The 57671-nt window shown below is 49.1% G+C and carries 54 protein-coding genes and 5 pseudogenes (2 of these 59 only partly in view); 36 read left to right on the forward strand and 23 right to left on the reverse strand.

What is annotated here, in order from left to right; genetic code table 11:
* The 8 genes from vasI to AC5JQI_RS01250 form a co-directional block, all read left to right on the forward strand.
* Positions 1-176, forward strand: partial view of a type VI secretion system-associated protein VasI gene (vasI, locus tag AC5JQI_RS01215; RefSeq protein WP_493913451.1) — the final stretch only. Its footprint begins 493 nt before the window's first position; 176 of the gene's 669 nt are visible here — the last part of the coding sequence; its start codon lies off the left edge, out of view; the stop codon is at positions 174-176.
* A 5-nt stretch (positions 177-181) separates the two neighbouring features.
* Complete coding sequence (gene tssA, locus AC5JQI_RS01220) at positions 182-1636, forward strand: type VI secretion system protein TssA (RefSeq protein WP_493913452.1); 1455 nt, start codon at positions 182-184, stop codon at positions 1634-1636.
* Positions 1633-5241, forward strand: a complete 3609-nt coding sequence (gene tssM / locus AC5JQI_RS01225) for a type VI secretion system membrane subunit TssM (RefSeq protein WP_237385858.1) — start codon at positions 1633-1635, stop codon at positions 5239-5241. The genes tssA and tssM overlap by 4 nt, the downstream gene beginning before the upstream one ends.
* Positions 5242-5323: 82 nt before the next feature.
* The gene (locus tag AC5JQI_RS01230) at positions 5324-6718 is read left to right on the forward strand and encodes a VasL domain-containing protein (protein ID WP_493913453.1); all 1395 of its coding nucleotides are present in this window, start codon (positions 5324-5326) and stop codon (positions 6716-6718) included.
* A gap of 15 nt (positions 6719-6733) precedes the next feature.
* Positions 6734-8788: a type VI secretion system Vgr family protein gene (locus AC5JQI_RS01235; RefSeq protein ID WP_493913454.1), complete on the forward strand. Its 2055-nt coding sequence runs from the start codon at positions 6734-6736 to the stop codon at positions 8786-8788.
* Positions 8789-8912: 124 nt separating this feature from the next.
* Positions 8913-9332, forward strand: coding sequence for a DUF1795 domain-containing protein (locus AC5JQI_RS01240; RefSeq protein ID WP_493913455.1), 420 nt, complete (start codon positions 8913-8915; stop codon positions 9330-9332).
* Between the two features lie 12 nt (positions 9333-9344).
* Positions 9345-13724, forward strand: coding sequence for an RHS repeat-associated core domain-containing protein (locus tag AC5JQI_RS01245; RefSeq protein WP_493913456.1), 4380 nt, complete (start codon positions 9345-9347; stop codon positions 13722-13724).
* A complete protein-coding gene (locus tag AC5JQI_RS01250; RefSeq protein ID WP_275391085.1) occupies positions 13721-14071 on the forward strand; it encodes a hypothetical protein in 351 nt (116 codons plus the stop codon). Before AC5JQI_RS01245 ends, AC5JQI_RS01250 begins: the two co-directional genes overlap by 4 nt.
* 50 nt (positions 14072-14121) lie before the next feature.
* On the opposite strand, the gene AC5JQI_RS01255 is transcribed toward AC5JQI_RS01250, so the two are convergent.
* Together AC5JQI_RS01255 and AC5JQI_RS01260 are read right to left on the reverse strand one after the other, a co-directional pair.
* Entirely contained in the window at positions 14122-14442 is a 321-nt protein-coding gene (locus tag AC5JQI_RS01255) for a SymE family type I addiction module toxin (protein ID WP_275391087.1), read from the reverse strand.
* Positions 14443-14517: 75 nt separating this feature from the next.
* Positions 14518-14862, reverse strand: a complete 345-nt coding sequence (locus AC5JQI_RS01260; protein ID WP_338149561.1) for a helix-turn-helix domain-containing protein — start codon at positions 14860-14862, stop codon at positions 14518-14520.
* Between the two features lie 129 nt (positions 14863-14991).
* Here AC5JQI_RS01260 and AC5JQI_RS01265 point away from each other — a divergent pair, with 129 nt between their 5' ends.
* Genes AC5JQI_RS01265 through xerC (AC5JQI_RS01275) form a run of 3 tightly spaced genes read left to right on the forward strand, consistent with a single transcriptional unit; the run spans position 14992 to position 18836 of the window.
* The gene (locus AC5JQI_RS01265; RefSeq protein ID WP_275391089.1) at positions 14992-17655 is read left to right on the forward strand and encodes a CHC2 zinc finger domain-containing protein; all 2664 of its coding nucleotides are present in this window, start codon (positions 14992-14994) and stop codon (positions 17653-17655) included.
* A gap of 8 nt (positions 17656-17663) precedes the next feature.
* The gene (locus tag AC5JQI_RS01270) at positions 17664-17840 is read left to right on the forward strand and encodes a hypothetical protein (RefSeq protein WP_275391090.1); all 177 of its coding nucleotides are present in this window, start codon (positions 17664-17666) and stop codon (positions 17838-17840) included.
* A 33-nt stretch (positions 17841-17873) separates the two neighbouring features.
* Positions 17874-18836 carry a site-specific tyrosine recombinase XerC gene (gene xerC / locus AC5JQI_RS01275; protein ID WP_275391091.1) on the forward strand — a complete coding sequence of 321 codons (963 nt, stop codon included), beginning with the start codon at positions 17874-17876 and terminating at the stop codon, positions 18834-18836.
* A 331-nt stretch (positions 18837-19167) separates the two neighbouring features.
* Here the strand turns inward: xerC (AC5JQI_RS01275) and AC5JQI_RS01280 are convergent, their stop codons facing one another.
* A complete protein-coding gene (locus AC5JQI_RS01280) occupies positions 19168-19392 on the reverse strand; it encodes a hypothetical protein (RefSeq protein WP_275391092.1) in 225 nt (74 codons plus the stop codon).
* Between the two features lie 364 nt (positions 19393-19756).
* On the opposite strand from AC5JQI_RS01280, the gene AC5JQI_RS01285 reads away from it, so the two are divergent.
* The gene (locus AC5JQI_RS01285; protein WP_493913457.1) at positions 19757-20668 is read left to right on the forward strand and encodes an RHS repeat-associated core domain-containing protein; all 912 of its coding nucleotides are present in this window, start codon (positions 19757-19759) and stop codon (positions 20666-20668) included.
* Positions 20669-20681: 13 nt separating this feature from the next.
* Positions 20682-21152 carry an SMI1/KNR4 family protein gene (locus tag AC5JQI_RS01290; protein ID WP_275368666.1) on the forward strand — a complete coding sequence of 157 codons (471 nt, stop codon included), beginning with the start codon at positions 20682-20684 and terminating at the stop codon, positions 21150-21152.
* Positions 21153-21284: 132 nt separating this feature from the next.
* On the opposite strand, the gene AC5JQI_RS01295 is transcribed toward AC5JQI_RS01290, so the two are convergent.
* Positions 21285-21533, reverse strand: coding sequence for a SymE family type I addiction module toxin (locus AC5JQI_RS01295; protein WP_493913458.1), 249 nt, complete (start codon positions 21531-21533; stop codon positions 21285-21287).
* A 58-nt stretch (positions 21534-21591) separates the two neighbouring features.
* Between AC5JQI_RS01295 and AC5JQI_RS01300 the strand changes: the two genes are divergently transcribed.
* A complete protein-coding gene (locus AC5JQI_RS01300) occupies positions 21592-22323 on the forward strand; it encodes an RHS repeat-associated core domain-containing protein (RefSeq protein ID WP_493913459.1) in 732 nt (243 codons plus the stop codon).
* Between the two features lie 7 nt (positions 22324-22330).
* Positions 22331-22630: a hypothetical protein gene (locus tag AC5JQI_RS01305; protein ID WP_041982252.1), complete on the forward strand. Its 300-nt coding sequence runs from the start codon at positions 22331-22333 to the stop codon at positions 22628-22630.
* Positions 22631-22680: 50 nt separating this feature from the next.
* On the opposite strand, the gene AC5JQI_RS01310 is transcribed toward AC5JQI_RS01305, so the two are convergent.
* From AC5JQI_RS01310 to AC5JQI_RS01320, 3 genes are all read right to left on the reverse strand, one after another.
* Positions 22681-22878 (reverse strand): DUF7706 family protein, encoded by a 198-nt coding sequence (locus AC5JQI_RS01310; RefSeq protein ID WP_041982253.1) that lies wholly within the window; start codon positions 22876-22878, stop codon positions 22681-22683.
* 15 nt (positions 22879-22893) lie between these two features.
* Entirely contained in the window at positions 22894-23214 is a 321-nt protein-coding gene (locus tag AC5JQI_RS01315; protein ID WP_493913460.1) for a SymE family type I addiction module toxin, read from the reverse strand.
* 75 nt (positions 23215-23289) lie between these two features.
* Positions 23290-23631: a helix-turn-helix domain-containing protein gene (locus AC5JQI_RS01320; protein WP_045973410.1), complete on the reverse strand. Its 342-nt coding sequence runs from the start codon at positions 23629-23631 to the stop codon at positions 23290-23292.
* A gap of 130 nt (positions 23632-23761) precedes the next feature.
* Here AC5JQI_RS01320 and AC5JQI_RS01325 point away from each other — a divergent pair, with 130 nt between their 5' ends.
* The 3 genes from AC5JQI_RS01325 to xerC (AC5JQI_RS01335) are packed head-to-tail and all read left to right on the forward strand — an operon-like array spanning position 23762 to position 27615.
* Positions 23762-26434: a CHC2 zinc finger domain-containing protein gene (locus tag AC5JQI_RS01325; RefSeq protein WP_493913461.1), complete on the forward strand. Its 2673-nt coding sequence runs from the start codon at positions 23762-23764 to the stop codon at positions 26432-26434.
* An 8-nt stretch (positions 26435-26442) separates the two neighbouring features.
* Positions 26443-26619 (forward strand): hypothetical protein, encoded by a 177-nt coding sequence (locus AC5JQI_RS01330; protein ID WP_275391090.1) that lies wholly within the window; start codon positions 26443-26445, stop codon positions 26617-26619.
* 33 nt (positions 26620-26652) lie between these two features.
* On the forward strand, positions 26653-27615 hold the full coding sequence (xerC, locus tag AC5JQI_RS01335; RefSeq protein WP_275391091.1) for a site-specific tyrosine recombinase XerC: 963 nt from the start codon (positions 26653-26655) through the stop codon (positions 27613-27615).
* Between the two features lie 331 nt (positions 27616-27946).
* Here the strand turns inward: xerC (AC5JQI_RS01335) and AC5JQI_RS01340 are convergent, their stop codons facing one another.
* The gene (locus AC5JQI_RS01340) at positions 27947-28171 is read right to left on the reverse strand and encodes a hypothetical protein (RefSeq protein WP_275391092.1); all 225 of its coding nucleotides are present in this window, start codon (positions 28169-28171) and stop codon (positions 27947-27949) included.
* Between the two features lie 268 nt (positions 28172-28439).
* Here AC5JQI_RS01340 and AC5JQI_RS01345 point away from each other — a divergent pair.
* From AC5JQI_RS01345 to tnpC (AC5JQI_RS01365), 5 genes and pseudogenes are all read left to right on the forward strand, one after another.
* A pseudogene (locus tag AC5JQI_RS01345) lies at positions 28440-29054 on the forward strand (RHS repeat-associated core domain-containing protein); the annotation flags it as partial.
* A 395-nt stretch (positions 29055-29449) separates the two neighbouring features.
* Complete coding sequence (locus tag AC5JQI_RS01350) at positions 29450-29917, forward strand: hypothetical protein (protein WP_274728842.1); 468 nt, start codon at positions 29450-29452, stop codon at positions 29915-29917.
* 308 nt (positions 29918-30225) lie between these two features.
* A complete protein-coding gene (gene tnpA, locus AC5JQI_RS01355) occupies positions 30226-30555 on the forward strand; it encodes an IS66 family insertion sequence element accessory protein TnpA (protein WP_493912782.1) in 330 nt (109 codons plus the stop codon).
* On the forward strand, positions 30552-30905 hold the full coding sequence (gene tnpB / locus AC5JQI_RS01360; protein WP_275358884.1) for an IS66 family insertion sequence element accessory protein TnpB: 354 nt from the start codon (positions 30552-30554) through the stop codon (positions 30903-30905). Before tnpA (AC5JQI_RS01355) ends, tnpB (AC5JQI_RS01360) begins: the two co-directional genes overlap by 4 nt.
* 70 nt (positions 30906-30975) lie before the next feature.
* Complete coding sequence (tnpC, locus tag AC5JQI_RS01365; protein WP_493913462.1) at positions 30976-32478, forward strand: IS66 family transposase; 1503 nt, start codon at positions 30976-30978, stop codon at positions 32476-32478.
* 7 nt (positions 32479-32485) lie between these two features.
* Here the strand turns inward: tnpC (AC5JQI_RS01365) and AC5JQI_RS01370 are convergent.
* The 6 genes and pseudogenes from AC5JQI_RS01370 to AC5JQI_RS01395 form a co-directional block, all read right to left on the reverse strand.
* Positions 32486-33142: pseudogene (locus AC5JQI_RS01370) on the reverse strand (MFS transporter); the annotation flags it as partial.
* A gap of 19 nt (positions 33143-33161) precedes the next feature.
* Positions 33162-34664 carry an IS66 family transposase gene (tnpC, locus tag AC5JQI_RS01375; protein ID WP_493913463.1) on the reverse strand — a complete coding sequence of 501 codons (1503 nt, stop codon included), beginning with the start codon at positions 34662-34664 and terminating at the stop codon, positions 33162-33164.
* A 70-nt stretch (positions 34665-34734) separates the two neighbouring features.
* Entirely contained in the window at positions 34735-35088 is a 354-nt protein-coding gene (gene tnpB, locus AC5JQI_RS01380) for an IS66 family insertion sequence element accessory protein TnpB (RefSeq protein WP_275358884.1), read from the reverse strand.
* Complete coding sequence (gene tnpA, locus AC5JQI_RS01385) at positions 35085-35414, reverse strand: IS66 family insertion sequence element accessory protein TnpA (RefSeq protein WP_493912782.1); 330 nt, start codon at positions 35412-35414, stop codon at positions 35085-35087. The genes tnpB (AC5JQI_RS01380) and tnpA (AC5JQI_RS01385) overlap by 4 nt, the downstream gene beginning before the upstream one ends.
* A gap of 37 nt (positions 35415-35451) precedes the next feature.
* Positions 35452-35898: an MFS transporter gene (locus AC5JQI_RS01390; protein WP_493913464.1), complete on the reverse strand. Its 447-nt coding sequence runs from the start codon at positions 35896-35898 to the stop codon at positions 35452-35454.
* A gap of 55 nt (positions 35899-35953) precedes the next feature.
* Entirely contained in the window at positions 35954-36535 is a 582-nt protein-coding gene (locus AC5JQI_RS01395; RefSeq protein ID WP_493913465.1) for a cupin domain-containing protein, read from the reverse strand.
* A 927-nt stretch (positions 36536-37462) separates the two neighbouring features.
* On the opposite strand from AC5JQI_RS01395, the gene AC5JQI_RS01400 reads away from it, so the two are divergent.
* The gene (locus AC5JQI_RS01400) at positions 37463-37942 is read left to right on the forward strand and encodes a transposase (protein WP_493913466.1); all 480 of its coding nucleotides are present in this window, start codon (positions 37463-37465) and stop codon (positions 37940-37942) included.
* 227 nt (positions 37943-38169) lie between these two features.
* Here the strand turns inward: AC5JQI_RS01400 and AC5JQI_RS01405 are convergent.
* A pseudogene (locus tag AC5JQI_RS01405) lies at positions 38170-38292 on the reverse strand (transposase); the annotation flags it as partial.
* A 342-nt stretch (positions 38293-38634) separates the two neighbouring features.
* Positions 38635-39401 (reverse strand): IS5 family transposase gene (locus AC5JQI_RS01410; RefSeq protein WP_493913467.1). Its coding sequence is split into 2 segments (ribosomal slippage): positions 38635-39026 and positions 39026-39401, totalling 768 coding nucleotides; the frame shifts between segments, so codons are not numbered across the junction.
* 613 nt (positions 39402-40014) lie between these two features.
* Between AC5JQI_RS01410 and AC5JQI_RS01415 the strand changes: the two genes are divergently transcribed.
* Positions 40015-40551: a hypothetical protein gene (locus tag AC5JQI_RS01415; protein WP_339353356.1), complete on the forward strand. Its 537-nt coding sequence runs from the start codon at positions 40015-40017 to the stop codon at positions 40549-40551.
* A 178-nt stretch (positions 40552-40729) separates the two neighbouring features.
* Here the strand turns inward: AC5JQI_RS01415 and AC5JQI_RS01420 are convergent.
* Together AC5JQI_RS01420 and AC5JQI_RS01425 are read right to left on the reverse strand one after the other, a co-directional pair.
* Positions 40730-41138, reverse strand: a pseudogene (locus AC5JQI_RS01420) (transposase).
* 97 nt (positions 41139-41235) lie between these two features.
* Positions 41236-41559, reverse strand: coding sequence for an IS630 transposase-related protein (locus AC5JQI_RS01425; protein ID WP_493913468.1), 324 nt, complete (start codon positions 41557-41559; stop codon positions 41236-41238).
* Positions 41560-41606: 47 nt separating this feature from the next.
* Here AC5JQI_RS01425 and AC5JQI_RS01430 point away from each other — a divergent pair, with 47 nt between their 5' ends.
* The 5 genes and pseudogenes from AC5JQI_RS01430 (at position 41607) to AC5JQI_RS01450 (ending at position 46780) form a co-directional block, all read left to right on the forward strand.
* Positions 41607-42857 (forward strand): DUF927 domain-containing protein, encoded by a 1251-nt coding sequence (locus AC5JQI_RS01430; protein WP_493913469.1) that lies wholly within the window; start codon positions 41607-41609, stop codon positions 42855-42857.
* A gap of 614 nt (positions 42858-43471) precedes the next feature.
* Positions 43472-44437: a hypothetical protein gene (locus AC5JQI_RS01435; RefSeq protein ID WP_493913470.1), complete on the forward strand. Its 966-nt coding sequence runs from the start codon at positions 43472-43474 to the stop codon at positions 44435-44437.
* Positions 44434-44829 (forward strand): DUF1240 domain-containing protein, encoded by a 396-nt coding sequence (locus AC5JQI_RS01440; protein ID WP_493913471.1) that lies wholly within the window; start codon positions 44434-44436, stop codon positions 44827-44829. The genes AC5JQI_RS01435 and AC5JQI_RS01440 overlap by 4 nt, the downstream gene beginning before the upstream one ends.
* Before the next feature lie 113 nt (positions 44830-44942).
* A pseudogene (locus AC5JQI_RS01445) lies at positions 44943-45065 on the forward strand (helix-turn-helix domain-containing protein); the annotation flags it as partial.
* Positions 45066-45742: 677 nt separating this feature from the next.
* Positions 45743-46780: an IS630 family transposase gene (locus tag AC5JQI_RS01450; RefSeq protein ID WP_493913472.1), complete on the forward strand. Its 1038-nt coding sequence runs from the start codon at positions 45743-45745 to the stop codon at positions 46778-46780.
* Positions 46781-46819: 39 nt separating this feature from the next.
* On the opposite strand, the gene AC5JQI_RS01455 is transcribed toward AC5JQI_RS01450, so the two are convergent.
* Positions 46820-47248, reverse strand: coding sequence for a hypothetical protein (locus AC5JQI_RS01455; RefSeq protein ID WP_493913473.1), 429 nt, complete (start codon positions 47246-47248; stop codon positions 46820-46822).
* A 370-nt stretch (positions 47249-47618) separates the two neighbouring features.
* Between AC5JQI_RS01455 and AC5JQI_RS01460 the strand changes: the two genes are divergently transcribed.
* Positions 47619-48461, forward strand: a complete 843-nt coding sequence (locus tag AC5JQI_RS01460) for a 23S rRNA (adenine(2030)-N(6))-methyltransferase RlmJ (protein ID WP_493913474.1) — start codon at positions 47619-47621, stop codon at positions 48459-48461.
* A 154-nt stretch (positions 48462-48615) separates the two neighbouring features.
* Positions 48616-49971 (forward strand): glutathione-disulfide reductase, encoded by a 1356-nt coding sequence (gene gorA, locus AC5JQI_RS01465; protein ID WP_493913475.1) that lies wholly within the window; start codon positions 48616-48618, stop codon positions 49969-49971.
* 167 nt (positions 49972-50138) lie between these two features.
* Here the strand turns inward: gorA and lsrK are convergent, their stop codons facing one another.
* On the reverse strand, positions 50139-51731 hold the full coding sequence (lsrK, locus tag AC5JQI_RS01470; protein WP_493913476.1) for an autoinducer-2 kinase: 1593 nt from the start codon (positions 51729-51731) through the stop codon (positions 50139-50141).
* A 69-nt stretch (positions 51732-51800) separates the two neighbouring features.
* Entirely contained in the window at positions 51801-52817 is a 1017-nt protein-coding gene (lsrR, locus tag AC5JQI_RS01475) for a transcriptional regulator LsrR (protein WP_493913477.1), read from the reverse strand.
* A 315-nt stretch (positions 52818-53132) separates the two neighbouring features.
* On the opposite strand from lsrR, the gene lsrB reads away from it, so the two are divergent.
* The 4 genes from lsrB (at position 53133) to AC5JQI_RS01495 (ending at position 56405) form a co-directional block, all read left to right on the forward strand.
* Positions 53133-54152: an autoinducer 2 ABC transporter substrate-binding protein LsrB gene (gene lsrB / locus AC5JQI_RS01480; RefSeq protein ID WP_493913478.1), complete on the forward strand. Its 1020-nt coding sequence runs from the start codon at positions 53133-53135 to the stop codon at positions 54150-54152.
* A 68-nt stretch (positions 54153-54220) separates the two neighbouring features.
* Positions 54221-55105 carry a 3-hydroxy-5-phosphonooxypentane-2,4-dione thiolase gene (lsrF, locus tag AC5JQI_RS01485; RefSeq protein WP_237387552.1) on the forward strand — a complete coding sequence of 295 codons (885 nt, stop codon included), beginning with the start codon at positions 54221-54223 and terminating at the stop codon, positions 55103-55105.
* A gap of 1 nt (position 55106) precedes the next feature.
* Complete coding sequence (lsrG, locus tag AC5JQI_RS01490) at positions 55107-55406, forward strand: (4S)-4-hydroxy-5-phosphonooxypentane-2,3-dione isomerase (protein WP_237387553.1); 300 nt, start codon at positions 55107-55109, stop codon at positions 55404-55406.
* Positions 55407-55664: 258 nt separating this feature from the next.
* Positions 55665-56405, forward strand: coding sequence for a class I SAM-dependent DNA methyltransferase (locus AC5JQI_RS01495; protein WP_493913479.1), 741 nt, complete (start codon positions 55665-55667; stop codon positions 56403-56405).
* A 144-nt stretch (positions 56406-56549) separates the two neighbouring features.
* Here the strand turns inward: AC5JQI_RS01495 and mobB are convergent, their stop codons facing one another.
* Both mobB and mobA read right to left on the reverse strand, forming a co-directional pair.
* Entirely contained in the window at positions 56550-57074 is a 525-nt protein-coding gene (mobB, locus tag AC5JQI_RS01500; RefSeq protein ID WP_493913480.1) for a molybdopterin-guanine dinucleotide biosynthesis protein MobB, read from the reverse strand.
* A protein-coding gene (gene mobA / locus AC5JQI_RS01505) for a molybdenum cofactor guanylyltransferase MobA (protein ID WP_493913481.1) crosses the window boundary here: on the reverse strand, positions 57071-57671 show its 3' portion. It continues 2 nt past the right edge of the window; the window shows 601 of its 603 coding nt (coding positions 3-603); only part of the start codon is in view: it crosses the right edge, with 1 base visible at position 57671; it ends in the stop codon at positions 57071-57073. Before mobA ends, mobB begins: the two co-directional genes overlap by 4 nt.

Below are 57671 nucleotides of genomic sequence, written 5' to 3' on the forward strand. Positions count from 1 at the left end.
GGGAGCAGGGTTACTTATGGGAATCCAGCCGTGGCTTACCGGGCATTGACGAAATCAAGCGCCTGATGAACAGCGATCGGATGACTATCACCGGCAGTAATGGCAATCAGATAACCTTTAACATTTCTCAGCTGGAGCAGGCAACGAAACCTTTACGTGCTGCCTGCCGTTGGTAACCGACATGGACATCAGAACACAATTTGACTGGTTCGGCTCCCTGCTGGCTCCCTTGTCCGACGAACAGATTGGCAAGGCGCTGGGAGACGGAGACCCCGCATGGGAATACATTGACAGCGAAATGATCAAGTTTGGTTCGCTGTCGCATGGCTCGCTGGATGTTGAAGAGATCCGGCGACAAGCGTTGCAGTTGCTGAGTGGAAGCAGCAAGGATTTCCGGCTGATGGTTCATTTGCTGCGTACCCTGCAACATGCAGGCAATTCTGCTGAGTTGATCCTTGCCATAGAGCTGTTGGCTGATCACGTCAAAAACTACTGGGAAAAAGCCTGGCCGGCCAAGCCGCTGATGAAGCGCCGACTGGCACAGCAGGTACTCAAACGTTTTGACTCAGCTCAGGGCAGTTTTACCGAACAGGCAAGCAAAAGTGAACGGGATGATGCGCAAGGTGCGTTAGCCCATCTTGCGCAATGCTGGCATATGAGTGAACCGGATCTTGCCAAAGAAGTCGATCAATTGCGTATCCGCTATAACCGTCAGCCAGAAACCGCCCCTGAGGCACCAAAATCTGCACCGGTGGCTGCAACGGCATCAACGGCAGGATCTTCGGCACAAACGCCTCAATCCTATGAAGCGGCACCAATGCCGGAAGTGGACGTTAACAGCTCAAGCGAAAAAGCGTGGAAGCAAACCCTGCTGACCGTGGCTGATTTGCTGTGTGAACGACATCCTGACTCGCCTGTCGGTTATTCCCTCAGACGCCATGCAGTCTGGCATACCCTCACTACGGCACCGATGGCGAATGCAGCGGGCAAAACACCGCTGGCACCCGCTTCGGCGGATCGCACGGCGGATTATCTGGCGAGATTACCGGCGGCGGATAACAAATTGCTCCAGCAAATCGAGCAGAGTCTGACGCTGGCTCCTTACTGGCTGGATGGGCATGAGATTGCGGCGCAGGCTGCGTTGCAATTGGGCTATGGGCACGTTGCACAATCGATTCGCCATGAACTTAACGACTTTCTGGAGCGATTGCCGGGACTGAAAACTTTAAGTTTTTCAGACATGAGTCCGTTTATTTCTCCAGACACCCTCGATTGGCTCGCACCTGAACCAGCAGGCACGGGCAAGGGAACCGTTTCCGCTGATCAGGAAGCTATCTGGCAGTGCTTCGCTCAGCAGGGATTAGAAGCCGCCCTGAACATGTTGGAAGAACACCAGCAACAGCTTACTGAGCCACGTGATCAATTCTATGGCCAATTACTCAATGCCCAGTTGCTCGAAGAAGCGGGCATGACGTCGTTGGCCCAACAGCATTACCGGAACTTGTTACACACGGGACAACACATGTTACTCACTCAATGGGAACCCAGCCTGCTGACCATATTGGCAGAAAAAATGGCTGAAAAACTGCCTGCTCCTCTCAAGGAACCGGCTTCAAACAGGAGCGTTAACCCATGAAATGGCCCTCTTTGTCCTCTTTGGCACCCTTGAAATCGGCCTTGCCGGCACTGGGAAAATTTAAGTCCCTGCCACGCCTCAAGGCAGCGATGACAGTGGTTCTGGCGCTCATTCCCTGCCTGCTCCTGATTGCCGTCTGGTGGTGGGGGCCGGAATGGAAAATCCGAAACGATTATCCACTGGAAAGCCTTGCTGCCCGCTGGCTGGCAACCGCCATCATTATCATGATAGTGCTGTTCTGGGTCGGTATGAAAGCATGGCGCCGCTTGCGGACACTGGAAAAACTCAACCTTGATGTTGAGCTGAAAGTGGTTGATCCCGTGCGGATGGACATTGAACATCAGGATCGTTATCTCGACCACTGGAAATCCCAGTTACAGCGCCATCTGGATTCGTACAAGTACCTGTACGAGCGTCCGTGGTACATGGTGATCGGCAGCCAAAAAAGCGGTAAGACCTCGCTGATTAAGGAAGGTTATAAGCTGTCCGAAATTGCGGCACCGGAATATTTGCGTCAGGATGATAACATCCCCCTGATGCTGCGTTGCTGGTTAGGAGAAAAAGCGGTCATTATTGACCCGAAAGGCCAGTTGATTGACCAGCCTGTCCCGCTCAACAGCGACAAACCTCAAATCAACAGCCGCCTGTGGGAAGCCCTGCTGAACTGGCTGGCTGAAAACCGCCAGCGTCAGCCACTCAACGGCATTATTCTGACCGTGGATACCCTGCGCCTGATGACGGACAACCGTGAGCAACGCGAACGCTATGTGCGGGAACTTCACCAGCGCCTGCAAGACATTCGCCTGACCTTCCACAGCCAGTTGCCGCTTTATCTGGTGATGACCAAAATTGACCTGATGCACGGCTTTGAAGCCATGTACCAGTCGCTGGATCGCAAATTGCGTGACCAGATTCTGGGAGTCACATTCAGCCTCAACAACCGCGATGAGAAAGCGTGGCGCAGTGAGCTGGAGCAGTTCTGGCAACAGTGGATGAACAACCTGAACAACGCCATGCCGGACATGATGCTGAACAACGTGGATGCCAACCAGCGCAGTGCCCTGTTCAGTTTCACCCGTCAGGTTCAGGGCTTGTACAGCTACATTGTCCAGATGCTGGACGATATCCTGTATAACGACGAACACCACCGCCCGACCCTGCGCGGAGTCTACCTGACGTCGGCCCATCAGGTCGGACAAATGGATGACTTGTTCACCCAATCTGCTTCGGCGCAGTACCATCTGGGTTCTCAGGCGTTCCCGACCTGGCCGGCGGGTGATACCCTGCCGTACTTTACCCACTCCCTGTTTGAAGACATCCTGCTGGCAGAGCCGAATCTGGCGGCTGAAAACCGCATCTGGCTGAGTCGCAACCGCCGCCAGTTATATACCTTCTCGACTCTCAGTGCCCTGGTCATGATGGCGATGTGGGGGGGTTGGCATTATTTCTACCAGAAAAATTACCGGGCGGGCGAAGAAGTCTTGGCACAAGCAAAAAATTTCCTGTCCGTGCCGCCCCCGAAAGGTGATGACCGCTATGGTGATCTCCAATTGCCACAGCTGAACCCTATCCGTGACGCGACACTCGCTTATGGTAATTATCATGAGAATGCCTCCTTCCTGACGGATATGGCGTTGTATCAGGGCGGCAGTGTCGGGCCGTATGTGGCAACCACCTATCGGAAGTTGCTGGAGCAGCGTTTCCTGCCATCCCTGATGCTGGGTTTGTTGGATGATCTGAATCAGGCACCCGCGAGTAGTGAGGAAAAACTCGAGATCCTGCGGGTTATGCGCATGATGGAAGATAAAAGTAAGCGTAACAGCGGGTTGGTAGCCCAGTATATGCGTGAGCGCTGGAGTAAGGCATTCCACGGCCAACGTGATATACAGGATGCCCTCCTGACTCATTTGGATTACGCCCTTGCTCGAACCGACTGGAAAGCGCTGCGTGATAAAGGTGATAAAGAGGCCATTGCCAACTTTGCCCCGTTTGTCAAACCGATCCGGCAGGCTCAGGATGAGCTGAAAGCGCTCTCCGTCAAGCAACGGGTTTACCAGAACCTGCGTATCAGGGCACAGGATGTCCTGTCAGCACCGCTTAACCTGCGTGACCAGATTGGCCCGAGCTTTGACGACGTGTTTGTGGCCAGCAATGAAAAACGGTTGGTGATCCCACAATTATTGACCCGCCACGGCCTGATGGATTACTTCGTCCGGCAGAAAGATGAACTGACGAAACTGACTGAAATGGACAGCTGGGTGCTGAATATTGCGAAGAACACTCAGGAAAAATCCAACGAAGTAAGGTCATCACAGAACAACGACCAATACAGTGATGAAGATCAGAAGAGGATACTGAACGATATCAATGACCTGTATTTATCCGAGTACACCGCGACCTGGCGGGCGGCGATGAATAACCTCGAAGTGCGGGATTTTGATGATCTGCCCCACGCCATCAGTGCCATTGAACAGGTGATCAGTGGTGAGCAACCCATCAAACGGGCGTTGCAAATCCTGAGTGATAACACACATCCACCATTGCTCGGTGATTCGTTGAGTGACAAGGAAAAACTGAATTTATCCGATCGGGCAGATTATAAGCTGTTAAACCGTATCAGCCACGACTTCTCTCAGGAAACGGAAGTGTTGGTTGAACGCGGAGACAAAGGCAGCACATTGCAAAGCGTCTACCAGAAACTGACAGCATTGCACCGCTATCTGTTGGCGATCCAGAACTCGCCGGTTCCGGGTAAAGCTGCCCTGCAAGCGGTTCAGATGCGTCTGGACAAAAACAACAGTGACGCGATTTTTGAAGTCCAGCAGATGGCAAAAACCTTGCCGGAACCGCTGAACCGCTGGGTCGGTGAACTGGCAGAGCAGGCTTGGCGTGTGGTGATGATGGAAGCGGTACGTTCTCTGGAAGTGGAATGGAACGACTCCGTTGTTAAACAGTACAAGACCTATCTGGCGGGACGTTATCCGTTCAATCCAAAAGCGACCGAAGAAGTGCCATTGAGCGAGTTTGAACGCTTCTTCCGGCCGGATGGCACGCTGGATACCTTCTACCAGCAGAGCCTGAAACCGTTTGTGGAATACAACCTGACCACCGGTACGGATGGCAAGGCGCTTATCCGGCCGGATGTCATGAAACAGTTGGCAATGGCAAACCGCATTCGCACCACCTTCTTTACCCCTCAAAACGGCCTCGGTGCCCAGTTTGCCATCGAACCGATCAGCTTGACCGGCAATAAACGCCGTGCCCTGCTGAACCTTGACGGACAGCTGGTGGATTATTCCCACGGCCGCAGCAACGTGGCACGCCTTATCTGGCCGAACTCCATGCGGGCAGGCACTGAGAGCAAGCTGACCCTGATGCCGGACAGAAACAATCAGGCGCCGCGTTCTATCAGCTTCACGGGGCCGTGGGCACAGTTGCGGCTGATCAACAGCGGCAAGCTGACCAACGTCCAGCCGGGTTTCTTCGACGTGCGCTTCAATGTGGAAGGCGGTGACATGACCTACCGTGTCTACGTGGACGAATCAGACAACCCCTTTGCGGGCGGGCTGTTCAGCCAGTTCAAACTACCCGACACTCTCTATTAAGGGAGCCATCGAAGGTCAGTCCTGAAAGCAAAACCTCCCCCTGCCTCCGGGCAGGGGTTTTTTTAAGGAGAAAAGCGAGAATATGAGCGGGCATTCTGAAAACCTTATCATCCGGGCGGGCGGCAGTCCGCTGAACCTGCCGGAATTTGCCGTTATCCGCGATGAAATCAATAAAACCAGCCACCCGGCGCAACCGGAAGTGAACTGGCCGCTGGTGGAATCCTTGTCCCTGACACTGTTCAAAACCAACGGTGTCGATTTGCAGACCGCAATTTACTACACGCTGGCCCGGCTGCAACTGAACGGGCTGGCGGGTTTTACCGAAGGCTGCGAACTGTTGGCGGGCGTTATCGTCAGCGAATGGGACTCCCTGTGGCCGCCTCAGCCGCAGGTTCGCACTGACCTGCTGGAGTGGTTCCATACCCGGACCGGCGGTGTGTTGCGCCAGCAGGATTTTGCCGCCAGTGACCTGCGGATGATTTACCGTGCTGAGCGGGCACTCCAGCTGATTATTGACCGGCTGCAACAATCCGACCTGAAACGTTTGCCGCGCGTCGAGAACCTGTTGTGGTTCTTCCAGAACGCGGCCAAAAAGCTGGAAAAACCGCGTCAGGCCGCTAAACCCGCTTCGCCGCCGGTGCAGATGCCGCCGCTGGTTTACCTGTCCCAATCAGAAACCGAACCGGAAACACCGCCCCCGCCCCCTCCGCGTCATGACCCTCAGCCGGTGGCCGGGAGTCAACAACGGGTGCGGGTGCAGTTCCCCGCACCTCCCCCGCAAGGGCTAAGTGCCTGGCAGGGCTTTGGCCTCGGGGTTTTGCTGGGAGTGCTGGTTTTAGTCGGCAGTGGGTTGCTGTTCTACAAACCCCTGCAACAACAACTCAGTACCATCACAGGCCAACCGGCGGGCGCACGGTTGGCCTGGCTGTATCAGCCTGAGCTGGACAGTTATTCGACCCAGCTTGAGCGGCTGGCAGAAACCGGGCCGCTGGCCACCTGGGAGGCCGCCCGCACCCTGACGGGCACCGCTGAACAGTTGTGGCCGGGATCGCCGGTGCAACGGCAAGCGACCCGCCAGTGGGAACAAGCCATGACCGCCCGTATCGACAGCGCCCCCCTGAAAGGCAGCTGGTACGCCACCCGTGACCAGCTTCAGCAATTGTCGGACAAAATCCTGTTACAGGAGCGCACCCGTGGCAGCTTCACGCTTTCCTACCTGAAAACCGCCATCTATGACATCCAGCGCAGCCATGGCAGCGAAGTACCGCTGGAAGAAATGCTGCGTCAATTGAGCGTCTATGCGGCGAAAGGGGACAGCGCCCCGCCGGTACTGCTGAAAGGCATCGATGACCGCTTTAACGCGCTGCTGGGCCGCTATGACCGGCTGCGTCAGGCCATTGAAGGTCAGACTGACAACCCGGCCGACCGTCAGATCCAACATTATGAACATGCCGTCACACCGGACGGCGGGCATTAATCAGGGAGACAGACCATGTCAATGAAAAAGAATATTGCGAAACTTAAAAAAGGGCAGGCACTTGTCCAGCAGGGACAGCAGGCCGCCAGCCTGTTGGGGGGCGCAGGAAAAAGCGTAGGCGACGCCTCTGAGGTGGTCGGTCAGTTCGTTTCCGGCGGACAGGGGCTGGCCGAACGCGCGGCCGGTGGCCAGAATGCCGCCACCAAAGCGCTGCTAAAAACCGGCCAGATGTTGCTGGGGGGCGGTGACCCGAGTGGCCTGCAATTTACCCTTACGGCGGGCGCTCTGCCACCGCAGACCTTTGTGGTCACTGATTTTACCCTGACGGAAGGGTTTTCCCAGCCGTTCAACCTGAACGTCGGGCTGGCAAGCGCTGATCCGGCCATTGACTTTCCGGCAGTACTGGATCGCACCGCGACCCTGACCATCCTACAGGACGGAGCCGAACAACGCAGTATCACCGGCATGGTGGCCCGTTTTGAGCAGGGTAACACTGGGTTGCACCAGACCACCTACCAGATGACCCTCCGTCCTGATCTGTGGCGCACCACCCTGCGCCAGAACTCGCGTATCTTCCAGCAGCAGGACATCGCCACCATCATCACCGCCATCCTGAAAGAACACGGCATCCGCGACGTGGTGTTCAGCCTGCGCCACCCGCATCCCGAGCGGGAATTCTGTGTGCAATACCAGGAAAGCGACTTTGTCTTCCTGCAACGGCTGACCGCGGAAGAGGGCATTTTCTACTTCTTTGAATGCGGCAACGGGCGCAACACACTGGTGTTTGCCGATGACGCCGGCTCCGTGCCACCGGGCATCGTGATCCCGTACCAGCCGGGGGAAGGCAGCACGATTGGCGAACCTTCTGTGGACAGCCTGACCTGTAGTGCCCAAGTGCGTCCGGCCCAGGTTGAACTCAAGGATTACACCTTCAAAAATCCGGCGTGGGCGGCCGAATTCCGCGCGCAGATGAAGGAAGACACCTTGCAGGAAGGGTACTACGAGCACTACGACTACCCGGGCCGATTCAAGAATGCTGTCCACGGGGAAGCCTTTACCCGCTACCGGCTAGAGGCCCTGCGCAACGATGCCGTGACGGGGCAGGGCAGCGGCCACGCCATTGCGGTCCAGCCGGGCCGGCTGTTCACCCTGACCAACCACCCGCGCCTTGACCTCAACCAGCCGTGGCAGGTCGTGAGCGCCAGCCATGCGGGCAGCCAGCCACAGGCACGGGAAACCGCCAGCGGCGGCAGCGGCACCACGTTGCACAGCCACTTCGGCTTTATCCGCCATAACCAGAACTGGCGTCCGGCCCCGCTGCCGAAGCCGGTCGTTGACGGCCCGCAAATTGCCAAAGTCGTCGGGCCGGCCGGCGAAGAAATCTTCTGTGACCAGTACGGGCGCATTCGCCTCCAGTTCCCGTGGGATCGCTACGGCAACAGCGACGACCACAGTTCCTGCTGGATACGCGTCACCCAACCGTGGGCCGGACAGGGCTGGGGTATGCTCGCCATCCCACGTATCGGACAGGAAGTGGTGGTGGATTTCCTGCACGGCGATCCTGACCAGCCGATAGTGACCGGGCGTACTTACCATGCCAGCAATATTCCGCCGGGTGCCCTGCCGGGCAGCAAAACCCAGATGGCGTTCCGCTCCAAGACCCACAAGGGGGAAGGGTACAACGAGCTGCTGTTTGAGGATTCTAAAGGGGGCGAAAGGCTGTCGATGTATGCGCAGAAGGATATGGAAACGACAGTTCTTAATGATCGTACTACCCGCGTAACACACGATCACACCGAAAGTGTAGGTCATAATCAAGTTATTACTGTGCGTGAGGAACGACATAAGGAAGTGATTGGCAAGGAAGTGAGCAGTATTGGTGAGCGACAGATAACGGTGGAGAAAACGAGTGTGCTTAGTGCTAAGGGAGAAATCACTATCCAATCTGTTGAAGATGGCATCAGCATTAGTAATACCAAGGGAAGCATTTCAATAGATAAGGAAGGCAATATCCATATTTCGGGGGTTTCTGTGATTATTAATGGTCAGAAAGTCATCACGCTGAACTAGTGTCACCCTTGATAGGGACTATGCCGATAACAGAATGAGTTCAGTCAGGTAAACCTTATGAGTGATGTCCGGACTGAACAATCAAATGAATTGAATACGTTAAGCAGAACGAAAAGGAAAAATAATGAGCGCGCAATCTTATCAGATGAATGAAGGGACTCTGAATATTCCAGCCAACTGGCGTGATGAATCTATGCATGTTTTTGTGCTGCCGGATGACAGCGGGGTCAATCTGGTGATTAACCGTACTCCTGTGCCTATGGGCACTGATACCGCAGTGTATTACGAACAGACTTTAGAACAGTTTCGTACCCACTTACCGGGTTATCAGGAGCATCAGCGTCTTGAAATGACGCTCAGCGGTGAAGCTGCCTGGCGGTTGGATTACCACTGGAAAAGTCCGGAAGGCGAAATGCACCAGACCGTAGTGTTGCAAATTCGGGGCAGCCAGTTACTGGCTTTTAATCTGACTTCTCCCCAGCCGTTTGAAACGGGGCAGCGTGACGCATTACTGGCGGTCGTCACCAGTTTTCAGGCGGTGTGATGGGAGAACAATATGGGACTCAGTGATGAAATTGTGACGCGGATTGCCCGGGTGGGAGCAACCCATGCGGGCACGACATTGATGCCACCTTCACAACCAAGAGGTCCGGCAGCGGCTCGTGAAGGGGACCCAATCCAGCATTCGAGCTTTTTGGGGGCATTGGCGGGTGTCATTGCGGGAGCATTGATTGGCGCGGCTGTTTTTGCCGCTGCGTCTGCATTGATTGTCGGCACGGGTGGATTGGCTACAGCGGCAGTACTGGCACTTGGTACTGCGGGCACGCTGGCATTAGGAGGGCTGATCAGTGATGTCAGCTCGGCGGTGACCAATATGGTGAACAGCTTTGGCCCACCTGATGGGGCGATAAGCTCGGGTTCACCCAATGTGCAGATTGAAGGAAAGGCCGCGGCCCGGGCTACCGTTGACCTGGCAGCATGCAGCAAACACCCGCCCCCGTTGATAGCGCAGGGAAGTGAATCGGTCTTTATCAACGACCAGCCTGCGGCGCGGGTAGACGACAAACTGGTTTGCGGTGCCACCATCAAGGGTGGGGCAAGTAAGGTGTTTATTGGTTCTGGTCAGGGCACTTACCTTCAAGTTGAAGAAGAATTCTCTGGCTGGCAGCGGGCCTTGTTGATTGCCGTCGAATTTGTGGTTCCACCTTCGCGAGGGCTGGCAAAGGGCCTTGGAAAACTGCTGACCAAAACAGGCCGGCAGGCTGTAGTGAGGGGGGCGCTGAAGGGAGCAATAAAAGTTGGGGAAAGAGCGCTTGGTAAGACGCTGAAGTGTGCCAAGATCGCTTTCAAAGAAACCAAGGGATTAAAGCGTTACTGGGCGGGTACAAAAAAATTCTTTACGGGTGACCCGATTGATGTGACAACCGGTGCGCTGTTTGATCAGCGGGTCGATATTGAATTGGGGCAAACGGTCCCCCTGCAATTTATACGCAGCTGGTCACCGGGACAGCGGGGATTGCTGGGTGAAAATTGGAGCGATAATTTCTCGGAATGTGCAATAGTAACCGGAGATCGCATAGAGATCCTCACCACAGAAGGCGCATCGTTGCACTTTGCTTTGCCGGAAAGTGTTGATCACAGCATTAACCCAGAACATCCGGATTTTACTCTGAGCAGAGCAAAACAGGGGCTTGTACTGACAGAACGGAATCATCCGGTGCGTAAATATTTTACCCTTCTGGGCGCTTCAAGCCTGTCCGGTGAGAAACGCTGGCTGCTGGCGGAACACCGTGATCGTAACGGTAATACTTTGCACTTTCATTATGATGAGCAGCATCAGCTTATTAAGGTGACCCATAGTGATGGCCCTGAATTAGTGCTGGGATACCGTGAAGATGGCTTACTGACAGAAATCCGACGCAGTGACAATGGATTAAATGAGGTAATGGCGCAGTATGGTTATCACGATAATGGTTGGTTAGCAGATGCAGACAGCCTCCAGCAGTTTCACTTGTTTTATGACTATAATGAACAGGGCCTGATTAGCCGCTGGTCCGATGGTGACCAGACGGCGGTAGATTATCGCTACGATGCACAGGGACGTTGTATTGATAGTGTGGGGAGTGGAGAGTTTTATCCTGTTCACCTGACTTATGAACCGGGCATCACCCGCTCAACAACCCCGCAGGGCCATACCACGACGTGGCATTATAACGAGGCACAGCAGGTCACGCAGATGGAAACACCGTGTGGTCATGTCACCCGTTATGAGTACGATGAGTGGGGTAACCTGCGGCGTCAGATTTTACCGGAGGGGCAAATCCTGACGCTGGATTATCTGGCTGATACGGGGCTGGTGACGGCTTTTACCGATGCTGGCGGGGCCATATGGCAGTATCATTATGATGAGGCAGACCGGCTGATTAGCATGACGGATCCGCTCGGCCGTGTCTGGTGGCAGCAGTATGATGACAAGGGCAACGCGGCATGTTTTATTGCCCCCGATGGCAGCAAGACCACCCTGACCCGTAATGAATTCGGGCTGGTTATCGCCGCCGAAGACAATGAGGGAAACAAACGGACGTGGGAATATGACCGCCACCAGCGGCTGACGAAACTATTTGATGAAGAAAATCGCAGCCTGCGGCTGGGTTACGACAGTCATGACCGCTTGCAGCGGCTTGCTTCGGGGGCCGGAGCCTTGTGGTTGTGGGATTATGACCGCCATCACCGGGTGTCCTTAAGTGACCGCCCTAACAACAGCGTGGAACGTCTTCGTCATGACCGCCACGGCAACCTGACGGAGTGGACTGATGCCCGCGGGGTGAAATGGCATATCGAATACGGGCCGTTTGACCTGCCGGTGGCGCGTGTGGATGGTGAAGGCCACCGTTGGCAGTACCGCTATGACCACGACCGCCTGCAACTGTTGGCAGTGATTAACCCGCAGGGAGAAAGTTATCGTTATACACTGGATGCAGACGGGCGAGTGGTAACGGAAACCGACTATGCGGGTACACAGTGGCATTATGCCTATGATGGCAACGGTAACTGCGTTGAAAAACGTGATGCGCTGAACAACATTACCTGTTATGAATACGATGCCGCCCAGCGGATGACGGCGATGCACGCTCCGGAAGGTACGACCACCTACCGTTACGATATCCTCGGCCGTCTTCTGGACGTTGCGGCACCAGACAGTGTGCCGCTGACGTTTGAATATGATGACAAAGACCGCCTGGTTAAAGAAATTCAGCCTTACGGCGAAATTACGCGCGATTATCCGGATAATGTGACGGCAGAAAGAATCCTCCACACTCCAGATGGCCGAAGCTGGCAGGCGGGTACCCAAGCCAACAACGTGGGTGAACTCAAACGGCTCAGCATCAGTGATGAGCATCAGCTCACGCTTGAGCGGGATGACGACGGGCACGAATGGCACCGCCAGTCAGACAAGGGCTTTATCCTGCGTCAGGCACATTCCCTGATGGGACAACTGACGGCGCAACGTGCCGGGCGTAATACCGAGTTTTTTGCCGCCCATGAAGTGGCGGATATTCCCCAACCGACATTGTCCGGGCTGGACCGGGAATATCGCTACGATGCGGCCCTGAATCTGGTGGCCGCCAACGATGAACGGCAGTGGCTGCGTTATGTGGTCAACGGTAACGGTCAGGTCACGTCGGTCAGCGACGGCGAACGGCTGCGGGAGCATTATCAGTATGATGCCTGCGGTTACCCCGCCCGCCGTTTCGACGGTCGCCACGATATTGACAACGAACGGCTCTACCAGAAAGGCCACCGGCTGCGGCAGGCGGGTCAGCATCTGTTTGAGTATGACGAGGCGGGGCGGATGACCGCCATGCAGGTGTGGGAAGACGGTCACCGCCCGCAGCTCACGAAGTTCCGCTGGAACAGCCAGAATCAGCTGACCGGTGTCCTGACGCCGGGCGGCCAGCAGTGGGACTATCGCTATGACGCTTTCGGGCGGCGCACGGAAAAAGTGTGCGAGCGGGCGGGCAGCCGCACCACCTATCTGTGGGACGGCGATGTGCCGGCGGAAATCCGCGAATACCGGCACAACCGGCTGTACAGCATCCGGCATTTAGTGTTTGATGGCTGGCAGCTGCTGGCGCAGCAGGTGCAGTTCTTTACCCTGAACCCGGAGAACCGCCATGAACTGATGGCGGGCGATATCCAGACCCAGTATGCGGTGTGTGCCCCGACCGGTGAGCCACTGGCGCTGTTTGATGCCGCCGGGCACCGGGTCTGGCGCCGGCCGCCGCAGAGCCTGTACGGGCTGCGTCTGGGGGTGTTGGGAGAAAATGCGGAACTGAACCCGGGCTTACAGTTCGCCGGCCAATTTTTGGATGACGAGAGCGGGCTGGTCTACAATCGGCTTAGGTATTACTCGCCGGTTGCGGGTGTGTACCTGACGCCAGATCCGATCGGATTGGTTGGAGGGAAAAATCCTTATTCTTACGTGTCAAATCCGACAGGTTGGATCGACCCGCTGGGATTGACTCCTTGTTCTGGAAGCTCTGGAATAAAAGATTGGGCCGTTGATGAATATGGAACTTTGAGGGGATTAGTCAAAGGTAAAAACTTAGGCCTTGATGCTCACCATGCTGGCCAAAAAGCAATAATGAAAGATCTTGTGAACAAGTATGATCCAAATACTGGACCAGCTATTCTAGTGCCAAAAGCCGGTCACACAAAATCCAGAGGTGATTTAGGTGTTGTATCAAGAAGTACGAAACACCCAGCAACGGGAGAAAAATTCACTAATGCTAGAGATTTGATTGCTCGTGATATAAGAGAATTAAGGCGGGTTTATCCTGAAATACCTAATAAGATACTTAAAGATCTTATTAATATGAATAAGAAGATGTATCCAGAGGTCAGATTCAAGTGTGTTGATAAGGTAATAAAATGAAAAATGATGAGAAAGTAGTAGGATCTATTTTTAGTGAACTGTTTGATGATAATTTTTTGAATTACAAAGATAATTTAACAAAGGAGTCAAGCGATAATCAAGATGGCGTCTATTCAAGAGCTAAGAGAGCGCTATCAAAATTAGATAATGAAGATCAAACAGCTATTTTTAATTTCTTTAAGGTAATCATGTCTGATACCGCATCAACTATTTTTGGAACTATTGATGGTTCTCATTTTCCGCCAAATATCGATGGTGATTTTGCATTATTGTATGAAGATGAAGAAATACAAGGAAGCCTGCAAGATTTATTTATAGAAAAAGCCGAAGATAGAGACATTTATTAATTAAGGTAATAAAGCCGGAAAGATCCTTGTGATCTTCCGGCTGTTTACCATTATCCCGCCTTATAATCCCCTATCAGTTCCTGCATCCGCAGCTTAATTTCACTGATTTGCTCGCGCTGGCGCTGGTATTGCTGTTTGAAGTTGTTCGTCTCGTCACTATCGGGTATCAGTACTAAACAGCCATCCATGATCTTCACTGTGACCGAGCCGCCAATCTCAAACCCCGCAGCTTTAAGCCATTGCCCTTTAAGATGTATCGCGGGCGGGGCGTTATCCTTGTTGTTTTGCGGCACGTATCCCACGGTGTAATAACGTTCTGTTTTTGCGGCTTTATTTACCGCACGGTTTTGCTTAGAATGCGCCTTAGCCATCATTCAACTCCTCAGTAGTTGCTTGTGGTGAGCAGCGTGTTCGGGTGCCAGCCCGAATACGTTGCGTTAATATAGTTACTTCATCATCTTAGAAGACCAGCGTTCAGCTTCGTACTTAATGATCATGCCTTCCAGCACTTCCTTTATTACCTGCCGCTGTTCCGGTTGCATGTTGCTGATAGCCTGAAACTGTAAAGCCAAGTCGCTATCAGGCTGTAGCTCTTTATCTTCAAATATCAATGAATCCGTTGTGACCCGCAATGTCTGCGCTATCTTCTTAATCGCTTCCAGCGACGGTAACGACACCCCGCCTTCATAGCGTTTTACCTGCGTGACATGAATCCCAATAGCATCCGCAAATGCCTGTTGTGACAAGCCTTTTTTCTTGCGCAGGGTGATGAGCCTGTTAGCAATACTCATTGAATTAAACCAGTCTGAGAAATTTGCCATCATTCTATCCCCTAAAAAGTGCTTGCTTTGTATTGGTATCCTATCGGATACTAAATAAAAGAGCAATGGAATCTTGACGTGTTTTATGGAGATCATGATATGGCTCGCATCCCGGAAGCCGAGTTGCAACACTTAAAATCCGCCGTCTCCTTAGTGGCGGTTATTGAGCAGCAGGGGCGGAAGTTAACCCCACGTGGCAAAGATATGACTGTGCTGTGCCCGTTCCATCAGGAGAAAACGCCCTCGATGGTGATCACGCCGTCAAAAAACCTCTATCACTGCTTTGGCTGCGATGCCGGCGGGTCGGTGCTGGACTGGGTGATGAAAACCGAAGGGTTGAGCCTGCGTCATGCTTGCGAACGGTTGCGGGCGATGCTCGGCCACAATCCGGCCGTGGAGCCGTTGCTTGATTCATCGGCACTCATCCGGGAGGCGGTCGGGCAACAAACCCTGCTGTTACGGGTGGTTGAGTTCTATCACCAGACCTTGCTCAATGCGCCGGAAGTGCATCAATACCTGAAAAAACGTCGTCTCGATCATCCCGAACTGGTCAGCCATTTTAAACTCGGCTTTGCCAACCGCACCCTCGGTTACCGGCTACCGGAGAAAAAACTGAAAGCCGGGGCCGAGATCCGCGTCCGGCTTCAGGCGGTCGGGTTGTTGCGTGAGAGCGGCCATGAACACTTCAGCGGCTCGCTTGTGGTGCCGGTGCTGGATTTACACGGGCAGGTACAAGAAATGTACGGCCGCAAAATCACTGACCGCCTGCGGGCAGGTACACCGCTGCATCTGTATCTGCCGGGCGCGCATGGCGGGGTCTGGAATGAAGCCGGGTTGGTCGGTTCGGCCTCGGTGATCCTGTGTGAATCGCTCATTGATGCGATGTCGTTCTGGTGTGCGGGCTATCGGCATGTGACCTGTTCGTATGGGGTTCACGGGTTTACCGATGCCCATCGAACCGCCTTCCGGCAACACGGGATACAGCAGGTGCATATCGCCTATGACAATGACAAAGCCGGCAATGAAGCGGCGGGGCGACTGGCGGCCGAGCTGCAACTGGCCGGGCTGGATGTCTGGCGGGTCGTATTCCCCGAAGGCCGCGATGCCAATCGTTTTAGCTGCGAAGTCGCCAACCCGGAAAATGCCTTCGGTCAGTTACTGGACTCGGCACAATGGCTGGGTGAGCCAGCGCACTGGCCACTGACAGACACAAATCCGGGCATCGTGGCACCCGTGTCGGCGGCTTTAGTGCCGGAGCCGGGTGTGGTCACGACACTTGCCGACAACGGGGATATCCTTGTCCGGCAGGACGGGCAGGAATGGCGGATACGCGGTGCGCAGCAGAAAGCCGGCGCCACGGTGATGAAAGTGAATGTGCAGTTAATCGACAACCACAGCAGCGCGCTGTTCGTGGACAGCCTCGATATCCTGAGCGCCCGTGCCCGGTCGGCCTTCGTGCGTCAGGCTTCTCAGGAGCTGGCCTTACCGGAAACGCTGATTAAGCGTGAGCTGGGGCGGGTGTTACTGGTGCTGGAACAACGTGCATGGGCAGATGCGGACACGGCGCAGGCCGCTAACTCCCTGAGTGCTGATGAACAACATGCCGCCGAAGCCTTGCTGAAAGACCCCGAACTTATCAGCCGTATCACCGCTGACCTGAGCGCCTGCGGGGTTGTCGGTGAATCGACCAACCTGTTGGCGGGCTATCTGGCCGCCGTGAGCCGCAAACTGCCCAAACCCTTAGCCGTCCTGATACAAAGCAGCAGCGCCGCCGGAAAATCATCATTGATGGACGCGGTGCTCAACCTGATACCGGAAGAAGAACGCATCCAGTACAGCGCCATGACCGGGCAGAGCCTGTTCTACCTCGGTGAAACCAATCTCCAGCACAAGATACTGGCTATCGCCGAAGAAGAAGGGGTGCGGCAGGCGGCCTATGCGCTCAAGCTGTTGCAGAGTGACGGCGAGCTGACGATGGCGAGCACGGGCAAGGATGAAGCGACCGGGAACCTCGTCACCAAAAGCTACACGGTGAAAGGCCCGGTGATGCTGATGCTGACGACCACGGCGATCGATGTCGATGAAGAGTTATTGAATCGCTGTCTGGTGCTGACTATCAATGAAACCCGCGAACAGACCGAAGCGATCCATGCCTTGCAGCGCCACAAACAAACCCTTGAGGGCTTACTGGCGGAGAACGAGCGGGACTATCTCACGGCATTACACCAGAACGCCCAGCGGCTGCTTAAACCCCTGAATGTCGTCAATCCCTACGCCAGCCAGTTGACGTTCCTGTCAGACAAAACCCGTACCCGCCGCGACCACATGAAATACCTGACGCTCATCCAGAGCATCGCCCTGTTGCACCAGTACCAGCGGGACATCAAGACGGCCGAACATCGCGGCCGGAAACTGGCCTACATCGAAGTGACCAAAGACGATATTAAACTGGCGAACCAGCTCGCGCACGAGATATTAGGCCGAACGCTGGACGAGATGCCGCCGCAGACCCGCAAGTTACTGCTGCTGATACAAGCCTGGATACGAGAAAATGGTCAGCCCCGTCACGAGCAGATATTTACCCGCAAGCAGTTGCGCGATGCCGTTCAATGGGGCGATACCCAGCTCAAAATCCATCTCTCACGACTGGTTGAAATGGAATACCTGCTGCTGCACCGGCGCGGGCTGACGTTCGCCTATGAACTGCTGTTTGACGGCGACGGCAGTGACGTGGCGCACCTGAACGGCCTTATCGTGCCGTGAAGGACAGTATGACTTGTTCCGGTCGGGGTAAAAGGATCAGTGGTCGCTCCTCAGTCGGCGTGCAGTCGGCAGGCGGTCGGAAACGTAAAATCCCCGCCAAGGCAGGAACAGCAAGGCTTAGCAGCAAACCGGTCGGGTTAAGTAAAAAAACACTGTTCCGGCAGATTAAAGCGCAAAGATCATAACCGTATTCTTTCCCCCACAGCGAGGCATTTATCATGGCATCATTGGCACTCAGACAACAGATCCAACACTTCCTCGAACACCTTGACACCCTGCGTTATGCGCGGGATACCCAGTCAAATTACCGCAGTGCCCTGATGGAGTTCGCCCGTTGGTGTGACGGGCGCGGGTTAAGCAGCGCGCAGCAGGTGAGTTTCGCCCATCTGGAAAGCTGGCAACGTTCACTGTCAGCGAAAAAAAATCGTCAGGGTTACCCTATTCTGGCCTGCACTATCGTGAAAAAACTGAGCCATGTCCGCCATCTGTTCGACTGGCTGGTCAAACGGCAATACCTGCTGTATAACCCTGCCCTCAGTCTGGAACGGCCCCGGACAGAAAAGCGTTTGCCGGGGCACATTCTGAGCGAACAAGAAATCCAGCGCATTTTGAGTCTGACCCTTGATGAATCTCCGATGGGCGTGCGTGACCGGGCGATGATGGAAACGTTGTGGAGCAGCGGCATCCGGCGTTCAGAAGCGCAGCGGTTACAGGTCGGCGATGTGGATTTTAGTCACGGCGTGATATTTATCCGACAGGGAAAAGGCCGTAAAGATCGGATGGTGCCATTAGGCCAATCGGCGATGGATTGGTTGCAACGCTACCTGAATGACGTGCGTCCGCGTCTGGTGTGGGGCAAAGATCCGGGTCACCTGTTTTTGTCACGCCGGGGTAAAGTGATGAGCGGTTCCAGCATGACCCTGCTGGTTCGCGATGCCTTGCACCGTGCCGGGATCGAAAAGCCCGGCGCCTGTCACCTGTTCCGGCATTCAATGGCGACGCAGATGTTAGAAAACGGGGCGGATACCCGGCACATTCAGGCGATATTAGGGCACGCGAGCCTGGACTCCACGCAAATTTATACGCATGTCGCCATCGGACACTTAAAAAAAGTGCATCAGAAAACGCATCCGGCAGAGCGTGACCATCCGGCAAAGCCGGACGCCGAACCGAAACCCTGACGCACCGGACACCCCGAGCCTCCCCGTTGAGATGGGTAGGGTTCGGTGCAGGGGCAGACCGTGACCGGACTGCCCGTTGGCATCGGCGTTGGCGGGGGTAAATAGGCAATGACCGGCCTAATCTACAACGCCCCCGTTAAGTCTACAGCGGCCGGCCAAAGCCTATTCAACATAATGTAGGGGAATTAGGCGAAATTCGCCGTCCGGCCACGCAATCCACCTAAACATCGTGCAGCGGCTCACATCGCCTAATTAACATTATGTCTTGCGCCCCCGCTGGTCAGCATCGCAGGGTGTGGCGCACAAGGCTGCGCCTTCTGCTGTCAGCTTCTCAGCCAGTCCTTGGCAATCCGTGTTCTTCTTTAGCTGCCTTGCTGCGTCCAGCCACCCCCCCTGAAGGCAGGTCGGCCTGCGGCCTCCGTTTTACCTCCCCCGCCCCGACCCCGCTGCATTGGCTGCGCGCGGCTCGCACTGCGCGTTGCTCGTTACCGTGCTCGCCATCTCCGCCCCGTGCAGCCCCCGCAGGGGGCTTCCCTTGAACAAAACTCGTTGTCATGCAAACACGGTGTTACATCTGAAACACCAGTGCCTCAGAGCGTCGCAAGGCGCCGCTTGCAGGCTCTCTGCCGCCCGCACCCGCAGAACGGCCGCCCGCCGCCCGGCAAGCCGGGCAACGTTCGCCCGTTGCCGAAAAATCTCAAAGTGCACGTCGGGGTCAAAAAAATGACCAGGGCTAAATGGGCGTAATCCGTCACCCTGAAAGCCTTGCCCTGCATGGGCTGGCGCAGCCATGACGGTATGACTGCATCGGAAATGATGTTCCCCGCTGGAACAGCCAGAATCAGCTGACCGGTGTCCTGACCCCGGGCGGCCAGCAGTGGGACTATCGCTATGACGCCTTCGGGCGGCGCACGGAAAAAGTGTGCGAGCGGGCGGGCAGCCGCACCACCTACCTGTGGGACGGGGATGTGCCGGCAGAAATCCGCGAATACCGGCACAACCGGCTGTACAGTATCCGCCATCTTGTATTCGACGGCTGGCAGTTGCTGGCGCAGCAGGTGCAGTTTTTTACCCTGAACCCGGACAACCGCCAGGAACTGGTGGCGGGCGATATCCAGACCCAGTATGCGGTGTGTGCCCCGACGGGGGAGCCGCTGGCACTGTTCGATACCGCCGGGCATCGGGTCTGGCGCCAGCCGCCGCAGAGCCTGTACGGGCTGCGTCTGGGGGTATTGGGGGAAAATGCCGAACTGAACCCGGGCTTAAAGTTTGCTGGCCAATTTTTGGATGACGAGAGCGGGCTGGTCTACAACCGGTTCCGGTATTATTCGGCGGTAGCGGGCTGTTATCTGACGCCCGACCCGATTGGGCTGGAAGGGGGAGCAAACCCGTATGCCTATGTATCTAATCCCACGAATTGGATCGATCCGCTAGGGTTAGCCAAATGCTGGTCAGCTAAAAATGTTGCAGGTAGAAAAGTTTATCAAAATAACGATTTATTTGACCCCCATCATATTGATGAATATGGAAAAACAAATATTCAACGAATGAAGAAAGGGAATGCTCCTATTGGTAAGGACGGATTAGAAATAAACCTTCATCATGTTACTCAAGATGAGCCAGGTCCAATGGCTGAAATTTTAAGTAGCACTCATAGTAAACATGATCGTAAGTTACATATGTTCTCTAATCAGTGGGATAAAACCTGGGTTGGTCCTGATGGTGTAAGGCGTAGATATAATAGTGCACCACCATCAATGAACCGGCGCCCATTTAACCGCTGGAAGAAAAAATATTGGAGAGAAAGAGCATTGGACTTTTTAACTCCTTAATAGGAATAACGATATGAATTATATAGATCTAATTGAAAAGGAAATGATAGCAAGCGGGGAAGAAATTCTTTCTAGTGGCGGAGCTGATATAGGTACTATTAGCGAGTTTGAATCATTACTGGGTGTTGCTTTTCCTGAATCATATAAAGCTTTCTTACAAAAATATGGAACGCTTGCTTTTGGTGGGGATAATTATTATGGGGTAACTAAAAAAGGCATAAATGGAGATCAAGCCCCATGTGTTCTGTATGTAACAAAGCAGGCTAGAGATGCAGGTGACATAGATAAAGGGATGATTAAAATAAAATCATCAGGATATGGACCTTCTTATTCTATTGATACTAATACCATAGGAAAGACAGGAGAGGCTGTAGTCGTCGAAACTGAACTATCTTTCAAAAGAGATGGTGTCAAAAATATAATTGCAGATAGTTATGCTGAGTTTCTTTTAGAAGAAATCAGAGAAGCTATAGAAGATTTATAAAAGTTATTAATAATTAACAAGCCAGACAAATCTGGCTTGTTCTTTTTAAAATGAAACACTTTACCCCACTTTATAATCCCCAATCAGTTCCCGCATCCTGAGCTTAATCTCACTGATTTGTTCGCGCTGGCGCTAGTATTGCTGTTTGAGGTTGTTCGTCTCGTCACTGTCGGGGATCAATACCAGACAGCCCTCCATAATTTTCACCGTGACCGCGCCGCCAATCTCAAAGCCCGCCGCTTTAAGCCATTGCCCTTTCAGATGTATCGCGGGCGGGGCTGTGGCTTTGTCATTTTGCGGGACGTATCCCACGGTGTAATAACGTTCTGTTTTCGCGGCTTTATTTTGAGCACGGTTTTGCTTAGAATGCGCCTTAGCCATATTCAACTACAGTATCCGCCACCTCGTCTTTGATGGCTGGCAGCTGCTGACGCAGCAGGTGCAGTTCTTTACCCTGAACCCGGACAACCGCCATGAACTGATTGCCGGGGAAATTCAGACCCAGTATGCGGTCTGTGCCCCGACGGGCGAACCGCTGGCGTTGTTTGATACGGCGGGTCACCGGGTCTGGCGCCAGCCGCCGCAGAGCCTGTACGGGCTGCGTCTGGGGGTGTTGGGGGAAAACGCGGAACTGAACCCGGGGAACCAATTCGCAGGCCAATGGCTGGATGACGAGAGCGGGCTGGTCTACAACCGGTTTAGGTATTATTCGGCGGTGGCGGGGCAGTATCTGACACCGGATCCGATCGGGCTACATGGTGGTGAGAATCCCTATGCTTATGTGGAAAATCCAACGGGATGGGTAGACCCATTCGGGTTAGCACCTTGTCCAACCCCGCCTAAAAAAATCAACCTAACTAAAGATGGTGTTCAGCATGTTAAGGATAGGCATGTTGGTAACGTTCCTGGCTGGTCACACAAGAGTAAGTGGACTCTCAATAATGCTGATGTCAAATCAACCATAAGGAATGTATTCCGTAAGCCAGATAGAGTTATTCGCGATGGTGATCGTTTTATCTATGAAAAAACTTTGAAAAGGGATGTAGGTATAACCCCAGAGGGGGAAATGTTGAATAAAGTAAGGGTTGTGACTGAATCAAATGGTGATCTAGTTACGGCATTCCCGCAAAGTGTGTTTAAAGATCTTAAGCCAACCGATGTGATTTTTTGAGGATATTATGGGACTAGATATACATTTTACGACAAAAAATAATGAAATTATTCATGTTGTTATGAGCGAAACCCTACATTCAAATATATTCTCCTCTTCAACCAGATGGAGTAGTGCAAAGAATTTAAGAAAGATTAAGGATTACTATAAAACTGATTGTTTATTGAAGAACAAGGATGCCAGTTCTTTTATTCACGAATTGTCTGAAATGAAAGACAGAATCATTGAAGGAAAAGATGAGCTGCATAAGATCATTGAAAAAATAAACGGAAAAGAAATCAGTTTTATTAGAATAAGCGGTGATTAGTAATCCTTGAAATCAGCCGGAAGATCCCCGTGATCTTCCGGCTTTTTTATTTACCGTGGCGAGTACCCGTGCCAGGCCAGCGCCGACTGTAACCGCCCGATCGCATCCTTAATCAGCCAGGCTTCATTGTCATTTACCGCACTGGCGCGTATCTCCGCCCAGCTCAGCCGCTTAACCAGTTGCGCCAGTGCCATCGCTTCCTCGTGGCTCAGGTGCACTTCCTCCAGTTGCTCAATCCCAGTTCTCATGTTAGCCACCTTCCCTTAAACGGTTTTGTAGTCACCAATCAGTTCCCGCATCCTGAGCTTAATTTCACTGATTTGCTCGCGCTGGCGCTGGTATTGCTGTTTGAGGCTGTTCGTCTCGTCACTGTCAGGGATCAGCACTAAACAGCCCTCCATAATTTTCACCGTGACCGAGCCGCCAATCTCAAACCCCGCCGCTTTAAGCCATTGCCCCTTAAGGTGGATCGCGGGCGGGGCTGTGGCCTTTTCGTTTTGCGGGACGTATCCCACGGTGTAATAACGTTCTGTTTTGGTGGCTTTATTTACCGCGCGGTTTTGCTTAGAATGCGCCTTAGCCATGTTCAACTCCTTCTTAGTTGCTTATGGTGAGCAGCGTGTTCGGGTGCCAGCCCGAATACGTTGCGTTAATCGTTTTTACTTCATCTTGGAAGACCAGCGTTCAGCTTCGTACTTAATGATCATGCCTTCCAGCACTTCCTTAATGACCTGCCGCTGTTCCGGCTGCATGTTGCTGATAGCCTGAAACTGTAGAGCTAAATCGCTATCAGGTTGTAGCTCATTGTCTTCAAATATCAATGAATCCGTCGTCACGCGCAATGTCTGCGCGATCTTCTTAATCGCTTCCAGCGACGGTAACGAAATCCCGCCTTCATAGCGTTTTATCTGTGTCACGTGAATGCCGATAGCATCCGCCAGTGCCTGTTGTGACAAGCCTTTTTGCTTGCGCAGGGTGATGAGTCTGTTAGCAATACTCATTGAATTAAACCAGTCAGAGAAATTTGCCGTCATTCTATCCCCCAAAAAGTGCTTGCTTTATATTGGTATCTTATCGGATACTAAATAAAAGAGAAATGGAATATTGACGCAATTTTAGGAAGGTCACTTTATGGCTCGCATTCCCGACGCAGAATTACAGCACCTGAAAGCCGCCGTCTCCTTAGTGGCGGTTATCGAGCAGCAGGGGAGGAAGTTAACCCCGCGCGGCAAGGACATGACCGTGCGGTGCCCGTTCCATCAGGAGAAAACGCCCTCGATGGTGATCACGCCGTCGAAGAACCTCTATCACTGCTTTGGCTGTAACGCGGGCGGGTCGGTGCTGGACTGGGTGATGCAAACCGAAGGCTTGAGCCTGCGTCATGCGGTTGAGTGGTTGCGGGGCACGCTGGGCGAAAATCCGGCTGTTCAGCCGCTGGTTGAGTCGCCCGAATCGCCGTTGCTGGCCGAGAATGAAGCCGGGCGGCAGGCATTGCTGCACCGGGTGGTTGAGTTTTATCACCATACCCTGCTCAACGCGCCGGAGATGCAGGCATTCCTGAGCGCACGCAAGCTCAACCATCCTGAACTGGTCGCCCATTTTAAGCTGGGCTTTGCTAACCGCACGCTGGGCTATCGGTTGCCCGCCAAACAGTTGAAAGCCGGAGCTGAAATCCGCGCCCGCCTGCGGTCGGTCGGGGTATTGCGGGAGAACGGGCGTGAGCACCTGCGCGGCTCGCTGGTTGTGCCGGTGATAACGCCGGAGGGGCAGGTACGGGAACTCTACGGCCGCAAAATCTGCGATCGTGTACGACCGGGTACACCGCTACATCTGTACCTGCCGGGTGCGCATGGCGGGGTCTGGAATGAAGCCGGGTTGGTCGGTTCGGCCTCGGTGATCCTGTGTGAATCGCTCATTGATGCGATGTCGTTCTGGTGTGCGGGCTATCGGCATGTGACCTGTTCGTATGGGGTTCACGGGTTTACCGATGCCCATCGAACCGCCTTCCGGCAACACGGGATACAGCAGGTGCATATCGCCTATGACAATGACAAAGCCGGCAATGAAGCGGCGGGGCGACTGGCGGCCGAGCTGCAACTGGCCGGGCTGGATGTCTGGCGGGTCGTATTCCCCGAAGGCCGCGATGCCAATCGTTTTAGCTGCGAAGTCGCCAACCCGGAAAATGCCTTCGGTCAGTTACTGGACTCGGCACAATGGCTGGGTGAGCCAGCGCACTGGCCACTGACAGACACAAATCCGGGCATCGTGGCACCCGTGTCGGCGGCTTTAGTGCCGGAGCCGGGTGTGGTCACGACACTTGCCGACAACGGGGATATCCTTGTCCGGCAGGACGGGCAGGAATGGCGGATACGCGGTGCGCAGCAGAAAGCCGGCGCCACGGTGATGAAAGTGAATGTGCAGTTAATCGACAACCACAGCAGCGCGCTGTTCGTGGACAGCCTCGATATCCTGAGCGCCCGTGCCCGGTCGGCCTTCGTGCGTCAGGCTTCTCAGGAGCTGGCCTTACCGGAAACGCTGATTAAGCGTGAGCTGGGGCGGGTGTTACTGGTGCTGGAACAACGTGCATGGGCAGATGCGGACACGGCGCAGGCCGCTAACTCCCTGAGTGCTGATGAACAACATGCCGCCGAAGCCTTGCTGAAAGACCCCGAACTTATCAGCCGTATCACCGCTGACCTGAGCGCCTGCGGGGTTGTCGGTGAATCGACCAACCTGTTGGCGGGCTATCTGGCCGCCGTGAGCCGCAAACTGCCCAAACCCTTAGCCGTCCTGATACAAAGCAGCAGCGCCGCCGGAAAATCATCATTGATGGACGCGGTGCTCAACCTGATACCGGAAGAAGAACGCATCCAGTACAGCGCCATGACCGGGCAGAGCCTGTTCTACCTCGGTGAAACCAATCTCCAGCACAAGATACTGGCTATCGCCGAAGAAGAAGGGGTGCGGCAGGCGGCCTATGCGCTCAAGCTGTTGCAGAGTGACGGCGAGCTGACGATGGCGAGCACGGGCAAGGATGAAGCGACCGGGAACCTCGTCACCAAAAGCTACACGGTGAAAGGCCCGGTGATGCTGATGCTGACGACCACGGCGATCGATGTCGATGAAGAGTTATTGAATCGCTGTCTGGTGCTGACTATCAATGAAACCCGCGAACAGACCGAAGCGATCCATGCCTTGCAGCGCCACAAACAAACCCTTGAGGGCTTACTGGCGGAGAACGAGCGGGACTATCTCACGGCATTACACCAGAACGCCCAGCGGCTGCTTAAACCCCTGAATGTCGTCAATCCCTACGCCAGCCAGTTGACGTTCCTGTCAGACAAAACCCGTACCCGCCGCGACCACATGAAATACCTGACGCTCATCCAGAGCATCGCCCTGTTGCACCAGTACCAGCGGGACATCAAGACGGCCGAACATCGCGGCCGGAAACTGGCCTACATCGAAGTGACCAAAGACGATATTAAACTGGCGAACCAGCTCGCGCACGAGATATTAGGCCGAACGCTGGACGAGATGCCGCCGCAGACCCGCAAGTTACTGCTGCTGATACAAGCCTGGATACGAGAAAATGGTCAGCCCCGTCACGAGCAGATATTTACCCGCAAGCAGTTGCGCGATGCCGTTCAATGGGGCGATACCCAGCTCAAAATCCATCTCTCACGACTGGTTGAAATGGAATACCTGCTGCTGCACCGGCGCGGGCTGACGTTCGCCTATGAACTGCTGTTTGACGGCGACGGCAGTGACGTGGCGCACCTGAACGGCCTTATCGTGCCGTGAAGGACAGTATGACTTGTTCCGGTCGGGGTAAAAGGATCAGTGGTCGCTCCTCAGTCGGCGTGCAGTCGGCAGGCGGTCGGAAACGTAAAATCCCCGCCAAGGCAGGAACAGCAAGGCTTAGCAGCAAACCGGTCGGGTTAAGTAAAAAAACACTGTTCCGGCAGATTAAAGCGCAAAGATCATAACCGTATTCTTTCCCCCACAGCGAGGCATTTATCATGGCATCATTGGCACTCAGACAACAGATCCAACACTTCCTCGAACACCTTGACACCCTGCGTTATGCGCGGGATACCCAGTCAAATTACCGCAGTGCCCTGATGGAGTTCGCCCGTTGGTGTGACGGGCGCGGGTTAAGCAGCGCGCAGCAGGTGAGTTTCGCCCATCTGGAAAGCTGGCAACGTTCACTGTCAGCGAAAAAAAATCGTCAGGGTTACCCTATTCTGGCCTGCACTATCGTGAAAAAACTGAGCCATGTCCGCCATCTGTTCGACTGGCTGGTCAAACGGCAATACCTGCTGTATAACCCTGCCCTCAGTCTGGAACGGCCCCGGACAGAAAAGCGTTTGCCGGGGCACATTCTGAGCGAACAAGAAATCCAGCGCATTTTGAGTCTGACCCTTGATGAATCTCCGATGGGCGTGCGTGACCGGGCGATGATGGAAACGTTGTGGAGCAGCGGCATCCGGCGTTCAGAAGCGCAGCGGTTACAGGTCGGCGATGTGGATTTTAGTCACGGCGTGATATTTATCCGACAGGGAAAAGGCCGTAAAGATCGGATGGTGCCATTAGGCCAATCGGCGATGGATTGGTTGCAACGCTACCTGAATGACGTGCGTCCGCGTCTGGTGTGGGGCAAAGATCCGGGTCACCTGTTTTTGTCACGCCGGGGTAAAGTGATGAGCGGTTCCAGCATGACCCTGCTGGTTCGCGATGCCTTGCACCGTGCCGGGATCGAAAAGCCCGGCGCCTGTCACCTGTTCCGGCATTCAATGGCGACGCAGATGTTAGAAAACGGGGCGGATACCCGGCACATTCAGGCGATATTAGGGCACGCGAGCCTGGACTCCACGCAAATTTATACGCATGTCGCCATCGGACACTTAAAAAAAGTGCATCAGAAAACGCATCCGGCAGAGCGTGACCATCCGGCAAAGCCGGACGCCGAACCGAAACCCTGACGCACCGGACACCCCGAGCCTCCCCGTTGAGATGGGTAGGGTTCGGTGCAGGGGCAGACCGTGACCGGACTGCCCGTTGGCATCGGCGTTGGCGGGGGTAAATAGGCAATGACCGGCCTAATCTACAACGCCCCCGTTAAGTCTACAGCGGCCGGCCAAAGCCTATTCAACATAATGTAGGGGAATTAGGCGAAATTCGCCGTCCGGCCACGCAATCCACCTAAACATCGTGCAGCGGCTCACATCGCCTAATTAACATTATGTCTTGCGCCCCCGCTGGTCAGCATCGCAGGGTGTGGCGCACAAGGCTGCGCCTTCTGCTGTCAGCTTCTCAGCCAGTCCTTGGCAATCCGTGTTCTTCTTTAGCTGCCTTGCTGCGTCCAGCCACCCCCCCTGAAGGCAGGTCGGCCTGCGGCCTCCGTTTTACCTCCCCCGCCCCGACCCCGCTGCATTGGCTGCGCGCGGCTCGCACTGCGCGTTGCTCGTTACCGTGCTCGCCATCTCCGCCCCGTGCAGCCCCCGCAGGGGGCTTCCCTTGAACAAAACTCGTTGTCATGCAAACACGGTGTTACATCTGAAACACCAGTGCCTCAGAGCGTCGCAAGGCGCCGCTTGCAGGCTCTCTGCCGCCCGCACCCGCAGAACGGCCGCCCGCCGCCCGGCAAGCCGGGCAACGTTCGCCCGTTGCCGAAAAATCTCAAAGTGCACGTCGGGGTCAAAAAAATGACCAGGGCTAAATGGGCGTAATCCGTCACCCTGAAAGCCTTGCCCTGCATGGGCTGGCGCAGCCATGACGGTATGACTGCATCGGAAATGATGTTCCCCGCTGGAACAGCCAGAATCAGCTGACCGGTGTCCTGACGCCGGGCGGCCAGCAGTGGGACTATCGCTATGACGCTTTCGGGCGGCGCACGGAAAAAGTGTGCGAGCGGGCGGGCAGCCGCACCACCTATCTGTGGGACGGCGATGTGCCGGCGGAAATCCGCGAATACCGGCACAACCGGCTGTACAGCATCCGGCATTTAGTGTTTGATGGCTGGCAGTTGCTGGCGCAGCAGGTGCAGTTCTTTACCCTGAACCCGGACAACCGCCATGAGCTGATTGCCGGTAAAATCCAGACCCAGTATGCGGTCTGTGCCCCGACGGGCGAACCGCTGGCGTTGTTTGATACGGCCGGGCACCGGGTCTGGCGCCAGCCGCCGCAGAGTCTGTACGGACTACGTCTGGGTGTTCTGGGTGAAAATGCGGAACTGAATCCGGGGCTGCAATACGCCGGGCAATGGCTGGATGAAGAAAGCGGGCTGGTCTATAATCGGTTCCGGTATTACTCGGCGGTGGCGGGGCAGTATCTGACGCCGGATCCGATAGGGCTGGCGGGGGGAGTGAATCCCTATGCTTATGTGCAAAATCCCACGGGCTGGATCGATCCGCTGGGATTAAATAGCGGTAAGTGCGGCGATACGGTTTCTGTTTTTCGAGTCGAAACAGACCATGCAAATAGCAAGAGAATTTTTATTGATGAGAAGGGGAATGTCTCTATTCCTGATAAAGAGAGAATGTTATTTTTGAATTTCGGAGAAGAAAGTAGAGCGATGACTTTCCGTGGAACTGAAGGAGGAGATAAAATAATTAACACCTTCGAAGTTAAGCAATCTTTTCTAGATAAACTAAAAGAAACAGCCATTAGAGAAAGAGATGTAGGTAAAAGTAAGGCAAATAAAAGGTTGCCTCTTAAGGTTGATGTTAAAAAAGCGCCAAATCAATATGGATTAAGAACAGAACATATTAATGAGTTATTAAATGGCAATATCATACCAGGTTCGGGAAAAATATTATGACAATGTTAGAAACAATGAAAATTAAATTAGAGGATGAAAAAAATAGGGTCTTATCGTCCTTTTCTGTGGTTAAAGAAGATGAGGGATTTATCGTTAATTATGTTGCTAATTGTCACAAAAACAGTGCAAGTGATATTTTAGATAAAGTAAAAAAAACATTGTTATTGATTCATGAAAATAGTTTTCCGACTTGGCCTAGTGTTGATGAATGGAGCTCTATTTTACCGAAAGAATTTGTTAGTTCTTTTTCTGACGCTGATGATTCTGAAGACTGGACTCTTAATGATTGGTTATATTGGTTAGAGCCAGAGAACAGAACTTGGTTTTTATGGGATGCGAAGGAAATGGATAGTAAATGTTTAAAAATAAGCATAGTAGTTTATGAACATCCTTTCCCATGGGAAGCATTAGAAGTTTTATTTATGAAAATGGGAACTGATGAATTAGAAGAGGAAACTTTTTAATTATTTTCTATAAATAACATAAGATCTAATTGACAATAAATAGAGCCGGAAAGATCCCCGAGATCTTCCGGCTTTGTTCTGTTAAGAGCTGCTCAATCCCTGCCCTTAGCGGCTTTTGTAATCCCCAATCAACTCCCGCATTCTCAGCTTAATTTCACTGATTTGCTCAGTAAGCGTCAACTAAACCCCACCTTGCTTTTTCCATGGCAGCAGTTTTTCCAGAGTAAGCGTACGGGGAACCCCACCTAGCCAGGATAAATCCATTGATTAAAATAGTTTCACCTATTCTGATGATGGAAAAAACTCACATGAGCCAATCCAGGTTTACTCAAGCCGAGTGGCGGGACCTGTTTGAACAGCAGAAAAAATCCGAACTGACTGTCCCGCAGTTTTGCCAAAAAATCGGTGTGTCGACCACCCGGTTCTATCACCACCGCCAACGCACCTCCCATCCACCGGAAAAGCCGTCTGGGCTGGCTTCACCGTCTGCTTTTATTAACGTCAGCACCGCTCAGAAAAAATCCGCCTCATCCAGCCCACTCCCCATCTTATTTGAGACACCACAGGGCACACTGCGTTTTCCTGCCGGCACGGATAAGCATGTTATCATTGCGATTATTCGGGGGCTCGCCGCATGAAAATGTTTGTGGATGTGCCGGAGGTGTATTTGTGCCGCTCATTTATCGACTTCCGAAAATCCATCAACGGGCTGGCGGTCTGGGTAGAGCTGGAAATGCAACTGTCGCCGACGCAAACCGCGTTATTCCTCTTTTGCAACAAGAAGCGGGATAAACTCAAAATCCTCTACTGGGATAAAACCGGGTTTGCGCTCTGGTACAAACGGCTGGAGAACGCGAAATTCAAATGGCCCACCGCCGTCAACAGTGCCTCCCTGACCCTGACAGAGCAGCAACTGCACGGGTTGTTATCGGGTTATGAGGTCATCGGGCACCAGCCCTTCTCCGTCCAGGATTGCCATGTCGCCTGATCCCTTGATGATCATCAAACCAACGGGCATTAATTACGCTTTTTCGCCGGGGATGGCATAAAATGTCCCCATGAAAATTGATATTGATGCCCTGCCCAATGACCCCGCTGAACTGAAACGGCTGCTGATTAAGCAGTCGCAGCGGCTGGCCTTTTTGGAAGAGCAGTTCCGTTTAGCCCAACAAAAACGGTTTGGGGCTTCCTCGGAAGCGTTCCCCGGCCAGGGGGAGTTGTTTAACGAAGCGGAAGAAATTGCGCTGCCGGCTGAAACGGCCGCCGCACAGGAAATCCTCACACCTCCCCGCCGTAAGCCGACACGCAACCCCCTGCCCAAAGATTTACCGCGCGAAACCGTGTTCCATGATATCGCCGAGGAAGAAAAACAGTGTGCGTGCTGTGGCGGCAGGTTGCATCAGATGGGGGCAGATCACAGTGAAAAACTGTTGTTCATTCCCGCTCAAATCAGGGTGGTTGAGCATGTCCGCCCCAAATACGCCTGCCGTGAATGTGAAAAATCCGGCATTCAGACGCCTGTCAAACAAGCCTCCCTGCCAGCGATGCCCATCAAGAAAGGCATGGCGACCAGCAGCCTGCTCAGCCAGCTTATCACCAGTAAATATCAGTATGGGTTACCGCTGTACCGTCAGGAAAGTGTGTTCAAACAGTATGGCATTGACCTCAGCCGCCAGACCCAGAGTGACTGGATAGTAAAATCCGCGCAGTTGTTTGCGCCTTTGGTGACCAGGTTCAGGGAAACGCTGTTGCAACAACCGGTTCTCCATGCGGATGAAACCCCGGTGAAGGGGGTGACGTCTGAAAAAACGACCCATTACATGTGGGTCTATTGTGTGGGCACTGATACCCCCGAACCGGCGGCGCTCACACCGAATATTGTGCTGTATGACCACCAGGCCAGCCGTTCAGGCACCTGCGCTGCTGACTATCTCGCCGGTTTTCAAGGTTATCTGCAGGTGGATGGCTATCAAGGCTATGAGCAGACCGGTGCCCGGCTGGTCGGTTGCATGGCCCATGCCCGTCGTAAATTTATGGAAGCGAAGCAGGCGCAGGGAAAAAACAAAACGGGCAAAGCCGATATCGCGCTGAGCCTGATCCAGTCACTGTACCGGGTTGAGCATCAGATCAAGGGGTTAAGCCCGGCCGAAAAATACCGGATCCGCCAGGAAAAAGCGCTTCCTATCTGGGATAAGTTATCGGCCTGGCTGGTTAAAACCCAATCTCAGGTGATCCCCAAAAGCAAGCTGGGTGAGGCCGTGACTTACCTGAGTAATCAATGGCCCAAACTGATCCGCTATCGGGAGGATGGTCGTTTGTCGATCGACAATAACCGGGCAGAAAGGGCGATCAAACCGTTTGTCATCGGGCGAAAGGCGTGGCTGTTCAGCCATACCCCGCGCGGTGCGCAGGCGAGTGCGATCCTCTACAGTGTCATTGAAACGGCCAAAGCCAATGGCCTGATCCCCTTCGATTATGTCATGACCTGTTTGGATGAGTTATGCCAGCCCGCCCCGGATCTGGAAAAACTGCTGCCATGGAAAAAGCAAGGTGGGGTTTAGTTGACGCTTACCAAGTAGCGGCACGACCAGTCATTGCTGGAGATACATTCTGCGCCACAATGGTATATTCTAGACCAGCAATGGTGCCTATCAGAGTGAAGCTAATAGAGAGCAGCGGTAATAAAGGAACGATGTTGAAGATACATAAAATCTGTATTGTCAAAAACAGGGCAATACCTATCCCACCAACTTCCATAGGTTTAATATTGAACTTACCTGCCCACTCAGTGATAACACCCACAGAAAGTGAGCCGACAACGACAGCTCCCATTCCAACGAACAGGTAGAGCGAAGTGAGTGCATTACTGTAATGCCCGACATCCTGTAACCATTTGCCCATCCACAATCCCTGTAGCCCAAAAGCAACTGTATGAGGAAGCAGTAATAAGCTGATGACCTTACGAAACGTGTGATCTCTGTAGACATCAAGCAATGAAGCGAGACTTGGCCACTTTACCATTTTATGTTCAATTGGATCTTTGGGAACCCATACTGCGATGGCAATCATAACAATCAGAGTAACACTCGCCATCGCAAAGAATAGCGTTCGCCAGGAAACAAAGCCTACCAGCCAAGCAACTGGCAATGTCGACAGCATGGCTCCTATCCCTCCGGCTGCCAGTAAGTATCCATGAATAGAGGGTAGTTTACGATCAGGTACCCAAAAAGAAAGTAAGCGTCAACTAAACCCCACCTTGCTTTTTCCATGGCAGCAGTTTTTCCAGATCCGGCACGGGTTGGCATAACTCATCCAGGCAAGTCATGACATAATCGAAGGGGATCAGTCCATTGGCTTTGGCCGTTTCAATGACGCTGTAGAGGATCGCACTCGCCTGCGCACCGCGCGGGGTATGGCTGAACAGCCACGCCTTTCGCCCGATGACAAACGGTTTGATCGCCCTTTCTGCCCGGTTATTGTCGATCGACAAACGACCATCCTCCCGATAGCGGATCAGTTTGGGCCATTGATTACTCAGGTAAGTCACGGCCTCACCCAGCTTGCTTTTGGGGATCACCTGAGATTGGGTTTTAACCAGCCAGGCCGATAACTTATCCCAGATAGGAAGCGCTTTTTCCTGGCGGATCCGGTATTTTTCGGCCGGGCTTAACCCCTTGATCTGATGCTCAACCCGGTACAGTGACTGGATCAGGCTCAGCGCGATATCGGCTTTGCCCGTTTTGTTTTTTCCCTGCGCCTGCTTCGCTTCCATAAATTTACGACGGGCATGGGCCATGCAACCGACCAGCCGGGCACCGGTCTGCTCATAGCCCTGATAGCCATCCACCTGCAGATAACCTTGAAAACCGGCGAGATAGTCAGCAGCGCAGGTGCCTGAACGGCTGGCCTGGTGGTCATACAGCACAATATTCGGTGTGAGCGCCGCCGGTTCGGGGGTATCAGTGCCCACACAATAGACCCACATGTAATGGGTCGTTTTTTCAGACGTCACCCCCTTCACCGGGGTTTCATCCGCATGGAGAACCGGTTGTTGCAACAGCGTTTCCCTGAACCTGGTCACCAAAGGCGCAAACAACTGCGCGGATTTTACTATCCAGTCACTCTGGGTCTGGCGGCTGAGGTCAATGCCATACTGTTTGAACACACTTTCCTGACGGTACAGCGGTAACCCATACTGATATTTACTGGTGATAAGCTGGCTGAGCAGGCTGCTGGTCGCCATGCCTTTCTTGATGGGCATCGCTGGCAGGGAGGCTTGTTTGACAGGCGTCTGAATGCCGGATTTTTCACATTCACGGCAGGCGTATTTGGGGCGGACATGCTCAACCACCCTGATTTGAGCGGGAATGAACAACAGTTTTTCACTGTGATCTGCCCCCATCTGATGCAACCTGCCGCCACAGCACGCACACTGTTTTTCTTCCTCGGCGATATCATGGAACACGGTTTCGCGCGGTAAATCTTTGGGCAGGGGGTTGCGTGTCGGCTTACGGCGGGGAGGTGTGAGGATTTCCTGTGCGGCGGCCGTTTCAGCCGGCAGCGCAATTTCTTCCGCTTCGTTAAACAACTCCCCCTGGCCGGGGAACGCTTCCGAGGAAGCCCCAAACCGTTTTTGTTGGGCTAAACGGAACTGCTCTTCCAAAAAGGCCAGCCGCTGCGACTGCTTAATCAGCAGCCGTTTCAGTTCAGCGGGGTCATTGGGCAGGGCATCAATATCAATTTTCATGGGGACATTTTATGCCATCCCCGGCGAAAAAGCGTAATTAATGCCCGTTGGTTTGATGATCATCAAGGGATCAGGCGACATGGCAATCCTGGACGGAGAAGGGCTGGTGCCCGATGACCTCATAACCCGATAACAACCCGTGCAGTTGCTGCTCTGTCAGGGTCAGGGAGGCACTGTTGACGGCGGTGGGCCATTTGAATTTCGCGTTCTCCAGCCGTTTGTACCAGAGCGCAAACCCGGTTTTATCCCAGTAGAGGATTTTGAGTTTATCCCGCTTCTTGTTGCAAAAGAGGAATAACGCGGTTTGCGTCGGCGACAGTTGCATTTCCAGCTCTACCCAGACCGCCAGCCCGTTGATGGATTTTCGGAAGTCGATAAATGAGCGGCACAAATACACCTCCGGCACATCCACAAACATTTTCATGCGGCGAGCCCTCGAATAATCGCAATGATAACATGCTTATCCGTGCCGGCAGGAAAACGCAGTGTGCCCTGTGGTGTCTCAAATAAGATGGGGAGTGGGCTGGATGAGGCGGATTTTTTCTGAGCGGTGCTGACGTTAATAAAAGCAGACGGTGAAGCCAGCCCAGACGGCTTTTCCGGTGGATGGGAGGTGCGTTGGCGGTGGTGATAGAACCGGGTGGTCGACACACCGATTTTTTGGCAAAACTGCGGGACAGTCAGTTCGGATTTTTTCTGCTGTTCAAACAGGTCCCGCCACTCGGCTTGAGTAAACCTGGATTGGCTCATGTGAGTTTTTTCCATCATCAGAATAGGTGAAACTATTTTAATCAATGGATTTATCCTGGCTAGGTGGGGTTCCCCGTACGCTTACAAAAGAAAGCACCTTTATGGAACCCATAAAACAGGCTGCTAATCCTAGCCCAATGAGGATCCTAGCCAACAATAATGTAGTGAAATCCTGCCCAACTCCGAATAAAATAGCTCCAGCCACTGCAATACCTAAAAGAAATAGCTGTACACGTTTTGGACCATAGCGATCAAGAGCAAGTCCAACCGGCAGTTGTGCTAAAGAAAATGAAAAAAAGTAAGCACTTGATAAAATTCCAAGTTGTCCTGCTGACAGTGACATTGCTGAAATCAAAAACGGTGTTAATACCGCATTTATATTCCGGAATAGGAATGACGTGCAATGCCCAAATGCAAAAGGTAGAAATACACGAGTCATTACTTTAGACGAATTTAGAGATTGAGCCGATGATATTTCAGCCATAACGATACCTTAATATTAAGCAATGTTATTCGGAATATGTTGAGTAAGTTTTATTTTAATCTTTTCTCAACAATGTTCCTTGATTAGCCATACTTGGCAGGTTTTGAGTGACATATAAAATAAGATTTTCATGTTCACAATTAATAAATTTATGCTCTATCCAAGCAGGGACATAAATAACATCTCCATTAACGATAATCGCAGGGTTTTTATTCTCCAAGATAATTCCCCCCCTCCCTGACATTACAAAATATAGATGCCAGAAAGAATGCGAATGTTTCGTAGTACTATCCTCGGGTTTGATTATCTGAATGGTGACAGACAAGTCGTGAACTGTTTCACCGTCAAATTTGCGGTTTGGGTTAGATAAAAATAGAGCACCACGAGACGTGAAATCCTGAGTGATCAGTTGATGGAAAATATGAGATTTACTCCAAATTACACTTTTTTCTTTACGCAAAGCCTCGCGCACATCGCGCAATACATCTGTTGAAGCTTTCAATGGACTATTCATATTGCCCAGTAGCGCCTGCTTAAGATCGGAAGAAATAAGTTCAATAAAGAAGTTGTTATAGGACTGATAGTCATCAAAAGATTGCCCTCTAAGTGGCCATAGAATCCTTTCAATCTTTTCCAACTCCTCCTTTTCAGGCACAAAGGTATAGGATCAAGGTGCTTCTGAGCTTCCGCGCATCGCCAAGCATACGCCATCTCTTTAATAAGCAAGGGGAGTATTTGTGATTCGAAATCGATCTGCTGTGTTTGCAGTTCTGAGATATTTTGCTGGCGTATCAAGTCAACCGCAGCAGGTGTCAGGAACTGAGCAATATGACGTCCGGTTAATCCTTTCTGGTTAATGCCGCGACCAGCGAAAGGCAGACACTGACGTGAAGACAGAATAATTTTGGGTTCAGTACCTGTAGCTAGTATGGCGCATTTCAGAAGTAAATCTTTTCCACTGCGGTGCCTTACTGATAGTGCGTTGTGTATAGGGGAAAAACTTAGTCACAGATGTCATTACGTAGCCTTAATAATTACTCAAACAAAACCCTTAACGCCCAATCTTGCGTTAAGTAGTTTTTCAAACCGCCGCATTATTCATTAGCAACAATCAACAGAAGAGCAATGGCTGTATAATTTCCATTATTATCTCAGTAGCAATTGACATAAATTATGCTACACAAATTAATAAAAGCAAAAACATACAAGCCCATTCTGTAGATGTGAAAAATTGCAGTGTTATGGTTATTTTCTGAGGTTAGTCGTAGCTGATTTAGCATGGTAACCCTGATCACCGTAATAGAAGCCATATTCTCACTTCAATAATTAAACAGGTAACATGATGAAAAGATGTTTTAACTCCGAATTTTAATTAGAATCTATACAGTTAACCAAGAGTTTACGTGTAATGAGGGAGGCATTTGCTCGACAATATTCCGGAAAGTCAGAGGATGACCTCCATTTCAAAAAAGCATCAAAACCGGATTTAAATCGCGCGTTTTCCTAACATCGACACAAGATCATCTACGTTTCCCTCCGCCTGTCTGATTGAATAGGTCAATCTATGATCGGCAAACTCGTCATATTCAATGGCCGCTTCATAAATATCAGTTACACCCATGTACGCGAAAGCAGTACGTACCGATACTTCCACATGGTTGCGATCACCATTCCCGGTGTGGGGCCACTGATTGCCGCCGTTTTTGTCAGTGAAGTCAATGCAGAACAATTCCAAAATGGTCGTCAGCTTTCAGCCTGGTGTGGACTGGTTCCACGCCAATACAGTTCCGGGGGGAAAAACCGTCTGTCTGGCATGACCAAACAGGGCAACCGACACTTGCGAACGTTAATCATTCACGGTGTCCGTGCGGTGATGCGCTGTTGTCAAAAACGTGAGGATGTTCTGGGCGAATGGTTAAGAAAATTAATTGCCCGCTGTGGCTTCATGAAGGCAACCGTCGCCTTGGCCAACAAACGGGTGCGTATTATCTGGCGAATTTTAAAGGATGATGTTGATTTTATGATGAAGAAAGCCGTGAATTAACCGATTAAAAAAGACGTTTACTGAGTTTGCAAACACTGATGAGAAAACAGCTACCGTCCTGTAATAGCCTGTGCTTGACCAAGGTAATCATATACCTATGTAGTGATAAGGAAACAGGGCTCGGATGACATCATGGCGCGGGTGATTCAGCCCACAATGACGCCGGATATATGGTCGCAAACCGTATCAATTCAATGCTTGCACAACCGGGGGACGTCCATATATGGTTTAATGATCCCAGATACTTGTAGGCCAACTTCACCTATCAGGACTTTGTATCTGTATTTCGTTACCCACACGAAATGAGACTCAATCTGAAATACCGTGTGGCTGCCATATCTGTAATCCATATTGCACCTCTCGTGCAATAGCGTATCGCAGCTAAATCTGACCGACTAAAGTCGGTGGCTTTAACCTTTCATATGGAGAAATAAACATTCATGTTCTTGCCCTGTCATTTTGGGTTGTTTGCGGATAACCGATATTTATTTAAAAATTTTTCTTGTCCAGAAAATGAAGAAAAAGAGAAGTGAAAATTTGATTATTATTTTGTTCCCAATGATAATGCAAAAATTATAATTAACATTGAAAGTGGTTCTGCACGCTGTTATAAAAAATACTATAACTTTTCGCCTAAGAATGATGAATAAGCATTTTTACCTAGAAAAATAATTCATACCTAGATGGTGTCGTCATAAGATATTTAACCAAAGAGCAAGACAGCGGATCTGAACAGCAGCAAGAAATGAGGCACTCTTTTTGGCATAACGGGTCGCTATACCACGCCAGCGTTTAAGATGAAGAAAAGCATTTTCAACTAAATGCCTGAGTCGGTAGAGTTCCCGATCATATTCTCGTTTCACTTTGCGATTTTTTCGGCCGGGAATTTGCGCTGCTATGCCTTGTTTTTCTGCTTGTTCAACAACGGTATTACTGTCATAGCCCCGATCCGCTAATAAATGTTCTGCATCTATTCCGTCAATCAAGGCCTCAGCTTGTGAGCAATCCGCTGTGGGACCGCTTGTAATAAGCGCTCTGATCGGCATACCATGCGCATCCACGGCCAGATGTATCTTTGTATTGAGCCCCCTTTTGTGCGCCCCATATCCTGATTGCCTCCTGCCGCCCCTGCGGCATGGGGATGAACCTTAATATGACTGGCGTCAATCATCAGCCATTCGAAATCGGGTTCAAAGAGGAGTTCTTCAAGCAGTCCTTCCCATACGCCTTTGTCCCGCCACCGACAAAAACGGCGATGCGTATTTTTCCAGTCGCCATAATCGGGCGGTAAATCTCGCCAGGGTGCGCCTGTCCGTAAAATCCAGAACACCGCATTAATAAATAATCGATTATCATAAGCAACACGCCCCCAGGCCCCCTTACGTCCCGGTAGGTGAGGTTCAAGCAAACTCCAAATATGATCGGAAATATCGTGACGGCGGTGTGCGGGTGTGCTCATGGTTAAGTCATCCATTCATGTAATATAGGGTTATTATTACATGAATTTATTTATGACGACACCATCTAGGATTACATCGCATTAAAAACACTGGGAATTTATACAGTTAAGTGTTTTTTCTGAAAGTTCCACAAACTTAATTCTGTTAAAACTATTAGTAAATAACGTTAGTAATCATTTTCTTCATTTATTATTTGTTAACCATATTTTTCTATTTGAAATCAGAAAAATCGCTAGTACAATTACTATACTTTTTCTCTATCCAGAATATTTGTACACTACATTTTTGGTGTTGAAAAACAGAAGTAAATGTCAATTTTTATCTTGTAAATCGCACTTAAGTTATCAAATGGCAATTGTAAAACAGCTGCTTGTAGGTGATGTGGAGTTGTATCCGCAATTTAAGATATACCTTCATGACATATTGTAAACTCCAAAAATATCAGGCTGTAGTTGAAAGCTGAGGGTGTCTTTTTCTGATTGTGTTTATCAATATCATGATTTGGGGAGAATGATAAAATTGACATGGCAAATTTAATGGTAGTTAGTTGATTTTTAAGTTTAATATTCTAAATCCGTTTTCTCATGTCAGATTTGATTATGAAGGGGGGGAATGATGTTTTTCCATGTTGTCAACAAAAATAATATTATCGTATTTTCCTTAATATTGGGAATTGCCATTTTGTTTTTATTTTTTAATAACAGCCGAGTAGGCATTATTGGTTATGCCGATAAGCATTGCCAGAAAAACACAGCCTGTTTGATTGATATAAGTAAGATTACCCCTTTTGACTGGGATAAAATGTATATCATTGATAAAGGAATGGGGCGTGAAGATATTGAACATATTATCGGTGCGGATTTTAATAAAGAAACCAATCTTTTTTATAAAATAATTTTTGTCAGGAATAAAAAGGTAGTTTATTCAGATGAGTATCATCATTCGGATGATCCTTATGAAAAAAAGTTTATCAAACCTAATTTTCATTATCCTTATGAAAAAGAAGGGGGTTATTTTAGTCACTATGCGATTTCTAAAGATAATTCCATTCTTTCAGTTGAGATTGAAAATGAACCACTCTTGAGTGATAAAGTTTACTACAAGATTTCTCCTTCTAATGCACAGCAAGTTAGGGGAAAAAATCTATAATTTTCTCCCATTTCGTTCGTGAATATGAGCAATATTGATACGAGGCAGGCCAGTTATTTTTTTTGGCATGCACTTTTTATTTATGGCTTTAGCTAGTTTAAGTAGCGTCAGCTTCTTAAACATAAAACCACCCGCTATGCGGGTGGAGACCAAGGGTTATATAGCAGAATCAATATAATTAGACATAGGTCACATGCTCTGTAAACAGTTCATCAATAGAGCATCTTTCTCGTCTTCTTGTTGTTTTTGTTTCAGCCCATTTGTTTTCGATAGGATTTAAATCTGGGCTGTAAGGGGGAAGCCATTCTAACTGGCACCCGTTCGGCTATCGCTTGTCGCGTGTCACACCGTTTATGGAAAGAGGCATTATCCATCACAATCACTGCACCCTTTGGGAGCTTTGGCAACAAATCTTGTGTCAGCCAGGCATGAAACACATTCGCATTAAGGGTTCCGGCAAACAAACTTAAGGTCACAAAGGTATTTTTAATGATGGCACCAATGGCATTAAGGCGGCCTTTGTGCTGCCAGTCATGTAAACCAAAACAGCGCGACCCTTTTAACGAATAGCCATGCGTACGTGGCATGGACTGCTCAACGCCGCTTTCATCCAAATAAACAATCTGTTTGCCCGCCTGCTCATGATGGCGGATACGCTCGCCAAATACCTGACGCGCGTGTTCGTCAGCGGCGGGGTGTTTGTGCGTTTTTTTTGACGGTTATTTTGAGTCGTTTCAGGGAGTAATGGATAGCCGATTGTGAGACACCCAGACGTTTTGCTCTTTCCCATTGATAATCATCGGGATAATTTTTGACATCGGCGATAAGTGTTTCATCACTGATTTTCGTGGGCGGTTTATCACGTGTCATACAGGGTTCTATTTTATTGCACCACCGGAACAGAGTGCGGATAGAGACCTCAAAGTGGTCGCAGGTTTGCTCGAATGTCAATGCATGCTTGTCTTTGTATGCCAGTACTCTTCTTCGAAAATCTAGACTGTAACCCATCTCAATTCTACCTTGTCATTGGGATTTAGGTATTATGACACAGTATTATGATTCTGCTATATGTGGTCAGGGGAACGGCTGATGAATGGAAAAATCGTGTTGCGTCATTGATGAAAGGCAACCGTTCAATGATGCTGGGGGTGCTGGTGGGATTAGCTGCACCGCTCAATTCGTTAACGGGCGGTAGCTGTTTTGGCGTACATTTATTCGCTCAGTCCTCAGCGGGTAAAACGACTACCGTTGAGGCCGCCAGTAGTTTATACGGCGATCCCGAAGAACTGAAATTATCATGGCACGGCACCCATCACGGTTTAAATAACGAGGCGGCAGCCCGCAATGATGGTTTCTTGCCGATTGATGAAATCGGGCAAAGCGCTAATCCGAAGGAAGTGGCAAACAGTGCCTACAGCTTATTTAACGGTGTCGGCAAAATCCAGGGGAAACGGGAAGGCGGAAACCGTGCCGTTATTCGCTGGAAGATAGCCGCCCTTTCGACGGGAGAGGAAGATTTAGAAACCTTTCTGATAAAAGGCGGGATTACCCCAAAGGCAGGGCAGTTAGTCAGGCTGTTAAGTGTGCCCTTTATTGATACCGAGTTTTTCAATGGCTATGAGGATGGTGACGCACACGCAAGGGCAATCAAGCGTGAATCGAAGCGTTATTGTGGTACAGCGGGTCGGGCATGGATCTTGTGGCTGTCTGAAAATCAGGAACAGGCAATAGAAACGGTAACCTGTAAAGAAAAAGAATGGCTTGATAGCCTGCCAGAAGAAGCCTCGGCACAAGTGAAGCGTGTGGCTGTGCGCTTCGCTTTACTGGATGCCGCCGGAGAACTGGCAACCCCTATCACCGGCTGGAACAAAGAAGATTGCCATAGTGCGATAAGGCAAAGTTTTGATGACTGGTTAGCGGATTTTGGTATCGGAAACCGCGAAAAATATCAGGTTGTCACCCGTGCCCGCGATTTTATCCAGAAACACGGCTTATCGCGTTTTCAGCCTTATACCTATGGAAAACTGAATGGAAACATAGACACCGTTAACGCCATGAGAATTAACCATCTCGCGGGTTATCTGGTACATAACCGCCGCGATGATGGTCAGGTGGAATATCACATTATCCCCAGTGTGTTTGAAGAGGAAATATTGCAGGGATTACAGAAGAAATCAGGCTTTGAGGCTTTGGAAGAAGCCGGAATGTTGATTAAAGCAGAAAAAGACCGCTTTATCAGTAAAACTATTTCAGTGAATGGGACTCAGGGGCGCTTTGTAGTGCTGGTTTTCAATGATGAAGATTAGCCCTCACGTAAAAGAAAAAACATTGGGATAACGGGATGGCGGGATAATGAATATTTAATTAACTAAATATTAGCAAGTTACATCTATTTTAATTATCCCGTCTTATCCCATTACATCCCGTAACGTGATGTCACTATAGATAAAGTCTTAGCGTGACAATGGGGTTATCCCGAAAACATTTTTTCTTTGGCAGGCTATAATTTATTGAATAGTAAAGAGTTAAAAATATTGTTACTGCGTTTCGGGATAAGCGGGATAATGTGGGGTAAGTTAACGGCATGAAATATAAAGTAAAAATGGCATTTATCCCGCTATCCTGTGGGAATTGATGCAATTATATAGCGTTGTGGTTATGAAAAAAATAATTTGATGAGCTTTTATCTTTCGCATTATCTGAAATTTCAATGAGGTAATTATCTGATTTTATTTAAGCATAGAGATTAATCACAATTCTACTGGTGTACTTTTATCCATGCTGGAATAGATAAGTATTATTGTTATATCCTGTTTAATTGATGCTGTATCGGGAATCATGGCACAAACCAATTAATTCTTAACTGGCATTATAGTCACACTTGGAATAATTTATTTTGAATATTATGGAGAATTAAGGAATGGCACATAAGAAATATAATCCCACTTGGGATGGTTATATGGGCGATGTTTTAAGGGGTAATGTGGGGATTAATCAGCTAAAGCCTCAACATGAATTTTTTGATGCCATTGGGTTAGAAAAAGTATTGAGAGATAATACCCAATATCACTTTGTTCTCACATTATCAGAAGCTCAAAGCATTATTGAGGATATCAGCCCCCGCCGTCCACAAAGTCCAAGTTATGGATATGCATTTGCAAGAGGTATGGACGAAAAACATCTAAGTTATGGAGAAGCGTTTGCAAGAGGCACGGAAGCAGACAACAAGATAAAAAATCCTATGGCACATGTATTTTCTGTCACTGATCCTATTTCCACTTATGCGGGAAATATCTATGATGCGCATGGGTTTTCTGAAGTTTGCAGAGAGTTTAGAAGATTAAGTATCACCGCGACAATACATGTGGGGGCAAATGGAAATAGGTATATTCACCTGTCAGGACATGCTGGCCTTAGACAGCGTATCATGGGTACACGATATCGTGCCAATAATCCTCAAATGCTAGGCATGGGAATAGGGCAGCAGGGTCTTAATGCAAGCACTGTTAGAGGTGTTAGGTTCTCCATCATCTTTTCTATTGCATATCGAGTGATAGAAGGAATTTTTAAGGATGAATATACGTTAGCCGAATTTATCGGAAACATAACAATGGACATGGCTAAAACTGCTATTATTGCTGCTTCCTCCTGGGTTGTAGGATCACTTTTAACTACCACTGCATTTTTAGGTGGAAGTATTATTGCTGTTGCTCTGATAGTTTTAGCTGTTGGAGTTCTGGCGGCTTATATTTTAGATACTCTTGATAAGAAATATGGGATAAGTGAAAAATTAATAGAACTCTTAAAAGAAGCAACCAAGAGAAAACCAAGAACACCGGAAGCGGATTTACAGCATGTTTTTAATGGATTAGGAAGGTTTAGGTGAATAGTAAATACTTTCAAGCATTAGGTGTGCTAATATTATTATTGTTAGTAATATTTACGGTTATTTTCGTTATTGGCGATGCTGTTTCATTAATATTAATGAAAGATGAAATAACATTTTCTGGCACTGTTGTTATTGGTGTCATGTCTTCACCTCTATTATTTTACGCGTTATTATGCTCTATTTTTTTCTTTATTTTTAATAGACAACCTAAATTTAATAAAGTGATTGTTAGCTTTATGGTTTTGTTGGTAATTTTATCATTTATCATCAGTTTACCTGTCTCTTTTTATGTTAACTATAAGTTAAAAAATGATGGTTATCTGACATGTGATAAAATTTCATGGATGTCACCGACTACTTATGTTAAAGACATTAAGTTATGTAAGTAAAAACTTTTGTAAATATTCCGTCCTCATTATTTCAATGGGGGCATTTCTCCCGTTGAATACGAGAAGCAATGGGAGAAGGCTAAAATGGTGTCCGGAAGTTCTTGACCGCTACAAAAGGGGAATGGATTATTGCTGATTACCTCGGAATCCATCCTTCGGAGATTTGGCCTAGTCGATATTTTGATGGCGATGGTCAGCCTATTGAACGGACAGTACGTAAAGTTTCCATTGAATAGTTCTATTTCAGTGAAATCAGCCATGAGATAAAATGATACTTGTAATTATAATTTGATACTCATGGCTAAGTATCTTTGTATTCATTTCTTGATTTTTTGTGTTCTGTATTGGTCGGGGAGAAAAGCAGCAGCATGTATTATGGTATCTTAGGTAACTCCGCCTTGTGTATATTATTGTTCATTCATTTACAATTAGACGAAAATAGTATTTCGGCCACAAGATAAGTTAATCAGGTAATTTATCTGATTAACTTAACATAATTAATAATAAGAATGATCTATAATTTAGAAAGTTTCACTTTTATTTGAAAATAAGATAATTTTATGCAGGTAATGAATTTATAACCTGTGATGCAGTGATTTAAAATTATAGGAATTAATATGCTAATGGGTAGCATAACTATCAGAAAAATAAGAGGGATATAATATATTGCGTCAGGCTGTTGTATTATGGTTACTATAAAAAGAATAAAAATACAAATTAGCATCATTCTTGATGATGAAAAATAAGCATCGGAATCTATTATTATCCAGGCAAGAAAATTTCCATCAGTTGTTTCTCTTTCAAAAGAGAAATTTCTAATTAAAGCCAATTGTTCTTTAAATGTGAACGTTTTTATACCAATCGCCATTGAAGATGCTTGATTTCTTATCCAAACCCGATCATGCTTGCAGCCATGAAAATTCATCTGACACCAGAACAAAAACATGCCCTCGAATTGATGCATGATACAACGCGCGACAGTCGAGTTTGTGATCGCATCAAGGCGGTGCTTTTGGCGTCAGAGGGCTGGACTGCTCAGATGATTGCACAGGCCTTACGTATTCATGAAAGTACGGTAAGCCGTCACCTAAAAGATTTTATCGCTCAGGAAAAGCTCACCCCGGAAAATGGCGGTTCTGAAAGCCATCTCTCTACCGAACAAACCGCCGACTTGATTGATTATTTGACGACAAATTTGATGCATACCACCGCCCAAATTGTGGCTTACGTCCGAGCACGTTGGCAGGTGTCTTTCAGCGTGGGCGGAATGACGAAATGGCTTCACCGCCAGGGTTTCAGCTACAAAAAGCCAAAGGGAGTGCCTCATAAATTCGATGCGGATCAACAGCAACAATTTATTGATGACTACCAGTCTCTTAAAGACCGGGCGGGTCAAAATGAACCTATCCTATTTATTGATGCGGTGCATCCTTCACAGTCCGCAAAGCTCAGCTATGGTTGGATGAAAGCAGGGAAAAATCAGGTAAAAGTGGTCGAAACCACCGGCAGCCGTACCCGTCTCAATATTCTGGGAGCCCTCAATTTACAACGAATTGAAGACACCGTGATCCGTGAATATCCAAGTATCAATGCTGAAAACATCGCGTATTTCTTCGGGGCGCTCCGGGAAACTTACCCGCTTTCGCAAAAAATCCATATTATTCTGGATGGGGCGGGTTACCACCGAGCAGAATTAGTGAAAGAGATGGCGTATGTCCTTAATATTGAATTGCATTACCTACCGCCTTACAGCCCGAATCTCAATCCGATAGAGCGATTGTGGAAGTATATGAATGAGCAAGTACGTAACAATGTTTATTTTCCGGATGCGAAGACATTTCGTGAAACCCTTCGTCACTTTTTTCATGTCACGTTGCCAGAAAAAGCGAAAGAACTCACGACTCGACTTACTGACAACTTTCAGATTTTAAAACCTGCATCTTCAAGTTAGATTGGTATATAATTAATTTCCTTAGTTTAGAGTTTTTCTCTATATAGATTTTTTTCTTTTTTTATTTATCGGTTTACTAGAATTGTGTTCTGATCTAGGCTCGAAAAATATTCTGTTAGTGAGAGCGAACAAAAACAGTTTTATACCTATGGAATAACTGTAACCGATGTTTTTAGCTTGTTCTAATATTCTCAAAAAGGAAACGGATAAATAGATAAAGAAAAGGTAATTTAACCAATTAGCTTTGGAGGTCATTATATATAATGCAATGTCAATTATAATAAAAAATAGAGTGGCTCGTTTTACAGATTCCATATTTTCATAGGCCAGCCATTTTATCCAAGCGGTAAAATCATCGGATGTTTCATTTTTTACTAATGCAAAACTTTTGAGTAAGGTAACTTGTTCTGTAAGTGTAAATAGTTTAATTATTGACTTCCTGATTTTTTTGTCATGAGTAAATCGCATAGCTATCCCAAATTTATCAGATTAAATCGAAATTTATTTTTAATTCAGAATATTAAAATAAGTAGTGGTACTTATTCAAGTATGACAATTAAATGGACTTAAAAACAGAATTTGGTCACGCATTAAACCCATTGATTAGCACTCTGGCCTCACTTTTTCCCTGTGGGGTAATCCGTTTCCCCACGCTTCACGTTCTCTTTATCCTACATTATGCTTTTTAAGATGCTATAACGGCACTGACTTTGTTACTATGCTTTATTGTGTTTTAGTGCTCGTGCAATGATTTGTGGGGTAATTCGTGGGGTAATAAATTGATTTATTCGCCTTATGTGAAACTAAAACTGATTAAAAATCAATAGGAAATAAATTAATGTTAAGTTATCGTCACAGCTTCCATGCTGGCAATCATGCTGATGTGTTGAAGCACACGGTGCAAAGCCTGATCATTGAATCGTTTAAAATAAAAGAAAAACCTTTCTTATATCTGGATACCCACGCTGGCGCAGGTCGTCATCAATTGACCGGAGAGTATGCGGAGCGTACGGGAGAGTATCTTGAAGGTATTGCCCGTATTTGGCAGCGTGATGATATTCCTGAGGAATTGACTGCGTATATAGACGTAGTGAAAGCCTTGAATCCAAATGGTTCCCTGCGCTATTATCCGGGTTCTCCCCTGATTGCCCGTCATTTGTTGCGGGAATATGATGAGCTTAATCTGAGCGAATTGCATCCCAGTGATTTTCCTTTACTACGTACGGAATTTTCCCGTGACCAACGTGCGCGTGCCCTGCGGGAAGATGGTTTTCAGCAGCTGAAATCAAAACTTCCTCCAAAAAGCCGCCGTGGATTTGTGTTGATTGATCCCTCTTATGAATTGAAATCGGATTATCAGAATGTTATTCAGGGCATTCAGGAAGGATATAAGCGTTTTGCAACCGGCACTTATGCATTGTGGTATCCCGTTGTGCTGCGCCAGAAAATCAAACGCATGATGAAAGAACTGGAAGCAACAGGTATCCGTAAAATTTTACAGATCGAATTTGGCGTGCGTCCTGATAGTGATCAGCGTGGTATGACGGCATCAGGCATGATAGTCATTAATCCGCCGTGGAAATTAGAACAGCAGATGAAATCTGTGTTGCCGTGGCTGCATCAGGTACTGGTTCCTGAAGGAACAGGACATACCTCAGTGGAGTGGATTGTACCTGAATAAGGTGAAAGTTCAGTGTGGTGTAATCATTTTAATAGCTGTGCCCTATGGCAATAAAAGCCAGAAACGTCCGCAGCCGATGATAACTTTTTGTAATATTAAGCGCCAGGTTGAACTTTAGCCAGTAAGTTAATTGATTAGACGGAAGTGACCTAAGATGAGTAAAAAACATTACGATTATATTGCAATTGGTGGTGGCAGTGGTGGCATTGCTTCCATTAACCGTGCAGCCATGTATGGGAAGAAGTGTGCCCTGATTGAAGCAAAAGCATTGGGCGGAACATGTGTTAATGTGGGCTGTGTACCAAAGAAAGTAATGTGGCATGCCGCCCAAATTGCGGAGTCTATTCATCAATATGGTCCCGATTATGGGTTTGATACTATAGTTAATCGTTTTGACTGGAAAAAACTGATCGCCAGCCGTACTGCCTATATTGATCGCATTCATCAGTCGTATGAGCGAGTACTGGGTAATAATAAGGTAGATGTTATTCAGGGTATTGCCCGTTTTATTAATGCACATACTGTTGAGGTTAATGGTGAAAGGATCACAGCTGACCATATTTTGATTGCAACAGGTGGTCGTCCTGCTCGCCCTGATATTCCCGGTGCGAAATACGGCATTGATTCAGATGGTTTCTTTGAACTGGATGAGATGCCAAAACGTGTTGCTGTAGTGGGGGCTGGCTATATTGCAGTGGAAATTGCGGGTGTTTTGAATGCGCTGGGTAGTGAAACTCATCTGTTTGTCCGCAAGCATGCACCATTGCGTACTTTTGACCCATTGATCGTTGATACTCTGCTGGAAGTTATTAAAAAAGAAGGGCCAACACTGCACACGGAAGCAATATTAAAGTCTGTGATTAAGAATAGTGATGGCAGCCTGACCGTTCAGTTGCAGGATGGTAGAAAGCAGACGGTTGATGCCTTGATCTGGGCGATTGGGCGTGAGCCAATGACAGATAATCTGAGTTTGTCTGCCACCGGTGTTGAACTGAGTGAAAAAGGTTATATCCAAGTCGATAAGTACCAGAATACCAATGTTAACGGTATTTATGCAGTTGGTGATAACACCGGTGCGGTGGAATTAACACCGGTCGCAGTTGCGGCAGGTCGTCGTTTGTCAGAGCGTCTGTTCAATAATAAACCGGAAGAGCATCTGGATTACTCTAATGTGCCAACGGTTGTATTCAGCCACCCACCGATTGGCGTTGTTGGTCTGACGGAACCGCAGGCAAAAGAGCAGTATGGTGATGAGCAAGTTAAGGTTTATACATCATCATTTACCGCGATGTATACCGCTGTGACGCAACATCGTCAGCCATGCCGGATGAAGCTGGTTTGTGTGGGGGAAAATGAAGAAATCGTTGGTATCCACGGTATCGGTTTTGGTATGGATGAGATCCTGCAAGGTTTTGCGGTTGCGCTGAAAATGGGTGCAACGAAAAAGGACTTTGATAATACCGTTGCTATCCATCCGACTGCGGCGGAAGAGTTTGTTACTATGAGATAACTCTTTATTATGAGTAATAGGGTCAATTATTGTGCCTTCTTAAAATAAATCTGTCTTTTCTTTGTTTTAATTTCAATGCAACGTGGATCCTTTCATATTTAAAATCAAATGATTAATGTAGCAGAGCAAGCTGCCGGACTTGCTCTGTTTATTCTTTAAATATCGGATCACAATCCCGGTGCTTTCCACAATGAGGTTGTTAATCCATCATCCACCAGATGCAGTTGATCTGCATAGACTGCCTGCCAATCTTTCTTCGCTTTTTGATAAATCTCGCGGTAGTGTAGGTTCGGTTGATATTCACGGTCCCAGCGCACTAATTTCTCTCCGGTCGTGGGCATGGAGTCATATAAACCAACGCCAACACCTGCCGCGATCGCACAACCTAAGGCTGTCGCTTCTTTCACGACAGGCACTCTGACAGGTAATCCGGTAACGTCAGACAGAATTTGGCTCCAGAGTTTTCCTTTCGAACCCCCTCCGGCAAAGACCAAAGAATCGGCTTTGATGCCAGAGAACTCTGAAACCATATCGAGGTTACATGCCGAAATGATAGCCGCGTTTTCTTCCAATGCACGGAATAGCGTTGCCTTATTGCATTTTTCCGGATCAATCGAGAGATTGAGGAAAGAAGGCGCAGCGTGGTACCACGACTTAAAACGCATGACATCGGAGAAAATAGGCATTATGCCATGTGCACCAGCAGGAACCCGTGCCGCCATATCTTCCAGCAGACTATAGGCATCAACGCCTAATCGTTCTGCCAGCAGTTTTTCTTCTGCGCAGAAAGCATCGCGGAACCAGCGCATGGTGAGACCGGTAAAGAAGCTGATGGATTCTGCCTGTGCCATGCCTGGAATAACATGTGGGTTAATGCGGATGTTCATGTTCGGATCGGTGATGGGTTCTGGAAGATTAACGACTTGCTGCCAGAATGTCCCGCCGAGTACCGCAGTTTGAGCAGGTTTGACCACTCCAATGCCCAGGCAGCCGAGTTGGACGTCACCTCCTCCCACAATCACAGGTGTGCCGCTGTTCAGGCCACATTCGGCCGCTGCTTTTTCCGTGATATAGCCGAGTAGTGTGCCGGTTTCTTTGACGGGAGAGAGAATATCGGAACGAAGTCCAGCCATCTCCAACAAACTTGGTCGCCAATTGCGGCTGGTTAAATCCAGCATTCCCGTTGTACCCGCATTGGAGGGATCAACCACCAGTTCGCCACTGAGCATATAAGCCAGCCAATCGCTGATCATGGTCAGGGTACTGGCTTGCTGGTAGATATCAGCACGGTGATGAGCCAGCCAAAGCAAACGTGGCATTGCGCCCAGTGCCAGTGTCTGGCCGGAGTAGCGATAGACGTCAGACTCAAAGGTATTATTGTAAAGCTCTTTTAGCTCGCTGACTTCATGGCTGGAACGGGCATCCACGTTGGCACATGCCCAAATGGGATCGCCGTTGCGATTATAAAGGACAATGCCTTCCCGCATTGAGCAGGCGGCAACGCCTTGAATCGCATTAGCGGGCAGATCTGCTTTTTGCAGTGCCTGCCGGATACATTGGCAGGCCAGTTGCCAGTTGTTTTTCAGGTCAAATTCCATAGAACCAGCAACATTAGGTACAGGCTGGTGTATCCACTCAGCCTGTCCGACGGCGACTTGATTCCCTTCTAGATCAAATATAACTGCACGGATACTGCCAGTTCCTGCATCAAGCGCCATCAGATACCTCCGTGATGGGTGAGCATTAGCGCGTTGATTCATGATACTATCCTCGTATATCGTTATTTTCTTATTCGATATGGAACAGGGAATGGAAGAATTATTAGTTGATCAAGTTAGCATGGCCCTCGCTGTTTGTTCTTCTGTCACTAATGAGTTGATGTAACCCCCTTTCATTGCAGCGACAATGGCATCTACTTTTTCGATACCACCTGCTACTCCAAGCACGTTCGGGATAGTTTTTATTTCTGGTAAGGGGATACCTATTAATTCTTGATGGATGTCGATATCACCGATCAGTTCGCCATCTGCATTGAAGAAATATCCAAGAATATCCCCAACAGCACCTTTACGACTAAACATTAGCTGTTCACCATCACTAATATAGCCAGAAAGCATAATAGTTGCATTTTGCTTCTGATTAATAGCACCAATTCCGACAAGTGCGATATCGGCGGCACAGGCCGTCAGGATAACATCTTGTACACTACGTTCTTCGCGGAATGTCGCTGCGATTTCATGCGTGGAAGCTCGTAGTGGTGCAGGAATAATATTGATAGGACAGTCCGCATCAAGTTGGCCAATGCCTGCCATGTAAGAGCCAACACCACCGGACAATGTCACTAATCTAACTTGCTGGGATGAGATAAAACCACTCAGATGCTTTAAAGTACACATGGGGGTTTCACCAAACCCAATTGCCAAGAGTTGGTGAGGTTCAGTCAGCGCCATTAATAGGTGAGCGGCTCCAACACCGAGGCGGGTATTTAAATTCATACTATCAAGGGCGGGTAATACACGGATTCGTTTAAGGTTAAAACGTTTTTGTAAGGCATATTCTAAGGCTAAGCATCCTTCATAGCGTGAATTGATCTGAACGCGAATTACACCGGATTGTCGCCCTTTTTCTAGTAATCGAGAGACCTTGAGACGATTTAAGTCAAGTAATTCACCGATGTCTCCCTGAGTCAGGCCATCATGATAGTAAAGCCAGGCGACACGGGCCATTAGTTCTTCTTCACTCATGCTATTTCCTGTTCCTGGGTAGTTGTGACTAGAGCAGTCAATTGTCTCGAATAATACATTTTTTTCTGAGATTGTTGGTTTCTTAGTTGATTTGATCGACATAACAACTTCTTTATCCACAAGGGAAGAATAAGCATGAAAGCTACTAATGTTCTAGATACTTTGTTACAAAAATTTGAACATATTTTAATGTGGTTCTAACTTTTTCACAAAATGTGATCGGAATACTGCAATAATCTCGAATTATGAATTAGAGTTTTGAACAAAAGTATTTTTAATAAATAAATGTTCAGATTAAGTAGTGTTGATGTCAGAAACGAAAGCTGGAAATGCCATGAAGTCACAGCATATTTCTGTAACGTACAAGACAATCCTGAAACATAAATGATCTTGAGGCAAAAATAGGCGGAGATAGGCATGAAAGCACTGATAATGAAAAAGCTGGTTTTGGCTGCTGTGTTAAGTTTAGCGAGTGTTACTTGGGCGCAGGCAGCAGAGAAAATTGCGTTTATTCCTAAATTAGTCGGTGTTGGTTTCTTTACTAGTGGCGGCCAAGGAGCAGTGGAAGCCGGCAAGGCATTGGGTGTTAAAGTCATTTACGATGGCCCTACAGAGTCAACTATGGTGGAGCAGGTTCAGCTTATCAATAAATTCGTTAATCAAGGTTATAACGCTGTCGTGGTGTCGGCGGTATCAACAAATGGTTTATGTCCAGCGTTGAAACGTGCGATGAAACGAGGTGTCAAAGTATTGACGTGGGACTCTGACACATCACCAGAATGTCGTTCTATTTATATCAATCAGGGAACGCCAAAGCAGCTAGGCGGCCTTCTGGTCGATATGGCTGCTAATCAGGTGAAAAAAGAAAAAGCGAAAGTGGCATTCTTCTATTCTAGTCCAACGGTGACGGATCAGAACCAATGGGTAAAAGAGGCTAAAACCAAGATTGCAGCAGAGCATCCGAATTGGGAGATTGTTACCACACAATTTGGTTATAACGATGCAACGAAATCCTTGCAGACTGCGGAAGGTATTTTGAAAGCATGGGGTGATTTGGATGCGATTATTGCACCAGATGCCAATGCCCTACCTGCGGCGGCGCAAGCGGCAGAAAACCTGAAACGCCAGGATGTTGCGATTGTTGGGTTCAGTACCCCGAATGTGATGCGTCCTTATGTTGAAAACGGTACGGTCAAACAATTTGCTCTGTGGGATGTGGTCAAGCAAGGCAAGATAGCTATTCATGTTGCCAATGAGATATTGCAAAAAGGCGATCTGGATGTGGGAGATAAATTGAATATTCCTGATATTGGCGACATTGAAATTTCACCTAATAGTGTACAGGGTTACCGTTATGAAGCGAAAGGCAATGGCATTGTTGTTATGCCGGAAAGGGTGATTTTTACCAAAGAGAATATCAACCAATATAATTTCTAATCAATACGATTTCTGATTCATAAGGCTGTGAAATACAGCCTGACTCTGACACCTTTCTGGAGGAAGAAATGGCAGATTTAGATGATATCAAAGACGGTAAAGATTTTGGCATTGATAGACCGCAAAAGAATGCTTTGTTTGAACTGAAGGGCTGTGGTGCGCTGGATTGGGGTATGCAGTCCCGTTTGTCACGAATTTTCAATCCTGCGACCAATAAAACGGTGATGTTGGCGTTTGACCACGGTTATTTTCAGGGACCAACAACAGGCTTAGAGCGTATCGATATAAATATAGCCCCTCTGTTTGAACATACCGATGTACTGATGTGCACCCGGGGCATCCTACGCAGCCAGGTTCCGCCTGCAACCAATAAACCGGTGGTGCTGCGTGCGTCTGGCGCTAATTCAATTCTGACTGAACTCTCCAATGAAGCTGTCGCGGTGGCGATGGAAGATGCACTTCGGCTTAATGTTTGTGCTGTGGCGGCTCAGGTTTATATCGGCTCAGAACACGAACACCAATCCATCAAGAATATTATCAAGCTGGTGGATCAGGGGACGCGTTATGGTATGCCAACGATGGCAGTGACAGGTGTCGGCAAAGATATGGCCCGTGATCAGCGTTACTTCTCACTTGCGACCCGCATTGCAGCAGAAATGGGGGCGAATATTATCAAAACCTATTATGTTGATACCGGTTTTGAGCGGATCGTGGCGGGCTGCCCGGTTCCGATTGTGATTGCAGGGGGTAAGAAATTACCGGAGCTGGACGCGCTTGAGATGTGCTATCAGGCGATTGATCAGGGCGCGTCTGGTGTGGATATGGGACGTAATATCTTCCAGTCCGAAGCGCCTGTTGCGATGCTGAAAGCGGTACAGGCGGTGGTGCATCACAATGAGAAGCCTGCTCAGGCTTATGAGCTGTTCCTGAGTGAAAAAGCTAAAGGGGAATAATATGCACGTCACGCTAGTGGAAATTAATGTTAACGCTGACAAGGTAGACGAGTTTATCGAAGTATTTCGGGATAATCACCTCGGTTCTATTAAAGAGCCGGGCAATTTACGCTTTGATGTCCTGCGTGATGAGAATATTCCTACTCGTTTCTATATTTATGAAGCCTATATTGACGAAGCGGCAGTCGCGGCACATAAGAAAACGCCTCATTATCTGCGTTGTATCGAAAAACTGGAATCGTTGATGACTGAACCACGGAAAAAGACTGCTTTTGTTGGTTTGATGCCAGAAGGGAAGTAAGAACGAGAATATATTAAGGTGAATAACAGAAAATAGGGTGAGTAATAGAAAAGATTTCTCAGGTTATTCTCTCGTGTAATCATCTTGTATTTTTTCAGTGCTTAGACAGCCCGCAATTCATATGTGGGCTGTTTCCCCAAAAGTACCATTGATTGACTGTGCCCTCTAAAAATAATTTCTGTCACTATTGATGCCACAGAGATCATGGAACATGGAAAGTAGGGGAAATATAACAACCATTAATTAGAGGGCATAATCATGGTAAAAAAAGAGGTAGATTATAATTCTATTGGCGAAAGTTATGAACAGTTCATCCAACGCACTCCTCAACGTGCATTAGAGGTTCGCACCGTATTAGGTATGGTGGATGATGTGCGTGGAAAATCGATTTTGGACTTGGCTTGTGGGTACGGTTACTTTGGTCGAGAATTGCGAAAACGAGGAGCTTCAAAAGTTGTTGGCGTGGATATTTCGGAAAAAATGATAGAACTGGCCAGAGCAAAGTCAGAACAATATGGTGATGACCTAGAGTTTCACGTACAAAATGTTTGTGATATGAAATCATTTGGTAAGTTTGATATCGTCGTTGCTGTCTGGTTATTCAACTATGCTGAATCACCCGAAGAGCTTGAGACCATGTTTCAGGTTATTGCTGACCATCTTAAACCTTCTGGTAAATTAATAAGTTACACGCTTTCACCTGAATTTCAATTAAAAATGGGTAACTTTGATGCTTATGGCATAAATATTCTGAGTGAAGAATCATGGAAAGGTGGTAACCGTTATCAAACTAAGTTTCTTAGTATGCCACCGAGTGATGTCACATTTTATCGATGGAATCGTGAACATTACGAGCGTGCTATTGAGAAGGCAGGATTCAAAAAATTTGAATGGCACAAAGCAACTCTTCTAGAGAGTGATATTGAACGCTATCCTGATGGCTTTTGGCATATTTTCCAACAAAACCGCCTTAATATCGGCCTTGCCTGCTCTTACTGACGATTTTGTTGCCACTCTAAAACCAATTTTCCTACAGAAATGGATTCTTTGCTTTCATGGATGTTTCAATCTTTAATTTACGGAAATAAGGTTGCAGATTGAAATTGGGAAAAACGCCCTTAACGTTACCATCAGGGCGTTTATTTATTGGCATAACCACTCGGCGATAAATGTTGTCACTTTATCCGGCTGATTAATATCAAGCTGCGGTAGTGATGTTGCCAGTGTGATATCACTGGCAATTGCGATTACATAGGGATCGAGAATTTCATCAATGGTATGGTTTAGCCCGTCTCGGCAAAGCGCGATTTTCGGGATTGGTTCTTGTTTGAATCCTTCAACCAGTATCAAATCCAACGAATCTGCGTCGAATCGGCTGGCAAGGTAGTACAGATCCAATTGTGGTAAGTCTGGGGTTTCTGTCATCAATGCCCAGCGTTGCTGGCTGGCGACTAAGGTCTGGTTTGCACCTGCCTTGCGCAGCTCATAACTGTCTTTACCCGGTTGATCAACATCCATATTGTGATGAGTATGTTTAATCAGTCCAACCCGTATATTCTGCTGACGCAACAATGGAATCATCTGTTTTAACAGCGTTGTTTTTCCGGTTCCGCTATAAGCGGTGATACCCAGTATGGGCAGCATTGTGTTATTGCTGTTGCGGATCATGCTGACTCCCGGAAGAATTTCCAATGCTGATTTTCCCAGTCATGGCATTCTTCTGGTGTATTTAAATTAGTGAAAGCACTGGGATTAGGAAAATAGACCGTTTTTGCCTTAATCATCTGCATAAAAAACATCAGTTTTCTGTCCCCCAGAGCGAGGTAGCTTTCCAATCGGGGGATTAAACTGCGGTGCATTAACGCTAAGGTAGGGTGGGCGCGCTGGCAGTCGTGTGCATAAGCGGCCCAGGCATGTTGTTTGTAGTGCCACAGTTTTGTAACAAGGTTTTCAGGAAAACCGGGGACATCACAGGGAACAAAGACCACCCATTCATGGATGGCTTTCTTCAATACCGCCAGCATACCTGCCAGCGGCCCAGAAAAATCGGTAATGATATCCGGTATGATGGGATAACCACTTTGTTGATAAATCCCAAGATTGAGATTGGCATTGATCAATAGCTCGTTCACCTGTGGCTGCAATTTTGTGGCAATGTGTTGGTATAATGGTGCGCCATCGAATTGCAACAATCCTTTGTCATTCCCTCCCATGCGGGTGGATAGCCCTCCAGCTAGAATTGCGCCACTGATTTTTGGATGCGTC

It is taken from the genome of Xenorhabdus sp. XBWT (assembly GCF_059072735.1).

Coding starts and splice junctions, on each gene's coding strand:
- lsrG (WP_237387553.1), top strand. CDS start 55,107: ATGCACGTCACGCTAGTGGAAATTAATGTTAACGCTGACAAGGTAGAC.
- AC5JQI_RS01460 (WP_493913474.1), top strand. CDS start 47,619: ATGTTAAGTTATCGTCACAGCTTCCATGCTGGCAATCATGCTGATGTG.
- AC5JQI_RS01290 (WP_275368666.1), top strand. CDS start 20,682: ATGAATTATATAGATCTAATTGAAAAGGAAATGATAGCAAGCGGGGAA.
- mobB (WP_493913480.1), bottom strand. CDS start 57,074: ATGATCCGCAACAGCAATAACACAATGCTGCCCATACTGGGTATCACC.
- lsrK (WP_493913476.1), bottom strand. CDS start 51,731: ATGAATCAACGCGCTAATGCTCACCCATCACGGAGGTATCTGATGGCG.
- AC5JQI_RS01305 (WP_041982252.1), top strand. CDS start 22,331: ATGGGACTAGATATACATTTTACGACAAAAAATAATGAAATTATTCAT.
- lsrR (WP_493913477.1), bottom strand. CDS start 52,817: ATGTCGATCAAATCAACTAAGAAACCAACAATCTCAGAAAAAAATGTA.
- AC5JQI_RS01235 (WP_493913454.1), top strand. CDS start 6,734: ATGTCAATGAAAAAGAATATTGCGAAACTTAAAAAAGGGCAGGCACTT.
- AC5JQI_RS01430 (WP_493913469.1), top strand. CDS start 41,607: ATGATTCTGCTATATGTGGTCAGGGGAACGGCTGATGAATGGAAAAAT.
- xerC (WP_275391091.1), top strand. CDS start 26,653: ATGGCATCATTGGCACTCAGACAACAGATCCAACACTTCCTCGAACAC.
- AC5JQI_RS01330 (WP_275391090.1), top strand. CDS start 26,443: ATGACTTGTTCCGGTCGGGGTAAAAGGATCAGTGGTCGCTCCTCAGTC.
- tssM (WP_237385858.1), top strand. CDS start 1,633: ATGAAATGGCCCTCTTTGTCCTCTTTGGCACCCTTGAAATCGGCCTTG.
- AC5JQI_RS01260 (WP_338149561.1), bottom strand. CDS start 14,862: ATGAGTATTGCTAACAGGCTCATCACCCTGCGCAAGAAAAAAGGCTTG.
- AC5JQI_RS01245 (WP_493913456.1), top strand. CDS start 9,345: ATGGGACTCAGTGATGAAATTGTGACGCGGATTGCCCGGGTGGGAGCA.
- AC5JQI_RS01400 (WP_493913466.1), top strand. CDS start 37,463: ATGATCGGCAAACTCGTCATATTCAATGGCCGCTTCATAAATATCAGT.
- AC5JQI_RS01270 (WP_275391090.1), top strand. CDS start 17,664: ATGACTTGTTCCGGTCGGGGTAAAAGGATCAGTGGTCGCTCCTCAGTC.
- AC5JQI_RS01495 (WP_493913479.1), top strand. CDS start 55,665: ATGGTAAAAAAAGAGGTAGATTATAATTCTATTGGCGAAAGTTATGAA.
- tnpB (WP_275358884.1), top strand. CDS start 30,552: ATGAAAATGTTTGTGGATGTGCCGGAGGTGTATTTGTGCCGCTCATTT.
- AC5JQI_RS01425 (WP_493913468.1), bottom strand. CDS start 41,559: ATGGGTTACAGTCTAGATTTTCGAAGAAGAGTACTGGCATACAAAGAC.
- AC5JQI_RS01265 (WP_275391089.1), top strand. CDS start 14,992: ATGGCTCGCATCCCGGAAGCCGAGTTGCAACACTTAAAATCCGCCGTC.
- AC5JQI_RS01310 (WP_041982253.1), bottom strand. CDS start 22,878: ATGAGAACTGGGATTGAGCAACTGGAGGAAGTGCACCTGAGCCACGAG.
- tnpA (WP_493912782.1), bottom strand. CDS start 35,414: ATGAGCCAATCCAGGTTTACTCAAGCCGAGTGGCGGGACCTGTTTGAA.
- AC5JQI_RS01315 (WP_493913460.1), bottom strand. CDS start 23,214: ATGGCTAAGGCGCATTCTAAGCAAAACCGCGCGGTAAATAAAGCCACC.
- AC5JQI_RS01255 (WP_275391087.1), bottom strand. CDS start 14,442: ATGGCTAAGGCGCATTCTAAGCAAAACCGTGCGGTAAATAAAGCCGCA.
- lsrF (WP_237387552.1), top strand. CDS start 54,221: ATGGCAGATTTAGATGATATCAAAGACGGTAAAGATTTTGGCATTGAT.
- AC5JQI_RS01340 (WP_275391092.1), bottom strand. CDS start 28,171: ATGACAACGAGTTTTGTTCAAGGGAAGCCCCCTGCGGGGGCTGCACGG.
- AC5JQI_RS01320 (WP_045973410.1), bottom strand. CDS start 23,631: ATGAGTATTGCTAACAGACTCATCACCCTGCGCAAGCAAAAAGGCTTG.
- AC5JQI_RS01295 (WP_493913458.1), bottom strand. CDS start 21,533: ATGGCTAAGGCGCATTCTAAGCAAAACCGTGCTCAAAATAAAGCCGCG.
- lsrB (WP_493913478.1), top strand. CDS start 53,133: ATGAAAGCACTGATAATGAAAAAGCTGGTTTTGGCTGCTGTGTTAAGT.
- tssA (WP_493913452.1), top strand. CDS start 182: ATGGACATCAGAACACAATTTGACTGGTTCGGCTCCCTGCTGGCTCCC.
- AC5JQI_RS01450 (WP_493913472.1), top strand. CDS start 45,743: ATGAAAATTCATCTGACACCAGAACAAAAACATGCCCTCGAATTGATG.
- AC5JQI_RS01240 (WP_493913455.1), top strand. CDS start 8,913: ATGAGCGCGCAATCTTATCAGATGAATGAAGGGACTCTGAATATTCCA.
- AC5JQI_RS01250 (WP_275391085.1), top strand. CDS start 13,721: ATGAAAAATGATGAGAAAGTAGTAGGATCTATTTTTAGTGAACTGTTT.
- tnpC (WP_493913462.1), top strand. CDS start 30,976: ATGAAAATTGATATTGATGCCCTGCCCAATGACCCCGCTGAACTGAAA.
- AC5JQI_RS01325 (WP_493913461.1), top strand. CDS start 23,762: ATGGCTCGCATTCCCGACGCAGAATTACAGCACCTGAAAGCCGCCGTC.
- tnpC (WP_493913463.1), bottom strand. CDS start 34,664: ATGAAAATTGATATTGATGCCCTGCCCAATGACCCCGCTGAACTGAAA.
- AC5JQI_RS01455 (WP_493913473.1), bottom strand. CDS start 47,248: ATGCGATTTACTCATGACAAAAAAATCAGGAAGTCAATAATTAAACTA.
- AC5JQI_RS01435 (WP_493913470.1), top strand. CDS start 43,472: ATGGCACATAAGAAATATAATCCCACTTGGGATGGTTATATGGGCGAT.
- AC5JQI_RS01230 (WP_493913453.1), top strand. CDS start 5,324: ATGAGCGGGCATTCTGAAAACCTTATCATCCGGGCGGGCGGCAGTCCG.
- AC5JQI_RS01390 (WP_493913464.1), bottom strand. CDS start 35,898: ATGGCTGAAATATCATCGGCTCAATCTCTAAATTCGTCTAAAGTAATG.
- tnpB (WP_275358884.1), bottom strand. CDS start 35,088: ATGAAAATGTTTGTGGATGTGCCGGAGGTGTATTTGTGCCGCTCATTT.
- AC5JQI_RS01350 (WP_274728842.1), top strand. CDS start 29,450: ATGACAATGTTAGAAACAATGAAAATTAAATTAGAGGATGAAAAAAAT.
- tnpA (WP_493912782.1), top strand. CDS start 30,226: ATGAGCCAATCCAGGTTTACTCAAGCCGAGTGGCGGGACCTGTTTGAA.
- xerC (WP_275391091.1), top strand. CDS start 17,874: ATGGCATCATTGGCACTCAGACAACAGATCCAACACTTCCTCGAACAC.
- gorA (WP_493913475.1), top strand. CDS start 48,616: ATGAGTAAAAAACATTACGATTATATTGCAATTGGTGGTGGCAGTGGT.
- AC5JQI_RS01280 (WP_275391092.1), bottom strand. CDS start 19,392: ATGACAACGAGTTTTGTTCAAGGGAAGCCCCCTGCGGGGGCTGCACGG.
- AC5JQI_RS01415 (WP_339353356.1), top strand. CDS start 40,015: ATGATGTTTTTCCATGTTGTCAACAAAAATAATATTATCGTATTTTCC.